Genomic DNA, 56,944 nt, shown 5'->3' with positions numbered 1-56,944 from the left:
CCGAGGCCGGCCTTCAACTGTGCCACCAAGACCTCCGAGGCTGTGATGGACGCGGACAGCACCTCTGTGCGCTGCTTGACCTTGGCCTCTGACTTCGCCTTGCGGATACCGCTGAGAGCGATGCCCACAGTACCCAGCATGGTGGTGTCGCCGTCGGTGATGTCCAAAGCAGCCGGCCATTCGGCACGGTGAACGGATCCGGTGCGCCACCAACCCCAGACCTCTTCAGTGGCGAACGGCAGGAACGGTGCGAAAAGGCGGAGGAGGGAATCCAGCGTCGTCGCCAAGGCAGCCAAGACGGAGGACTGCTCGGTTTCTCCAGCGGCACCGTAGGCCCGGTCCTTGATGAGCTCCACGTAGTCGTCCGTGAACTGCCAGAAGAACGATTCCGTGATCTGGAGTGCCCGGGCGTAGTCGTAGTTGTCGAAGGCCTTGGTGGACTGGGTGACGACGTCGGACAGTTGCGCCAGCAGCGCGCGGTCTAACGGGTTGGTCAGCACCGAGAGGTCGGAAGCCACCACCGAGTTTTCCGTGGCGCCGAGGTTCAGGACGAACTTGGAGGCGTTCAGCAGCTTGATGGCCAGGCGGCGACCAATCTTCATCTGGGCGATCTCGTAGGCCGTGTCGGCGCCGAGCTTGGCCGAAGCAGCCCAGTAGCGCACGGCATCCGAACCGTACTCGTTCAGCACGTCCGTGGGGACAACGACGTTGCCCTTGGACTTGGACATTTTCTTCCTGTCCGGGTCCAGGATCCAGCCGGAGATGGCTGCGTGCTTCCACGGTGCACTTTTCTGCAGGGCGTCGGCACGCACTGCTGAGGAGAACAGCCAGGTGCGGATGATGTCGTGGCCCTGGGGACGGAGGTCGAACGGGTAGACCTTGGAGAACAGGTCCTCGTCACGGCTCCAGCCGCCCACGATCTGCGGTGTCAGCGATGACGTGGCCCAGGTGTCCAGAACGTCCGCATCGCCGGTAAAGCCGTTGGCCTGGTCACGCTGCGACTCCTCGAAACCGGGAGCGGCGTCTGCTGCAGGGTCCACGGGGAGCATCTCGTCCGAGGGCAGGATCGGGTTGTCGTAGTCCGGGTTGCCTTGGGCGTCCAGCGGGTACCAGACAGGGATCGGCACGCCGAAGAAGCGCTGGCGGGATACAAGCCAGTCACCATTCAGGCCGGCGATCCAGTTCTCGTAGCGGGAGCGCATGAACGCAGGGTGGAAGGTGATTTCCTGGCCTCGTCCGATCAGGCGTTCGCGGCGTTCCTCGTCCCGGCCACCGTTACGGATGTACCACTGGCGGGAGGTGACAACCTCGAGGGGCTTGTCGCCCTTTTCGAAGAAGTTCACCGGGTGGGTGATCTTCTTCGGCTCGCCATCGAGCAGGTCCGCTGCCTTGAGCAGTTCAACCACTGCTTCCTTGGCGGAGAAGGCGGTTTTGCCCGCGATCGCGGCGTAGGCCTCCTTGCCGGCGTCGGTGGTGATCCAGTCCGGGGTGTCGGCAATGATGCGGCCGTCGCGGCCCATGATGGCACGTGTAGGAAGCTGCAGTTCGCGCCACCAGGTGACATCCGTCAGGTCACCGAACGTACACACCATGGCGATGCCGGAGCCCTTATCCGCCTTGGCGAGCGGGTGGGCTTTGACTTCAAGCTCGACGTCGAAGAGCGGAGATTTGACGGTCTTGCCGAACAGCGGCTGGTACCGCTCGTCGTCGGGGTTTGCTACCAGGGCGGCGCAAGCGGCGAGCAGTTCCGGGCGGGTGGTCTCGATGAAGATCTTTTCGCCGTCTTCGGTGAAGAAGGGATAGCGGTAGTAGGCGCCCGCGACTTCGCGGTCCTCAAGCTCGGCCTGAGCCACAGCGGTACGGAAGGTCACGTCCCACAGGGTGGGTGCCTCGGCCATGTAGGCGTCGCCCGCAGCAAGGTTGGCCAGGAAGGCGCGCTGGGACACTGCTCGGGAGGTGTCGTCAATGGTGCGGTAGGTCAGGTCCCAGTCCACGGACAAGCCGAGGGTCTGGAACAGGTTCTCGAAGACCTTCTCGTCCTCAACGGCGAGTTCCTCGCACAGTTCGATGAAGTTCTGGCGCGAAACGACGTCGAAATCGCGCTGGTTCTTGGCCGGCTGGGCCGGCGGTGTGTAGTCAGCCTTATAGGGGATGGCGGGATCGCAACGCACACCGTAGTAGTTCTGGACGCGACGCTCGGTCGGCAGCCCGTTGTCGTCCCAGCCCATGGGGTAGAAGACGTTCTTGCCCGTCATGCGCATGTAGCGTGCTTGGACGTCGGTCTGCGTGAAGGAGAACATATGGCCCACGTGGAGCGAGCCGGATGCCGTGGGCGGGGGAGTGTCGATCGAGTAGACCTGCTCCCGGGTGGTGTCCGGATTGAACTTGTAGGTTCCCTCTTCCAGCCAGCGCTGCGTCAAGGCAGCCTCGAGGCCTTCAAGGGCCGGCTTGTCGGGAACGTTAATGGGGGCGGTGGCGGGCGTGTCTGTACCCTGCGTTGATTCAGCCATGGACCAATTGTTTCATGGCCCGGCGTTACAACCCGCCGCCGCGGGACCCCGCACCCCGGATAGGGTAGTGCCATGACTTTGGCAGCGCACAATATCCCCGCAGGACAGAACAAGACGGCCGTGGTAACCGGGGCCAGCACCGGCATCGGTGAGGCCACCGTGAGGGCTTTGGTCTCCACTGGCTGGAAGGTTTTTGCTGTGGCGCGCAGGGCCGACAGGCTCGGTGCCCTGGGGGCCGAAACCGGCGCCGTGCCGTTCCCGGCAGACATCACCAACGACGACGACGTTGCCGCCTTGCTCGCGGAGGTCGCCAAAGCCGGAGGTGCTGACACGCTTATCAACATCGCCGGCGGTGCGCGGGGCGCAGACACCATCGCAAATGCCGACACGGGTGACTGGGACTGGATGTACCAGGTGAACGTCCTGGGCACCATGAAGATCACCCGGGCTTTCCTGCCCATGTTGCGCCAGCACGGCGAAGGGACGGTCCTCAACCTCACGTCAACGGCCGGACTGTCCGCCTACGAGGGCGGTGCCGGCTACAACGCCGCCAAGTTTGCCCAGCACGCCATGACCAATGCCCTTCGCCTGGAAGAGGTGGGCAACAACGTCCGGGTCATTGAAGTGGCTCCGGGTCTGGTCCACACGGAGGAGTTTGCCCTCAACCGCTTGGGTGACAAGGATGCCGCCGCCAAGGTCTACGCAGGGGTGGAGAAGCCCCTGACTGCCGCGGACGTGGCCGACGTCGTGAAGTACGCCGTCTCCTTGCCGCACCACATCAACCTGGACCAGATTGTGGTTCGCCCTGTCGCACAGGCGGCCAACCACAAGTTGATCCGCAAGGAAGGCTAACCCGTTGCCGACCCGCTAAACCGTTGCTGGCACTCGACGGTTTAGCGGCGAATGAACGTCTTAGCCGGCAGGGATGACGAGGCTGGCCACAATTGCTGCGTGATCCGAACCGGGAACCTGATGGACCGAGTAGTCCCCGCTGCTGATCCGCGGCGTTGTCACCATATGGTCGATGACGATTCCCGGCAGCGGCAGGCCCTCCATCGGCCAAGTGGGGGAGAACCGGCCACCCGAGACCGTTCCCACATCCACCAGCTTCCTGCCGCCCGTCGAGGTGCCGCTGAGCCCCGAGTCCAGCAATTCCCTGAACTCGGAGTGATCGTAGGTGGAGTTGTAGTCGCCCATCAGCAAGTGGTTCCCCGGCCGGGCGGCCTGGCGTGCAACCTTGCCGAGGTCGCTCCGCCACTGGGCAATCCGGTCATCCACCGGCGGCAGTGCGTGCACGTTGGTGAGGTGCAGCGTGGACTTGGCGCCGGACGCGGAGTCCGTCAGGAGGACCCGAGTGACGTCCATGCGGAAGGGCGTACCAGGCAGAAGCCCGGCGGCTTCGAGGGGGAACGCCGAATATACGGCACCACCGGAAGCGTCGTCATTGGGTTCGCTCACAAGGTTGGGCAGTAGTTTTTCCAAGCCCTCGGAGCGCAGCTGGTCTTCCAGCCTCTGAGTATGTTCCTGGAGAGTCAGCAGTTGGACGCCGTTGTCACGGACCAGCCTCACGATGCTGGCGGCATCCGCCTCCCCGTATTCGGAGTTAAGGCTCATGACCTTCAGGGGGACCGTCGCAGCCTCGGCAGGCAGGGCTTCGGCTGTGCCGGCGTCCAACGGAAAGAGCCAGAACAGCTGGACGGCCAGCAGGACCGCCGTCGATATGACGACCCACAGGCGGCGCCCCACCAAGGCAAGCAGCAGCGCCAAAGCGGCCGGCAGCACCACCCAGGGCGTGAAGGACAGGATTTGGACCACCACCAAAGGCCACTCCGCAGGGACAGCACGGAACAGCGAAATCCCCGCCACCGGCAATGCAGCCAGCAAAGCCAGCACTGACCATGCCACGGACGCGCGGCGTCGCACCGGACGGGTTGCCGGAAGGGCGGGAGCGGGATGATCCATGGGTTCGAGTCTATTCATGGCACCAAGCGCCGGAGTCCATCCAAGGGATGAACTTCCCAAGTAGAGCAAGGGCCTCGGCTGCCGGTAGACTTGGGTTATCAGCTTTGACCCGGCCATCACCGGCGAGCTTCCGGAAGAACGGCATTGGACGCTTTTACCAGCGGACAACGCACAGTAGAACCGGACGGGTAAGCCCGTCACAGCAGTAATGAGAGGCCGGGGTCCCGTATTCCGGTAAGTGAGGTGGTACCGCGGTACCGGTGTTGGCGCAGGTCAAAACCGTAGCCGTCCTCGCATCCTGACAGTCAACCAGCTATCACAGGATATGAGATGACCCACTACCCCAAGGCCTCAGCGTCTTCGTCCGGCACGCACGGCGTGTCTGCTTCCGTGAAGTTCCCGGAAATCGAAGAGCGCATCCTCAAATACTGGGACGAAGACGGCACCTTCCAAGCCAGCATCGACCAGCGGGATGCGGGCACGGACGGCAGCAATGAATTCGTCTTCTACGACGGCCCTCCCTTCGCCAACGGCCTGCCGCACTACGGCCACCTGCTGACCGGCTACGCCAAGGACCTCGTCGGTCGCTACCAAACCCAGCGCGGCAAGCGTGTGGAGCGCCGCTTCGGTTGGGACACGCACGGCCTGCCCGCTGAACTCGAAGCCATGAAGCAACTGGGCATGACCGACAAGACCCAGATCGAAGCCATGGGCATCGACAAGTTCAACGACGCCTGCCGGGCCTCCGTGATGAAGTACGCCAACGAGTGGAAGGCCTACGTCACCCGTCAGGCCCGCTGGGTGGACTTCGAGAACGACTACAAGACCCTCAACGTCGAGTACATGGAGTCGGTCCTCTGGGCCTTCAAGCAGCTGCATGAAAAAGGCCTGACCTACAACGGCTACCGCGTCCTCCCGTACTGCTGGAAGGACGAGACCCCACTGTCCAACCACGAACTCCGCATGGACGACGACGTCTACAAGAACCGCCAGGACCAGACGGTCACGGTAACGTTCCCCATCAAGCCCGGGGACTCCGAGCTCTCCAAGGCTCTTGAAGGTGTGCAGGCGCTCGCCTGGACCACCACGCCCTGGACGCTGCCCACCAACCTGGCGCTCGCCGTCGGACCTGACATCACCTACGCCGTCCTGCCTGCCGGACCCAACGGCGTCAAGGCAGCCTCCGCGGAGGCGCCTGTCAGCGGCAGCTTCCTGCTGGCTGCCGACCTGGTGGGGTCGTATGCCAAGGACCTGGGCTACGACGACGCCGCTGCCGCGACTGCCGCCGTCACAGCCACCCATACGGGGGCCGAGCTCGCAGGACTTGAGTACGAGCCGCTGTGGAACGACTTTGCCGACGCCGAGAAGTACGGCACCCAGAACGCCTGGCGCTTCCTGGTGGCCGACTACGTGACCACCACCGACGGTACGGGAATCGTCCACCAGGCTCCTGCCTACGGTGAAGATGACCAGAAGGTCTGTGAAGAGGCCGGTATCCCCGTGGTCCTGTCCGTGGACGAGGGCGCCAAGTTCCTGCCGCTCTTTGCCCACGGCGAGCTGGCATCGATCGTCGGCTTGCAGGTGTTCGACGCCAACAAGCCCATCACCCAGGTACTCCGCGCCGACGGTCGGCTGGTGCGCCAAGCCAGCTACGAGCACAGCTACCCGCACTGCTGGCGCTGCCGCAACCCGCTGATCTACCGCGCTGTGTCCTCCTGGTATGTCGAGGTCACCAAGTTCAAGGACCGCATGTCCGAGCTGAACCAGGAGATCAACTGGATCCCGGGCAACGTCAAGGACGGCCAGTTCGGCAAGTGGCTGGACAACGCCCGCGACTGGTCCATCAGCCGCAACCGTTACTGGGGTTCGCCCATCCCGGTGTGGCAGTCCGACGATCCCGAGTACCCACGTACGGACGTCTATGGTTCGCTGGCCGACTTGGAAGCGGACTTCGGTCGCCTGCCAGTCAACAACGAAGGACAGGTTGATCTCCACCGTCCGTTCATCGACGAACTGACCCGGCCCAACCCTGACGACCCCACGGGCAAGTCCACCATGCGCCGCGTTGAAGACGTGTTGGACGTGTGGTTCGACTCCGGTTCAATGCCCTACGGGCAGGTGCACTACCCGTTCCAAAACCAGGAATGGTTCGACACCCACAACCCCGCTGACTTTATCGTGGAGTACATCGGCCAGACTCGTGGCTGGTTCTACATGCTGCACATCCTGTCCACGGCGTTGTTCGACCGTCCGGCGTTCCGCAACGTCATCAGCCATGGCATCGTCCTGGGCTCCGACGGACAGAAGATGTCCAAGAGCCTGCGCAACTACCCGGACGTCTCCGAAGTTTTGGACCGCGACGGTTCGGACGCCATGCGCTGGTTCCTCATGTCCAGCCCCATCCTCCGCGGCGGCAACCTGGTGGTGACCGAACAAGGCATCCGGGACGGTGTCCGCCAGGTCATCCTGCCGCTGTGGAACGTGTACAGCTTCTTCACGCTGTACACCAACGCCGCCAATGGCGGCTCGGGCTATGAAGCGACGCTGCGCTATGACGGCTACACCGACACGTTGGACCAGTACCTCCTGGCGAACACCGGTGACTTGGTCCGCAACGTCACCACCAGCCTGGACGCCTATGACATCTCCGGCGCCTGCGATGAACTGCGCAGCTACCTGGATATGCTCACCAACTGGTACGTCCGCCGCAGTCGCCAGCGCTTCTTCGACGAGAACGTTGACGCCTTCGACGCCTTGTACACGGCGCTTGAAGCCGTGTGCCGTGTTTCAGCGTCCTTGCTTCCGCTCGTCTCGGAAGAGATCTGGCGTGGACTGACGGGTGGCCGTTCCGTTCACCTGGCTGACTGGCCGGATGCTTCGCTGTTCCCGTCCAACCCCGGCCTGGTGGAAGCCATGGATCGCACCAGATCCATCTGCTCAGCGGGCTCCAGCCTGCGCAAAGCAGCCAAACTCCGCGTCAGATTGCCCCTCCAAAAGATGACTGTGGTTGCGCTTGGGGCCGAGGCGCTGTCATCGTTTAGCGAAACCATCGCCGACGAATTGAACCTCAAATCGGTCGAGTTTGAACATGCGACAAGCGAGGCAATCGAGAAATACGGCATCGGCACTGAGGTCAGGCTCAACTTCAGGAAGGCTGGCCCGAAGCTGGGGTCTGATCTAAAACGGGTAAAGAAGGCGCTTGAAGAGGGAAAGGACGTTCTTGTTACCCCCACGCAATTACACGTTGCCGGATACACGCTCGAAGCCGACGAATTTGAGACTGTTACATCAATGTCCGGTGACGGCTCTGTCGCAGCCATTCCGGGGGGTGGCTTCGTTGTGCTGGACACAGAGGTGACGCCAGCCCTGGCTGCAGAAGGTTTGGCACGGGACATGGTGCGGTCGATCCAAGCTGTCCGGAAAGACAGTGGTTTCGATGTTTCTGATCGCATTCACACCGTCATCGCAGGTCTTTCAGGAGCCGAACTTGAAGCGGCCCGAGACCACGAGGATTTGATTGCGAAAGAGACACTTTCCCGTTCCATCGACTACCGGACGAGCGTGCTCATAACAGATCATCGGTTCAAGAACGTGGATGGTTCCGAATACGGTCTCCATGTCACCAAGGCAGGGGCCTGAACCATGACTGACGAATTTTCCGTTGAGAGCGTCTACGCCGAACTCCTCGGCCGCGCGCCGGAAAACAAGATGGAACCCCGCCTGGCACCGCTGTTCCGTGCCATGGACGTGCTGGGGGAGCCGAACAAGGCCTTCCCGATCATCCACATCACGGGAACCAACGGAAAGACGTCCACCGCCCGCATGATCGAGGCCGGCCTGCGTGCCCACGGACTCAGCACGGGCCGCTACACCAGCCCGCACTTGTCCAAGGTGACAGAGCGCATCAGCATCGACGGTGAGCCCGTGCCGGACGCGACCTTCGTGCGGATCTGGGACGAGATCCGCCCCTACCTGGAGATCGTGGACAACGAACTCGTGGCCGACAACCAGCCACGGCTGACATATTTCGAGTGCCTGACCATCCTGGGCTTCGCGGTGTTCGCCGACCAGCCCGTTGATGTTGCGGTCATGGAAGTTGGCTTGGGTGGCATTACCGACGCCACCAACGTTGGCGACGGCCAAGTCTCCGTCATCACACCCATTTCACTGGACCACACTGACCTCCTGGGCGACACCACCGAGGACATTGCCTACGAGAAGGCCGGCATCATCAAGCCGGGCGGCTTCCTGGTAAGCGCCGCACAGCCGGTGGACGCTGCTCAGGTCCTGCTGGAAAAGGCCCGGGAAGTGGACGTGCCGTTCCGTTTCGAGGGTGTGGAATTCGGCGTGGAGTCCCGCAGCGTCGCCGTGGGCGGCCAGGTCCTGACCATCCAGGGACTCGCCGGACGCTACGAAGACCTGCTGCTGCCTTTGCATGGTGCCCACCAGGCCGAGAATGCCGCTGTTGCCGTGGCTGCCCTTGAGGCATTCTTCGGCGGGGGAGAGAAAGAACTGGATGCTGAGGTGCTCAAGGAAGCCTTTGGCACGGTGACGTCGCCCGGCCGGCTGGAAGTCGTGAGGACCGCACCCACAGTGGTGGTTGACGCAGCCCACAACCCGGACGGCATTCGTGTCACGGCAGAAGCAATCCAGGAGGCATTCACCTTCAGCAAGCTGGTAGTGGTGGTTGGAGTCCTGCGCGAGAAGGACGCCGAGGAGATACTGAAGACCCTTAAGGAATCCCTGGGCGGACTCGCCGAGGAGTTCTGTTTCACGCAGTCCAACTCAGCCCGCGCCGTTCCGGCAGCGGAACTTGCCGAACTCGCCGTCGACCTTGGCTTTGGCGAGGACAACGTGCACATCGCCGAGAAGCTGGACGACGCCCTCGAGTGGGCTGTTGAGCGTGCGGAATCCAACGACGACCTCGCAGGTGGAGTCTTGGTCACGGGTTCCATCACGGTGGTGGCCGAGGCACGGATCCTGCTCGGAAAGGCGAGTGCCTAGCATGGCGAAAATGACCAAGGCGCAGCGCGAATGGCGTCCGGGCATGCCCAAGAAGCGCCGCTCCACCAAGGTGATGTTCGCATCCACCGTGCTCCTGCTCGAAGCCTTCGTGGCCTTCTTCGCCACCCTCGCAGTTTTCGGTTTGAAGCGTGGCCAAGTGGACCCTGCCATCATCCTGGGGGTCGGCATCGCGCTGACGGTGGTGCTCGTGCTGGCGTGCGCTGTCTTGTCCAAGCCGTGGGGCATCGCAGTTGGCTGGGCCTTGCAACTGGTGTTGATCCTGACGGGCTTGGTCGAACCGACGATGTTCGTTGTGGGCATCCTGTTTGCCATCTGCTGGTGGTACGGGATCAGGGCGGGCATGCGGATTGACCGCGAAGTTGCCCAGCGTGACCGTGAGCAGGCGGAATGGGACGCAGCCCATGGTGACCAAGCTGGCCCGCAAACCCCGTAAACTGGCTGGGAAAACCACCGACCACACCACATTGGAGCAACTGTGAGCATTGAACGGACCCTTGTCCTGGTCAAGCCCGACGGCGTCGCCCGCAACCTGAGCGGCAGCATCCTCGCCCGGATCGAAGCCAAGGGCTACACCCTGGCCGAGCTGAAGAAGGTCAACGCAACCCGTGAGCTGCTGGAGCAGCACTACGAAGAACACGTAGGCAAGCCGTTCTACGAGCCGTTGGTTGAGTTCATGCTGAGCGGACCGGTCATCGCTGCCGTCTTCGAAGGCCACCGCGTGATCGAGGGCTTCCGTTCACTGGCCGGAACCACCGATCCGACGACTGCCGCACCGGGCACCATTCGCGGCGACTTTGGCCGCGACTGGGGCCTGGCAGTCCAGCAGAACCTGGTGCACGGCTCAGATTCCGTTGATTCGGCTGAGCGTGAGATCAAGATCTGGTTCGCGAGCTGATCTGTCCGCACCGAGACTACAGATAAGGCCAATGTTCACGACGAACATTGGCCTTATCTGTCATCTCGCGAGGAGTGTTCAGTAGCCGGACGTCCCCGCGAAGACGTGGATGAAGGCGAAGAAGATGGTGGCGATGACCGCGACGTACAGCAGTGCCACGATGATCCAGCCGGAATCGCCCAGCAGCTTGGCAAGCGCCGGCGGCGCCTTGATAACGCCGTGGGTGATGTTGCGGATAGTCACCCAAACGAACATGGGGATCATGACCGCCCATACCACCATGCAGAACGGGCAGAGCACGTTGATGACGTACAGGGCTTGGGACCAGAGCCACACCACGAAGGCGAAACCGAGGGTTACACCGGCCTGCAGGCCCAGCCAGTAGCCGCGCGAGAACCTCGCTCCCGCCAGGATGCCCATGGCCGTGGTGATGATGACGGCGAAAGCAACGATGCCGATGAACATGTTGGGGAAGCCGAAAACGGAGCTTTGCGCGGTCTGCATCACAGTTCCGCAGGAGACCCAGGGGTTCACGTCGCACACGGTGATGTGGTTGGGATCCTTGAGCACTTCCAGCTTTTCCAGGACCAGAGCACCCGAGGCCAGCCAACCGATGACCCCGGTGACCAGCAGCAGCCAAGCGAAAGGCTTGTCACGGACTGTCTTGGGCAGGGAACTGGGCTGAGTGACGGAGTGCTCTACTGGGGCGGAGGGTTGGTTGGCCAGGTTTTCCCTGGCGGTGCTCGGCATCGCGGATCTGATCCTTTTCGACAAGTGGCCCGGCTGGCCGGGAAGGGCTCTTGGGAGGATTGTAACGCCGGAGGCTGGACGTGGCCCCCAGCTTGTTGCCCGGCACTGCGCGACACAGCGGCCTGCCTTGGGAATGTGTGGCGGTGTGAGAGAATGAACATGGCTGGAAGCCGATCCACATTCGGAATCCAGTCCGGTGACTTGTTCCCAAGACCGCCAGTATGAGCTGGGCATGCCAGGATCACGTAGATCTTCGGTAGGCCCGCCATAACAATGGACGGCACCTGGTTGTGGCAGCAGAACAACGGGTTTCAGAATAAAGGCGCCGGCCTTCCAGGGCTGCCGCACCCCAATGATGGTGCGAACCGGAAGGCATACTACCGACTTCTGTCAACGCCCGCGGGTTTTGACAATATTTGCCCCACTGGGCGCCGGATGTGGCGGCGTCGCTGGGGCAGGAGTGTTGCCACATATGGATAATGACCAGGTTGTAGCCGTTAATGACGAGGCAGCTCCCGCGGAAACCGCGGAAGCGCCAAAGAAAACCACCCGGACCCGGCGCAAGGCTGCGCCCAAGGCAGAAGCCGCTGCAGTGACGGACGTCGAATCTCCGGCGTCCGAGACCCCGGCCGCTGAAGCCTCGGAGCCCGCAGTCGCTCCCGCGCGTCGCACTCGTTCCCGGAAGAAGGCAGAGCCTGCCGAGCCGCTGCCAGGCCTGGGTGATGAGGCCGCCGCTGGTCCGGTTGCCGCGGCAGGGGAGGCCCAGCCCGAAACTGCCGCCGACGCTGCCCCTGAAAAGCCGGTCCGCCGTCGTCGTACTGCCAAGCCCAAGGCTGACGTTGCCGAGGCACCCGCCGCAGTGGAAACCGTGGAAGAAACCACGACGCCGGATGTGCCCTCCCAGCCTGAAGCCTCCCAGCCTGAAGCCATTGCCGCTGAGGTAGTGGCCGAAGAGCCCGCCTCTGAAGAGACACCGGCCGAGGAAGCTGCGCCCGCGGGATCGACGTCCCTGTTCCTTGAGCCGGTCTCCATTACGTCCATGATCTTCCAAGCCCCGGACCTCACCACGGTTCCGCGCGTTGCGCCCGTGGAAGAGAAGGCCGAAGAGCCTGAAGACGAAGCCGAAACCGGCGCTGACGGCGAACTGGAGGATGCTGGCAGCCGCCGTCGTCGCCGGAGCCGTGGCCGCCGTGGCCGCCGTGGAACCGAGCGTGAAGAGAACGAAGCCGAGGACGGAAGCGAGCCGGAGGACGAGGAAGCCCCCGCCGCCGAAGCCCTCGAAGAAGGCGTTACCTCCCGGCGCCGGCGTCGTCGTCGCCGTGGAGACCAGGATCTTGAACTTACCGGCGGCTCGGACGATGATCCGCCCAACACGGTTACCCGTGTCCGCGCACCCCGGCCTATTACCGAGACCGCACCCTCCAACCGGGTTGCCAGCGTCAAGGGTTCCACCCGGCTTGAAGCCAAGAAGCAGCGTCGGCGCGAATCCCGCGAAACCGGACGCCGCCGCCAGGTGATCACCGAGGCCGAGTTCCTGGCGCGCCGCGAGTCCGTGGACCGCCAGATGATCGTCCGCCAGCGCGACGACAGAATCCAGATCGGCGTCCTGGAAGACGGTGTGCTTGCCGAGCACTTCGTGTCCAAGACCCAGCAGGACTCCCTGATCGGCAACGTCTACCTGGGCAAGGTCCAGAACGTGCTGCCGTCCATGGAGGCTGCCTTTGTTGACATCGGACGTGGTCGCAACGCCGTTCTGTATGCCGGCGAAGTGAACTGGGACGCCGTCAACCTTGAAGGCCAGCCGCGCCGGATCGAGAACGCGCTGAAGTCCGGCGATTCCGTCCTGGTGCAGGTGACCAAGGATCCCGTGGGTCACAAGGGCGCCCGCCTCACCAGCCAGATCTCCCTGCCGGGCCGCTACCTGGTATACGTACCGGGTGGGTCCATGACCGGTATCTCCCGCAAGCTGCCCGACGTTGAACGTAACCGCCTCAAGCGCATCCTGAAGGACCGTTTGCCGGAGAACGCCGGCGTCATTGTCCGCACGGCCGCTGAAGGTGCGTCGGAAGAAGAACTGACGCACGACATCAACCGATTGCGCGCACAGTGGGAAGGCATCGAAGGCCAGGCCTCGTCCACCAAGGTCCTGGCACCTGAGCTGTTGTACGGCGAGCCGGACCTCACCATCAAGGTGGTCCGCGACGTCTTCAACGAGGACTTCTCCAAGCTGATCGTCTCCGGTGACGACGCCTGGGACACCATCGAGGCCTACGTGACGTACGTTGCCCCTGACCTGGTGGGTCGCCTTGAGAAGTGGACCAAGGACCAAGACATCTTCTCGGCATGGCGCATCGACGAGCAGATTCACAAAGCGTTGGATCGCAAAGTCTTCCTGCCTTCCGGTGGTTCGTTGGTCATCGACCGTACCGAAGCCATGACTGTGGTGGACGTGAACACGGGCAAGTTCACCGGCAGCGGTGGAAACCTCGAAGAAACGGTCACCAAGAACAACCTTGAAGCGGCCGAGGAAGTGGTTCGCCAGCTTCGCCTGCGCGACATCGGCGGCATCATCGTCATCGACTTCATCGACATGGTCCTGGAATCCAACCGTGACCTCGTTCTTCGGCGCATGGTGGAGTGCCTTGGCCGCGACCGTACCAAGCACCAGGTAGCTGAAGTGACATCGCTGGGCCTCGTCCAGATGACACGTAAGCGAATGGGCACAGGCCTCCTGGAGGTCTTCGGTGAGCAGTGCGAGCACTGTGCCGGCCGTGGCGTCGTAACGCACGACGAGCCCGTGGAGCACCGCCGCGCCAACGTGGTGGCCGCCGAGCACCACCGGCCGCACCCCGAGGCCCAGCAGCCTGCTGCCCGCACGGAACGCAAGCGCCGCCGCGGTAAGGGCGGGGGACAGGCCACCGCCGAAGCACCCGCTCCGGTCCATACGACGGCGTCCACCCCGGCAGCACCTTCCACGCATACGGAAACCCAGGATCCGGCGCATAAGGCCAAAGCCGAGGCAACCAGGGCGGCGCTGGCCACGATTGCCGCTGCGGCGCATGCGGCCCACCTGCACGACGACGAACTCCACCGCGCTGAAGAGCAGGCCAAGTCAGCCGGACACCACGAACAAGCTGCCCCGTCCGGTGCCACCGGATCAGCAGAGGATGCCGCCGCCCACGAAGCAGCTGTCCGTGAAGCGCGGCCCACCCCGGTTCTCCGCTTTGGCGGGGAAGAGGTTGCCCTTCCGTTCGTGGAACACCACGAGGAACCGCAAGCCGCCAAACCTGCCATGAGCCTGGATCTCTTGGCCGAGGCTTTCTCCCACCTTGGAGCAGCCTCGGCACCCGAGGAAGAAACAGCGCCGGTTGCCGTCCAGGCGCCGGCCGTTGCTCCGGCGTCCGGCGCTGAGGATGCCCATGGTGATTCGGCGCCACGGGGTCGTCGTGGCCGCCGTAACCGCAGTGCCAGCAGGGCACAGGGCGCTGCCAATGAGACGAGCGTGGAGCACCACGAGGTGACTGCCTCGGCGGCTGGTGGAGCGGCCCACGAGGCTAAGGCGTCCGTGGAACCGGCCAAGAAGGCACCATCGGATGAGCCCATCATCCTTGGCGTCGGGGTGCCGGCTTCCGAGCTCTAACCTCCTGAAGCACTCCGAGGGCCCTGCGCTGACCGTCCAAGAGACGGTTGGTGCGGGGCCCTTTGCTTTCCGCACGCTGAGCAAACCGCAGTCATATCCAGTCCTCACGGTGGCAGGGTTCCCGGGCTTTGGTGCTTCCCGGCTAGGCTGGGGAACTGACACGGGGTGCCGGGCGAAGGGCCGGGCTGAGATCCAAACCCGTTGAACCTGTCCGGTTAGCACCGGCGAAGGGATGTCCTCATGACTGCATTATTGTCCTCCCCTGTGTACCCTCTGGTGACCTCGAGCAGGGCAACGCCCCGGGTGTTGAGCATCGCCGGCTCCGATCCCTCGGGCGGGGCCGGCATCCAGGCCGACCTGAAGAGCATCGCAGCCCACGGCGGGTACGGGATGGCTGCCATTACCGCCCTGACTGCGCAGAACACGATGGGGGTCCATGCCGTTCACGTACCTCCGGTTGAGTTCCTGCGCCAGCAGTTGGAGGCCATCAGCAGCGACATCGATATCGATGCCGTCAAGATCGGAATGCTTGGGGACGCGGCGGTGATCGATGAGGTCCGCCGGTGGCTCGAAGAGGTACGTCCCGCCGTCGTGGTCCTTGACCCGGTGATGGTGGCCACCAGTGGCGACCGCCTCCTGCGTGATTCTGCTGAGAAAGCCCTGCGTTCGCTCTTGCCGCTGGCGGACCTCATCACACCCAACCTTCCTGAACTGGCCATGCTGCTGGGGGAGCCCGAGGCACCCGATTGGTCCTCGGCGCTGGACCAAGGCAAGCGACTGGCCGCCGAGTGCGGAAACACCGTGCTGGTGAAGGGCGGCCACCTGGCGGGTTCGGAATGCCCCGACGCGCTGGTGAATACGAGCGGGCTGTTGAGGCAGGATGTGGTCGAGATTGCTGGGCCCCGGGTCGAGACACAGAACAGCCACGGCACCGGCTGCTCCCTGTCCTCGGCCCTGGCCACTGTCCAGGCCCGAACTGGTGACTGGGAGGCCTCCCTTAGGGAGGTGAAGCCGTGGCTGCTCCAGGCCCTGATGAGCTCTGACGCCCTCGAGGTGGGGCAGGGGAGCGGCCCGGTCCATCACTTCCACCACCAGCAAGGACTCAAGCCCGGCGCCTTCGCCGCCGCATTGTGGAACCACGCCACACCGGAGCTCGAGGCGATCTACTCCCTCAGGTTCATTCAGGAGTTGCAGTCAGGGGCGCTGCCCGAGCCCTGGTTCAACTACTACCTCGCCCAGGACGCCATCTACCTCAATGGGTACTCCCGGGTACTGGCACGCGCTGGAGCCCTAGCACCCACGGAGGAGGAGCAGTTGTTCTGGGCAAAGGCCTCCCAGCAATGCCTCGAAGTTGAATCGGAACTGCACAGGAACTGGCTGGGCTCCCGTGAGACGTCCACGGTCACGGGCCCCGTCACCAAGTCGTATGTGGACCACCTGCTGGCGTCCTCGGCCTCCGGCAGTTACGCGGTGATTCTGGCGGCGATTCTGCCTTGCTACTGGCTGTATGCGGAAGTCGGCCAACAGCTCCACACCGCCTACGTCGATGCCGGGGCCCCTGCCAACCATGCCTACGCGGACTGGTTGAGGACGTACTCGGACGAGGATTTTGCGGAGGCCACCAGAAAAGCGATCAACTTCACGGATAGCGCCGCTGTGGAAGCATCTGACGGTGAGCGGGACGCCATGGTGGAGGCGTTCGTGCAGTCCTGCCGCTATGAGACTGCCTTTTTCGACGCTCCGCGGTTGTTCGCGTAAGGTCCGCCGGAACTTTCTGAAGCGCGTTTTCGAGGCCGCCACCGCGCGTCGCGAGCGAAATCGCGTTAATCGCGCCCAAACCCTGTAGGCTGTATGGGCACGGTGCCGGGAGAGTCCGTTACAACTGGTGACGCAAGTCACGTGGTAGCCTCCGGACCCGGCCTCATTTGCAGCTGAAGGTCAAACTAGCGTAATCTTGATCTTCGGTGCTTACGCCAACACTTGGGTTATGCCCCTTGGAATTGTTCATGGGATGACTCGCGGACTTCGATCAGAAGTCCACGGCGTTGAGGCACAGCGCGAACCAAGCCTGATTCCGGTTCAAGGTTCCGCACGCAAATTTAGTTATAAACGTCGAGAGAAGTGAGTACCCAAGTGGTGTACGCGATTGTCCGCGCAGGCGGCCGCCAAGAAAAAGTTTCCGTTGGAGACTACGTAACGCTTAACCGCGTCCCCGGTGGAGCCGGCAGCACGCTTGAGCTGCCCGCCTTGCTCCTGGTAGACGGCGATAAGGTCACCTCCGCAGCTGCGGAACTGGCCAACGTCAAGGTTACGGCTGAGATCCTCGAGGACCTCCGTGGTCCGAAGATCGTCATCCAGAAGTTCAAGAACAAGACCGGCTACCGGAAGCGTCAGGGTCACCGTCAGGAACTGACCAAGATCAAGATCACCAGCATCGCGTAACTCTCGTTACCCGCTGTTCAGGTTTTTCAGTTTCCCCAGAAATTTAGAGGCAGGCATTTCACATGGCACACAAAAAAGGCGCGAGTTCCACTCGCAACGGTCGTGACTCCAACGCACAGTACCTGGGCGTCAAGCGCTTCGGCGGTCAGGTAGTTTCCGCCGGCGAAATCATCGTTCGCCAGCGTGGAACGCACTTCCACCCCGGTGCAGGCGTCGGTCGCGGTGGCGACGACACCCTGTTCGCACTTCAGGCCGGTGCGGTTGAGTTTGGTACTCGCCGCGGCCGTCGCGTAGTGAACATCGTTGCTGCTGCAGCTGCAGAGTAACAACAAGTTCTGAACCGGTGGAGCGGGCCAAACGGCCCGCTCCACCGTTCTTTTAACCGCATTACAATCGACTAGGGCGCCCCGGGCGCCTCGGTTTTTGCAACAGCGCTGGCAACAGCAATAGAGGAGATCCACGTGGCGAGCTTTGTAGACCGGGTAGTCCTGCACGTATCCGGCGGAACCGGTGGCCACGGCTGTGTCTCCGTAAAGCGGGAAAAGTTCAAGCCGCTCGGTGGCCCCGACGGCGGCAACGGCGGCAACGGCGGCGACGTCATCCTGCGCGTGTCCGCCCAGACCACCACCCTGCTCGATTACCACCACGCTCCCCACCGCCACGCCACCAACGGCGGCCCCGGCATGGGTGACTGGCGTGGGGGTAAGAACGGTGAAACCCTCATTCTTCCGGTGCCGGACGGCACCGTGGTCAAGACCAAGGACGGCGAAGTCCTCGCTGACCTCGTGGGCGAAGGCACCGAGTACATCGCTGCGGCAGGCGGTCAAGGCGGCCTCGGCAACGCGTCCCTTTCCTCACAGAAACGCCGGGCCCCCGGCTTTGCCTTGCTCGGCATCGAAGGAGAATCCAGCGACATCGTCCTGGAACTGAAATCCATCGCCGACATCGCTTTGGTTGGCTTTCCCTCTGCCGGTAAGTCCAGCCTGATCGCCGCTATGTCCGCAGCGAGGCCCAAGATCGCCGACTACCCGTTCACCACCCTCATTCCCAACCTTGGCGTGGTCCAGGCGGGCGAGGTCCGTTTCACCATCGCCGATGTGCCCGGCCTCATCGAGGGTGCCAGCGAAGGCAAGGGCCTCGGCCACAACTTCCTTCGCCACGTAGAGCGCTGCGCCGCATTGGTCCACGTTCTTGATTGCGGAACCCTGGAATCGGACCGAGACCCACTCTCCGACCTCGCCATCATTGAGGCCGAGCTGGAGAAGTACGCCGTCGATATGAGCTATGCGGGTGTGGATGGTGAAGTGGTCCCGCTGAACGAGCGTCCCAAGCTCGTGGTGCTCAACAAGGTGGACCTTCCTGACGGCAAGGACATGGCCGAGTTTGTCCGTCCGGACCTTGAGGCCCGCGGATACCGTGTCTTTGAAGTGTCGGCAACCAGCCATGAGGGTTTGCGCCAACTCGGCTTTGCCATGGCAGAGATCGTCAAGGCGGCACGCGATGCCGTCCAGACCGCCCCGCCCAAGGTGGCCCCGCCCGTCCTGCGTCCGCGCGCAGTCAACGAATCCGGCTTCAAGATCCGCCGCGAGGAAAAGAACCTCGAGCCGTTGTTCCGCGTCCTGGGCGAGAAGCCTGTGCGCTGGGTCAAGCAGACAGACTTCACCAATGAGGAAGCCATCGGCTACTTGGCGGACCGCCTGGCCAAGCTGGGCGTGGAGACGGAACTCTTCAAGGTCGGCGCCAAGCCCGGCGATACCGTAGTCATCGGCGAAGACGATGGCGTGGTGTTCGATTGGGAGCCCACCATGATGGCCGGCGCGGAACTCCTGGCAACGCCCCGTGGCACCGACATCCGTGTTGCAGATATTGGTGACCGTCCCACGCGTTCCCAGAAGCGTGACGAACAAATCGAACGGCGCGAGGCCAAGGCCGCCGCGCGTGCCGAACTCGAAGCCGAACGCAAGGCCGGCATCTGGACAGAGTCCGTCAGTGGTCGTCGTGCCCAGGCCATCAGGGAGAGCAACTTGGACTCCGGTGATGACGACTAGGACCGTCGACGCTCCAATTACAGCTGAGGGACTCGAGCGACTTGCCTTGGCCAATGCCAAGCGGATCGTGGTCAAGGTGGGCTCCTCCTCACTGACCAGCATTAAGGGCGGAATTTCAGAAAAGTCGCTGTCCGGACTGGTTGATGCCCTTGCGGATAAACGCAACGCGGGGACGGAGATCATCCTTGTCTCCTCGGGCGCCATTGCCGCCGGGCTGGCACCCTTGGGCTTGGCCAAGCGCCCTAAGGATCTTGCCACGCAGCAGGCCGCAGCGAGTGTGGGCCAGGGGCTCCTGATGGCCCGTTACACGCAGGCGTTCAGCGCGCATGGCGTGACGGTGAGCCAGGTATTGCTGACGGCCGACGACCTCATGCGCCGTACGCAGCACACCAACGCCTTCAGGGCCCTGGATCGACTGCTGAACCTGGGCGTGGTGCCGGTTGTCAACGAAAACGACACCGTGGCTACCCATGAGATCCGCTTCGGTGATAACGACCGCCTGGCTGCCTTGGTTGCGCATTTGGTCCGAGCCGATGCGCTCGTGCTGCTTTCCGACGTCGACGCCCTGTACGACGGTCCGCCGTCGCAGGGTGCCCAACGCATTCCGCTGGTCCGTGGTCCGCAGGACCTTGAGGACGTGACCATCGGCAAGGCAGGCAAGGCCGGCGTGGGAACCGGCGGCATGATGACCAAGGTGGAGGCCGCCTCCATCGCCGCCGGATCGGGTATCCATGCGTTGGTGACATCCACCGCGAATGCTGCCGCGGCCCTGGCGGGCGAGGACGTGGGGACCTGGTTCGCGGTCAACGGCAACCGAAAGCCCGTCCGCCTCTTGTGGCTGGCTCACCTGGCAACGGTTCACGGGCGGTTGATGCTCGACGACGGTGCAGTTAAGGCCGTGCGCGACCGGCACAGGTCACTCCTCCCTGCCGGCATTGCCGATGTCAGCGGCGACTTCGAAGCAGGCGACCCTGTTGAGATGGTGGCCATGGACGGAACTGTCGTGGCCCGGGGCCTGGTGAACTACTCGTCGGAGGAGCTGCCACGCATGTTGGGCCGGACCACCCAGGAGCTGGGCCAGGCGATGGGCAGGGGCTATGACCGCGAAGTTGTTCATGTTGACGACCTGGTGCTCTTGCGGGCGTCACGCTCATCTAAACTTGGAGCATGACTGAAGCGCTGACTCCTGACGCCCCTGCGATCTCCGACGTTTCCGGTGCTGCCGGCCAGACGCCGGAGAGCCCTGTGGCAGGCGGCGTCCCGGTGTCGCCGGAGGATGTCCAGGCTGCCGTTCACGCCATTGCGGACCGCTCCCGCAAGGCCGCCCGACGCATGGCCCAGGCTAACCGTGCCTGGAAAGACCGTGCGTTGCGTGCCATCGGAACAGCCCTGGTGGAGAGCCGGAAGCACGTCCTTGAGGCCAATGCCAAGGACGTGGCGGCCGGTCGCGCCAACGGCACATCGGCGGCACTCCTGGACCGGCTGACCCTGACACCCGCCCGTATTGATGGCCTCGTTGCTGCTTTGGAAAACCTGGCTGGACTGCCGGACCCCGTTGGGAACGTCGTCCGCGGACAGACTCTTCCCAACGGACTGCGCCTGCGGCAGGTCAACGTGCCCATGGGTGTTGTTGCAGCCATCTACGAAGCGCGTCCGAACGTCACTGTGGACATCGCCGGTCTTGCCCTCAAGAGTGGCAACGCCGTAATCCTTCGTGGTGGTTCAGCAGCTGCACATACCAACGAGGCACTGGTGCAGATTCTTCGCGAAGCGCTCGATTCCGTGGGTCTGCCTGCCGACGCGGTCCAGACCGTGGATCAGTACGGCCGTGAAGGTGCCAACGTACTGATGCGTGCCCGTGGGCGGGTGGACGTCCTCATTCCCCGCGGCGGACGCGACCTTATTCAGACCGTCGTGACCAACTCTTCGGTGCCCGTGATCGAGACCGGTGAAGGTAACGTCCACATCTTCATCGATGAATCGGCCAGCGAAGAGATGGCAGTGGAGATCCTCCTCAACGCCAAGACCCAGCGGCCGAGTGTCTGCAACACTGTCGAAACCCTTCTGGTGCACTCCGGTTCCACGGTGCTGCCTGCAGTCGCCAATGCGCTGCGGTCGGCCGGTGTGACCCTCCACGTGGATGAGAGGATTGCATCGGCCTTGGGCAAGGGCGTGGAGACTGTTCCGGCTGACGATGACGACTGGGCCACCGAATACATGGACTTGGACCTCGCCGTCGCCATGGTGGACAGCCTGGATGATGCAGTCAAGCACATTCGCACTTGGACCACCGGGCACACCGAGGCAATCCTGACCAACAATCTGGCCAATGCCGAGAAGTTCATTGCCGAGATCGACTCGGCAGCCGTGATTGTCAATGCGTCCACGCGATTCACCGATGGTGGCGAGCTCGGGTTGGGCGCTGAAGTGGGCATCTCCACGCAGAAGCTCCACGCGCGGGGTCCCATGGGCCTCACTGAACTGACCACCACCAAGTGGATCGTCCAGGGCGAGGGCCAAGTCCGCAGCTAGCAACGCGGTAACATAGAACAGAAGTCCGGAACGGCGGGAAGTCCCGTCGTCGAAAATCCTTGAGAACCAACTAGGGGAGAAGATGCTGTTTCAGCAGATCGCCACGTCCATTGCCGCCCAGACTGAAGGGGGCCACGAGGAACTCGCTCCGTTGTGGGCTGAGCCGTGGGTCTTCGGCATTGTGATGTTCGCTTTCCTGCTGGTTCTCATGTTCGTCACCCTCTCCTACACCAACCTGGGCAATCGCCACGAGGCCGTAGAAGAGCACTCCGATCCGCACCGCCAGCACCCGAACAAGCACACCCACGGCCAGGGTCACTAACATTATCGCCGCAACACCGCGTGGGGAGTCGGAGCGCAGGCTTCGGCTGGGCGTGATGGGTGGAACATTCGATCCCATCCATCACGGCCACCTTGTGGCTGCAAGTGAAGTCGCAGCCAAGTTTGACCTTGATGAAGTGGTTTTCGTGCCCACCGGCCAGCCTTGGCAGAAATCGCACAAGCAGGTCAGCCAGCCGGAGCACCGCTACCTCATGACGGTGATCGCCACGGCGTCCAATCCCCGGTTCACGGTGAGCAGGGTGGACGTGGACCGACCAGGTCCGACATTTACCATCGACACCCTGCGCGATCTTCGCGCCCTCCGCCCCGATGCGGATCTGTTCTTTATCACAGGCGCCGACGCCTTGGCGCAGATCCTGTCGTGGAAGGACGTGGACGAACTCTGGTCCTTGGCCCATTTCGTCGGCGTAACCCGCCCGGGGCACGAGCTGCATGACATGGGCAGGGATGACGTCAGCCTGCTGGAGGTACCGGCCATGGCCATCTCCTCCACGGACTGCCGAACCCGCGTAGGAGCAGGCAACCCCGTCTGGTACTTGGTGCCGGACGGTGTGGTGCAGTACATCGCAAAATATGGACTGTATGCCGCGCGCCCCGAGGCGGGGGACTTCGCTCCGGCAGTGTCCGGATCAGACGACCAAGCACGTACTGAATGAGTTTTGAATGAGCAGCCAGGAACAGCGACCCATCCGCAGCAGGCGTGAACTGCGTCGCGCCCGGGAAGAGCACCCGGAGGCGCAGGCGGAGACAACCGCACCCGCAGGAGCCGAGCCCGTGATGGGGGCTGACCGTGCGAACAGCCGCAATCGTCGCGCCGCAGATGTGCCCGTAGATGCGGTGGGGCCCGCAGCCCAGGAGCGGTCTTCCCAGATCCGTGCGCGCGATCGTGCAGCGCTGCGCACCATCAAGGAACTTGCCGACAAGGAGGAGCAACTCTCCGGGGGTGGCCCGCCGACACGACGCCAGCTTCGGCTTCAGCAGCTCCAGGCTGAAGTGGCCACTTCCATGAACCCCATCGTCCCGGCTCCCGGCTCCACTCCGGACGCTGCGAAGCCGGAGGCTCCACAGGAGCCGTCCAAGGAGAAGGCCCCGGCCCCTTCCTCGCCGTCGTCCGATGGTGGGGAAACCCAGAATCCTTCAGCGGAATCCGAAATGTCCGTGGAGCAGGCACTCGCGGTCCGCGAGCTGATCGCTGCCCAGGTACAGAACCAGACTGCCAAGCTGGAACACATTGCCGAGCAGGATCCGTTGGCCGTTGATCCGGAGGTCCTGGCCCAGCAGATCGCCCTCGCCGAGCGCGCGGCAGTATTGAACAAGCGTGCCGCTGCGAAGCAGAAACTCGCGGAGCAGAATCAGACGGACAAGGGCAAGGCACCGGAGTCAAACGTCCCAGCCGAACCCAAGTCCCCTGCCGTCACGGCGGGTCCTTCGACAGCCAACAACCTTGCCATGGTGACTCCCTTGGAGTTCGTCAAGGTTCCCGGCGTCGAACGTCCCGTCATGAAGCGTCCGAGCACCACCTTCGTGCCTCTGATTACCTCTGCGGGACCAAAGCTCGATGCCGTCCCACCGACCGGCAGGGAGCAAGGGTCACGTGGCCGCGCCGGAGTGCTTGCCCGGGCGGAGGCGGTTGCCCGGTCCGTGCGGAAGAAGCCCGTCATGGCGGCGGAGCCCAGCGAAGAAACGCAGCGGCCACCGGTATCGGCCAGCACGGCGTATGGACTTGATCCCCTTGACGTCAACACGGCTGGCTTGGCAAGGGCGCAGCGAAACAGGCTGTTGCAGTACGGCGTCCTGGCGTTGGGCCTTGTCGCGCTCATCGTCGGCATCATCATGATCACGAGCGGCTAGTTCCGCTCAATAACGGCTCACGCCATCCATAGGCCACAGGCCACAACAAGGAGTACCCCGTGTCTGCACATGAACAATCCATCACCCTCGCCCGTCACGCCGCGCGCGCCGCAGCCGACAAGCTTGCCGAGGACATTGTCGCTCTGGATGTCAGCGAGCGTCTGGCGCTCACCGACATCTTCCTGATTGCGTCTGCTCCCACGGAGCGTCAGGTCAACGCCATTGTTGACGGCATCGAGGAGGAACTGCTTAAGCAGGACCTTCGTCCCGTGCGCCGCGAGGGCCGCTCGGAAGGCCGCTGGGTCCTGTTGGATTATGCCGACATCGTTATCCACGTCCAGCACGCTGAGGACCGGGTCTTCTACGCCCTGGAACGGCTCTGGAAGGACTGCCCTGTGGTGGACCTTGAACTGGGAGACGATGCCTCTGCCAAGTCGGTAACAGTGGAGGACTCAGAGCACTAGCAACTGCGCGGCAGCCGAATATGCCCGATTTGGAATTTTCGGAAATGCTGTTCTAAGATATTTGAGTTGCTTCGGCGCGGACAGCCGAAAAGCTGAACGCGAAGCGGCAAGAATATGGGGCTGTGGCGCAGCTGGTAGCGCACCTGCATGGCATGCAGGGGGTCAGGGGTTCGAGTCCCCTCAGCTCCACTCTTGAGGCTCTGCCTTTCTTCATGAATCTCGTGGAGAACGGCAGGGCCTCTTTCGTGTGCCCGGAATGGTGGCCCAGCGCCGAGCGTTCAGGGGGCCCGCTGCAGTGCCGGCAGCATGAAGTCCCACATCTGTTCGATCCTTAGGAGTACGTCCTCGCGTCCCGTCAGAACATCAGAGACCATCTGGACGCCGGTGAAGGAGGCAATCAGGAAGCGGGAGAAGGCCGCAGGATCAAGGTCGGGCCGAACGGCGCCGTCCGATCGGGCTTGCTGGAGAAGTTGCTCCGCGGTGCTGATCCAGTCTTCGTAGGGGCCGGACACGTCCGCTTCAAACGCGGATGCTTCAAAGGTGAGTCGAATGCCACCCTGGACAATTGGCTCGTCCAGCAATTGTTGGCCGAACATCCTGCAGAGGCCGATGATTTTGTCCAGTGCCGGCTTGCTGGAGCCAACAATGTCGGAACCTGCCGCCAAGACCAAGGCATGCTGTTCTTCGATGACTGCCAGAGCAAGTTCCCGCTTCGACGTGAAGTGGAAGTACAGTGCACCCTTGGTCACGCCGGCGCGCTTGGTGATGTCCGTCAGGCTGGCGTTCCCGTAGCCAATCTCTGCGAAGACCCGGGCAGCACCTTCAATGACAGCGAGCCGCGTTTCCTTCGCACGTTGCTGCATCGGTAGTGGCTGACCTCTCGGTGGTGGACGGTGCGGCGGCCGGGAAGCATCCCTTAAGGCCCCCACTACGCTATCACCGGCCGCAATGCCTCAGCATCAAAAACCGACTGGACGGTTTGGTTTATCCAGGGAGAGATCCTAGACTTCAGGAGGGCGCTGCAGGATTATGCGTGCACGCTCGCTGGCAGCCGGTTTGGGGGGAGGTGCGATGGATTCGTCCAGCGCACCTCGGCTGCCGGGGAACAATTGCCGGCAGTGACGTACCTCACGGTTTGTCGATTTCGCTTATCGGTTGAATGTGGTTAGTATTGACGAGTTGCTTCGACGGGAAGAGAAATACTTCCCCACGAAACCAGCAAATCCGGGGCTGTGGCGCAGCTGGTAGCGCACCTGCATGGCATGCAGGGGGTCAGGGGTTCGAGTCCCCTCAGCTCCACTTCGGAAAAAGACCCCGCTCATTCGAGCGGGGTCTTTTGCTTTCCCTCGGCTGCGAATTTACTCGGGAGGTCGTGCGAATTCCGCGCCGCTGACGAACTCGACGCCTTGGAAGGGCTCACTGCCCACCACCTTGGCGTTGTGGCCCGGAGGGATGCTGTAGGAATCTCCCGCGGAAATGCTGATCTTCCCGCCGTCGTTGGTTTCCACTTCCAAATTGCCTGAGACGCAGAAACCTACGTGGCTCAGCTGGCAGGAGTCGGTACCGACGACTGGTTTGATGCAGTCGGCCCAGGTCCAGCCCGGTTCAAACGTCATGCGGCCGATTGTGTAGTCTCCTACGGTGACAAGGTCCAACACGGTCTTGTCCGGTCGCCGTGTCTCGTCGGGGGAGTTGTGGGACTTTACTTCAAGGTTCGTGACAACATTGACACTCATGGCTTCTCGTTGGGGAGGGGGAGCCGAATGATTGGTGGTCCCGGTGCCTGGCTCCTTGGGTTTGCCGGTTCCTATGCCTGCCGGCGTCCGAGGGTTGTGACATCAACCGGAGCGACGAGCAGGTGTTTGCCTGATGCTCTCCAGATTCCTCCCTGGCACCTCTTAAGTCGAGACACCGCAGCTAAGTCAAAAAAGCTGCCGCAAGGAAAGCGAGAACCGCATCGTGACGTCATGGGAACTTGAGGCGCTGTTCGGAAGCCTAAGCAGGCTCCCCGACGTCGAAGCGGACAACCTCCAGGCTCACGACGCCACTGACAGGCTGTTGCTGGAGACGGCTGGGGGCTTGGTCGGCCCGGAAACCGAGATCGTTGTCATTGGCGACCGTTACGGCGCCTTGACGTTGGGCGCTTTGGTTGGGCTCGGCGTCGAACATGTGCGGGTGAACCAGGACCTGTCCACCGGCAGGCGCGCGCTTCAGCGCAATGCGGCCACGGCCGGGTTGGAGGGGCGCTACATTGAGCATGAACTCGGCCGGGAATTGCTGGAGGGGGCGAGCCTGATCCTTCTGCAGTTGCCTAAGTCGCTTGCTGAGTTGGAGGAAATCGCCGACGCCGTTGCCCGGTTTGCACCGCCGCATGCGGTCTTGCTTGGCGGAGGCCGCGTCAAGCACATGTCCGTTGGAATGAACGCTGTGTTGGAAAAGTACTTCTCCACGCTCCAACCCCAGCTGGCCCGGCAGAAGTCCCGTGTGCTGGTGGCGAAGAACCCTCAACCCGTTGCCGGCCCGGCGCCCTTCCCCATGGTGCAGTCACTTCCGGAGCTGGGGCTCACGGTACAGGCCCACGGCGCTGTATTCTCCGGTGCCCGCCTTGATATCGGAACGCGCTACTTGCTCACGTTCCTTGATCGCATGCCACCATCGCAGAATACAGTCGACCTCGGTTGCGGAACGGGCATTCTGGCCGCCATGTATGCGCGCCGTAACCCCACGGCCCGTGTCATCGCGACTGACCAGTCCGCGGCCGCCGTCGCCTCGGCCAGGGGGACTGCGGCGGCCAACGGCCTGGGGGAGCGGATCACGGTGCTGCACGATGACGCCATGTCCACCCTTGATGCGGGCAGTGCCGACCTCATCCTGCTGAACCCGCCGTTCCATGTGGGTACAAGCGTCCACGCTGGCGCTGCGCTGAAGATGTTTGAGGCCGCCGCCCGGGTCCTGGCGCCCGGAGGGGAACTATGGACGGTCTACAACAGCCACTTGCAGTACCGGGCTGCCCTTGAACGCCTCATCGGGCCGACAGTTGAGGAAGGCAGGAATCCCAAGTTCACGGTGACGCGGAGCCGGAAGGGCTGGGCGTCATCAAAAACCACGGTCTGAACGCCTGTCGCATACAATGCAGTGTCATCGTTACCAAGCCCTGACTCCGTGGCCAGCGTGTGCTCGTATCCGTGGCGGCGGGGGTATCGTACGATGCAGACACAGACTAATTCGACGACGTTTTCCGAATAACGAGGGGCATCAGTGACTGAGATCCGGCAGCCGACACCTAGGCGCGGAACGAACCTACCCCGCATGGGGGACTTCAACCTGACCGTCATTCTGGAGGCGATCCGGCGGTCATCGGGCGGACTCAGCCGCGTCGAACTGGCACAGATCGTGGGGCTCTCCCCGCAGACGATTTCCAACATTTCGCGGCGCCTCTTGGATCAGCAACTCATTGTGGAGGCCGGCAAGGAGGGTTCCGGCCCCGGAAAGCCGCGCACCATCCTGCGCCTGAACCCCGCAGGGATGTATGCGGTGGGCGTGCACCTGGACCCGGCCGTCATTACCTTTGTTGTCTTGAACTTGCTCGGTGACGTCGTGAGGCATTCCCGCATGGCGACGCCGGGCGGTGACCCGGCGGGCGTGATCACCAGTATTGCCGAGCAGATCCAAGTGCTCATCGAAGAATCAGGTGTGGACGCAACCAAGATCGCAGGACTGGGTGTTGCGGTTCCCGGTCCGATCGACCTTGACGAAGGTTCCGTAGTGGAGCCGCCTCTATTGACACGCTGGAACAGAGTGCGCATCCGGGAGGCATTGACCGAGGCCACAGGCCTGGAGACGCTGGTGGACAAGGACGTCACCAGCGCCGCGGTTGCCGAGACGTGGGCAGGCGGGGCCAGTGGTGCCGGCAGCTTTGTCTTCATGTACATGGGTACAGGCATCGGCTGCGGCATCGTGCTCAATGATGAAGTGGTGCGGGGGACATCGGGTAACGCCGGTGAAATTGGTCATATTGTGGTGGACCCTGATGGTCCGCTGTGTGATTGTGGTCAGCGCGGTTGCGTCAAATCTTCGGCCATCCCGCAGGTGGTTGTTGCTGAAGCCCAGGAAGCCGGCGTCCTCGACGGACGTCATGAGGGTTCCGACGGCCCTGAGGTCCAAGAGCGCTTCGCCGAATTGTGCGATAAAGCTGATGCCGGCGACGAAAAGGCCATTGCCATCCTGGCCAAATCGGCCACGCTCGTCGCGCGTGCCGTGTCAGTCGTGACCAATACTTTGGACGTCGAGCGCGTAGTTTTCGGCGGCCCTTTCTGGGGTCGGGTGTCGCCGTACTTCCTGGAACGTGTTCCTGCGCTCCTGGATACGAACAACGCGGCCCGTATGATCCACGGCCTCGAAGTGGTGGGAACAGGTGTGGGTGAGGATGTCGGCGCCATCGGCGCAGCGTGCCTCGTGCTGGAACACACGCTGGCCCCCCGCGCACAAAGGCTCCTGCTGGAGGGCTAGGCCCTGGGCAGGGACAACCGAATATCCGCAAGGCTCGGCCACGTCGCGGGAGTGTCACGGTGAAGTGAGGGGCTGCAGCCGCGTTTGATTGAATGGAGCACCATGCGCCGCCCAGTGAAGAATGTCGCAGTACGTTTCTCCGCCATCGTGTCCGTCGTTGCCCTGCTGGTGGCCGTGACGTCCTGCTCACCTACGCCTGAGGCAACGCAAAGCAAGACCTTGAAGATCGTCTACCAGAAAACCGACTCGTTTACGGCCCTTGACGCGGTCATGCAGGATGCCAAGAAAGAATTCGAAGCCGCCAATTCCGGGGTGACGGTAGACCTCCAGCCCATCCAAGCCAATGACGACGACTACGGAACCAAGCTGTCGCTGGCGCAGCGTTCCGCGGACACCGCCCCGGACGTCTTCTATGAGGACACCTTTAAGGTGCGTTCCGACGTCGACGCCGGGTACCTCCTCAAGCTGGACAGTTACCTCGAGAAGTGGGACGACTGGTCCGCGTTCAACGAAGCAGCCAAGGCAGCTGGCCGTGCCGACGACGGCGGCATCTATGCTGTCCCGCTGGGCACCGATACCCGTGCCATTTGGTACAACAAAGCCGTGCTCCAGAAAGCGGGGGTCTCCCTGCCTTGGCAGCCGAAGACTTGGGACGATATTCTCACCACGGCACGCGCCATCAAGGCCTCCGACCCCAACGTGATCCCCTTCAACATGTACGCAGGCAAGGGGACCGGCGAGGGCACAGTGATGCAGAGTTTCTACGAGCTGCTCTATGGCACAGACAGCACGCTGTATGACGAGAAGGAGAAGAAGTGGGTAGTCGGCTCACTGGGCTTCACCGACTCGCTGGCGTTCCTGAAGACCCTCTATGACGAAAAGCTCGCGGTCAGTCCAGCCGAAGCACTGGATGCGAACGTCTGGAAGAAGGTCTTTGGCGAATGGTTCCCCCAAGGAAAACTGGCCGCCACCGTGGAAGGTTCCTACACGCCGTCGTTCTGGCAAAAAGGCGGCGCGTATGAGTGGCCAGGTTATGAGCAGGACATGGCCGTAGCCATGTTCCCCACGCAGAAGGGGCAGGAACCCGGCGGCGTCAGCATGTCCGGCGGCTGGACGCTGGCGGTGGGTGCCAAGAGCAAGAACCCTGAGCTGGCCTTCCAGTTCCTCACCACTGCGCTGAACAAGAAGAACGCACTGGCCTACGACATCAACAATTCGCAGATCGCCGTCCGCACGGATGTTGCCTCGGAGCCGCAGTATCTGGCGGCGAATCCCTTCGTTAAGGATGTTTCGGACCTGGTGAAGGTGACCCACTACCGCCCAGCCACCGCGGACTACCCCAGGATCTCCTCCGCCGTCCAAGTTGCCACGGAAGCGGTGATCACGGGCAAGCAGAGTCCCGAGGATGCCGCTGCCGAATACGACGCAACGGTCCGTAAGCTCGTCGGTGAGGACAAGGTCCTGGAGAAATGACGATCCGCCGCTCGCTGCGGCTCCTTCCAGTAGTCCCATCCATTCTTCTGCTGCTTTTATTCCTGCTTGCCCCGGTGGTGTGGTCCTTTTACGCATCGTTTACCGATGCCTCGTTGTCCGGCAAAGCTGCCAGGGACCCGCAATGGGTTGGCGCGGACAACTACGTGCGGATGTTCAGTGACGACTCGTTCCCGTTGGCCGCCTGGCTGACGGTGGTCTTTGTCGCAGCTTCGGCTGTGCTTGGCCAGAACGTCCTCGGCCTGTTGATCGCACTGCTGATGACACGGTCGCGAAGGGCGGTGTCGTCGTTGGTGGGCACGGCAGTGGTGGCGGCTTGGGTCCTGCCTGAAATCGTGGCCGCCTTCGCCGCCTACGCCTACTTCAACCGGGATGGGACGCTGAACCAGCTGTTGGGGGTGGTGGGTGGTCAGGGCCCCGACTGGCTGTATTCCTTCCCGATGGTTGCTATTGTCCTGGCGAATACGTGGCGCGGAACCGCCTTCTCCATGCTGGTGTACCGGGCGGCGCTGGCGGATGTTCCCCGGGACATCTCAGAGGCGGCACTGGTGGACGGTGCCAGGGGGTGGCAGCGCCTTGCCTACATCACGCTGCCGCTGATCCGGAGCAGCATCGCCACCAACCTGATGCTGATCACGCTCCAAACGCTGGCCGTGTTCACCCTCATTTGGGTGATGACTGCGGGTGGACCCGCCAACGCCAGCACCACTTTGCCGGTGCTGGCCTACCAGGAGGCCTTCAAGTTTGGGGACATCGGCTACGGGACGGCTGTGGCGTCCGTGCTGATTCTGTTGGGGATGGTCTTCGGCGCGGTGTACGTCCGGCTCCTGCGGGAGCAGCGCCCATGACCGGCAGCCGACTGCGAGCGCCGGCGGGTGCGGATAGCACGACGACGACCCGCAGCGCCCGCTCCAGGGCCAGGGTTGGTGCGGACATCGCCTTGGTAGCGATTGGCTTGTGCTTTGTGGCGCCTTTGCTGTGGTTGCTGCTGGCCGCCGTCGACCCCCAAGCCGGCTACCAGACCACGGTGCCGTCAACGCCGTCGACGGATAATTTCCGGGCTGTCCTGACTCCTGAACTGTTGTTTCGGCCGCTGGCCAACAGCTTCCTGCTGTCTGCCGGAACTGCAGTAGTCAACGTGTTGGTCGCGGTCCTTGCTGCCTATCCTTTGTCCAGATACCAATCCCGGTTCAACAAGCCCTTCATGTACACGGTGCTGTTCGGTACGTCGTTGCCCGTGACGGCCATCATGGTGCCGGTCTATGGCTTGTTCGTCCAGTTGCAGCTGCTGGATTCCATGGCAGCAACGATCTTCTTCATGGCCACCACTACTCTGCCCATGGCGATCTGGATGACCAAGAACTTCATGGATTCAGTTCCGTTGGAGTTGGAGGAGGCGGCGTGGATGGATGGCGCCTCGAACATGGCGGCGCTGCGGACCATCGTGCTGCCCCTGATGAGGCAGGGGCTTGGCGTGGTGTTCATCTTTGTGTTCATCCAGGCATGGGGGAATTTCTTCGTGCCCTTCATCCTGTTGCTCTCCCCAAGCAAGCAACCGGCGGCAGTGTCCATCTTCAGCTTTTTCGGCCAGCACGGCGCCATTGCCTACGGACAGTTGGCCGCGTTCTCCATCCTGTATTCCGTGCCCGTGCTGGTGCTCTATGCGGTGGTCTCCCGGGGCATGGGAAATTCCTTTGCCCTGTCCGGTGCCATGAAAGGTTAGCCGGACGCCATGAAAAGCCAGTGCCCGGTCAGTCGATGTCCTCGACGATTTCACCGTAGGGGATGGAATCGTCAAGGTGGGCCTGGTGTCCGGTTGGGCCCCTGTTGAACGTGATGCGTACACCGTGCCGTTGGTCCGCTGCCGACTGGAGGAGAACGGGGCGAACGGCGTCGATGACGTGCTGATCCTGGGATGCCAGATAGTTCTGGTAGGCGGCTGGTAGCTGATGCATGGCAAAAGGATAGACCTCCGGCGCGCCCATGGGGAGGGGTACCCATTGCGGCTCCGAACGGGGAGGACTTGGATAGAGTGGCCGATGCAGGCGGAGCACAGGAGTGCCCGGCACCCAGTGCCAGCCGCTTGCCGGGAGACACCAACGCCAGCGAGGGGACCACGAGTGCAACAGATCACTGCCACGGCCGGAATCGACGCACCGGAGATGGCCCGGGCCCAGCAGCTGATGGGCAGCATCGTCCGCAGCTTCGAGAACAAAGTGGTGGGACAAACCCGGCTTCGCGAGACCTTGGTCATTGGTCTTCTGACGGGCGGCCACGTGCTGCTGGAAAGCGTTCCGGGGCTGGCCAAGACCACGGCGGCCCAGGCCCTCGCGGAGTCAGTGAGTGCCGAGTTCCGCCGTATCCAGTGCACACCGGACCTGTTGCCCAGCGACATCGCAGGTACCCAGATCTTTGACGCAGCCAAGGGTACCTTTGTCACACAGTTAGGCCCCGTCCATGCCAACATCGTCCTGCTGGATGAGATCAACCGCTCCAGCGCCAAGACGCAAAGCGCCATGCTGGAAGCGATGCAGGAACGGCAGACCTCCATCGGCGGCGAGTCATACCCCTTGCCGCAGCCTTTCCTGGTGCTCGCCACACAAAACCCGATCGAGCAAGAGGGAACGTACCGTCTCCCCGAAGCGCAGATGGACCGGTTCATGCTGAAGGACGTCCTGGATTATCCCAGCCCCGCGGAGGAAGCGGAGGTCATACGTCGCATTGATGCTGGAGTGTTCAGCGCAGATCAGAAGCCGCCGGCCGCTGCATCCCTTGACGCAGTGGTCCAGGTCCAGGAACTCGTACGTCGCGTGTACATCGACCCGGCAATTGTGAGGTACATCGTTGGCCTTGCGTACGTCACCCGCAACGCCACCCAGTACCTGGAACCCCAGCTGGCCAATCTGGTCGAATTCGGTGCGAGCCCACGGGCCAGCATCGCCTTCAGCCAGGCCGCCCGGGCGCTCGCACTGCTGAACGGGAGGGACCACGTCATTCCCGAGGACGTGAAAAACCTCGCACACCGTATCCTGCGCCACCGCATCATTCTTGGCTTCGATGCCGTGGTTGAAGGCATCCCTGTGGAGACCATCATCGATGCCGTCCTGGCGTCAGTCCAGACGCCGTAGGGGACGAGTAGGTGCCTGGCCTCCTCCGACGCGTCAAGTCGAAGATGTTCATCTTCGCCCACCGCAGGACCCTCACTTTGCTCGACGGCGAATACGGTTCTGTGTTCAAAGGCCGCAGCCTGGACTTTGACGAATTGCGCGCCTACGTCCCGGGCGACGAAGTCAGGGATATCGACTGGAAAGCAACAGCCAGGCATGGCTCGCCCCTGGTGAAGCGCTATGTCGCGGTGAGACGCCACTCAGTCCTGCTCCTGGTCGATGCAGGGCGCACCATGGCCGCACAGGCCCTGTCCGGGGAACCCAAGAAGGACATCGCCGTTCACGCTGCCGGAGTCTTGGGGTACCTCGCGTCTCGGCACGGAGACGATGTGGGCCTCTTGCAGGGGGATACGGTCGCGTCCACCTACATTCCACCCCGTCAGGGCGAAGAGCATCTGGAACGGCTGCTCCAGGAAATCGACGCCATCGCCGTAGACAGCCCGGCCAGTGCCATCGCCGAACAGCTGGATTACGCCCTGAAGTACCTGAAGGGGAGGCTGCTCATCGTCGTTATCGCGGACGAGTTCATGCCCGACCCCCGAGCGGAAGCGCTGATGCGTCGGCTGCGTGCACGCCATGAAGTGTTGTGGTTGACCATCCGCGATGCGGACCTCGCCCTGGAAACAGGAGGCCGCTCGCAGGACAGCACGGATGTGGGGACCGGACGGGGGATCCCCGCAGCACTGGCCGTTGACGCCACGGTGCGTGCAGCCTATGCCACGGCGATGCTCCACCGTGGGCAACAACGCGACGCCATTTTCCGGCGCCTCGGAATCGCCGAGGAACTAACCACCGGCAGCGAAGACGTCCTGCCGGCAGTCTTCGCCCTCCTCGAAAAGCACCGTTCAGGCATCCGCGCAGCGCGGAGCGCCGGCAAAGGTGGGCGCAGTGCAGGATGACGCTGGCTTCTACGCACCACTGCAGTACCAATCCCACTGGTTGTGGCTGGGGCTGTTTCTCATGCTCCTCGTTGCCGGCTGGTATGTCTGGGTCCTCCGGCCCGCCCGTACGGAAACTCCCACGCGGTCAGCCACATCCCTGCCCGGGCTGGACGCACTGAGAGCCGCCTGCCTGGCGGCCATCGACGCAACAGCAAGCGACACCGACGCCGGACGCATACCGGAACGCGACGCCCACCAAAGACTCAGCTACCTCCTGCGCGAATTCGCGCAGGCGGCCTCCGGCCTCCCGGCGACCTCCATGACCCTCGAGGAACTGCGCCACCAAGGACTGGACGAGCTTGCTGCGGGGATCGCCGGCATCTACCCCAACGAATTCGCACCCGTCCAGGTCCAATCAATACACGTCCAATCAATACACCACTCGGCAGAGGCCGCACGTCGGGTGGTGCGGGCATGGAACTGAGCTACTGGTGGATTCTTCCCCTCGCCGCAGCAGCCGTGGGCTGCGCCGCCTGGCTCTCCATCCGCCGTCGTCCGCAAAAGGTGCGGCACATCGCGCACGGTGAACGGCTGACTGCGCTCCCGGCATACCAGCACGCCCTGCGCCAGTACCGGACCAGGCTGGTGCTGGCCGTCGTCCTGGGTGCCGTGTTCCTGGCCGCCACCGCCACAGCCGCAGCCAGGCCCACCCACCGCAGCACCGTGCAACCGGAAATACGGAACAGGGACATAGTGCTCTGCCTGGACGTCTCCGGTTCCATGACCAGCACGGACGCGGCCATCGCAGCCGTCTTCCAAAAGCTCGCCGGGGAATTCGACGGCGAACGCATCGGCATGGTCATCTTCGACAGCAGCAGCGTTCAACTATTCCCCCTCACTGACGACTACCACTACGCCACCGAACAGCTCACCCAAGCCAAGGATGCCCTGGACAGTGGAGCCGGTTCATTCTTCGACGGCACCTGGAACGGGGAAGGCTCCTCGCTCATTGGAGACGGCCTGGCCTCGTGCGTCCAGAGCTTCCCGGACACCGCCGATGGTTCACCTGACCCGCGGCGCTCGCGGTCGGTGGTGCTGGCCACGGACAACTTCCTCTCTGGTGAACCGGTCTTCACGCTCGAGGAGGCCGGCGCACTGGCCATCAGCAAGAACGTGAAGGTCCATGCCCTCAACCCCGGAGATCTGGACTACGGGGACCAGCCCGACCAACCCGGAGTGCAGCTCAGGGCAACAGCTGAGCGGACCGGAGGCACCTACTTCACCCTGGACAGCCCCGAAGCCGTGCCCGGGATCGTGCAGAAGGTGCAGGAAACAGAAGCCACCAGCTACCGTGCGGCTCCGCAGGCTGTAGTAGCGGACACCCCGGCCTGGCCACTGGGGATCGCGTTGCTGGCCGGTACGGGAATGCTGGTGCTGGGATGGCGGCTGGACCCATGAACACCAACGCCCTGACCTTCGCCCCGATCCTGCCCTGGCCTGTCCTGGTTGTTGCGTGCCTGGCTGTGGTGGCCTTCACCGGCTGGGAGATCGCGCGCCGAGACCGCACCGGACGGACCGCCCCCCGACGGCCGGTGCGGCCCGCAGCTCTCAGGGGTGCCGCCGTCGTGCTTCTCCTCCTTGCCGCGCTGCGTCCCGGCTGGACCGGCGGAGAAGCCCAAACAGCAACCGCGGACGTTGACGTTTACTTCGTGGTGGACACCAGCACCAGCATGGCCGCCGAGGACTACAACGGCACGGATACCCGGTTGACCGGCGTCAAACAGGACGTCATGGCCATTGCCAAAGAACTGGCAGGAGCCAAGTTCTCCCTTATCACCTTTGACAGCAAAGCCACCGTTCGGATGCCGTTGTCGCAAGACGCTACTGCCCTGCAAACCGCCATGACCACCCTGCAACCCCAGAATGCCAGGTACGCCAGGGGCAGTACTGTGACCGGCGCAGCGCAGCTGCTGAAGGAAAGGCTGGCAAGCGCGAAGGAGCAGCATCCCGGGCGGCCGGCGCTTGTCTTCTACGCCGGTGACGGCGAGAACACGAGCACCGAACGGCCAGCACCTTTGGACGCTGCCAACGTGGCCGGGGGAGCGGTGCTCGGCTACGGCACCCCTCAGGGCGGGCGAATGAAGGACTCCTCGGATGCTGATGCCCGCTATCTGAGGGACACGGCTTCCGGCAACCCCCAGGACGCGATGTCAAGAATCGACGAAGGGCAACTCCGCGGCATCGCAGACCAACTCCACATCCCCTACGCGCATCGGACTGGAAACGAGCCAATCTCCGACACACTCGGCAAGGCCCAACCAGGCGCATTCGCCCCAACCAACGGAGTCGGACCAGGCCGCACGGAACTCTACTGGCTGCTGGCGCTGGCAGCCTTCCTCCTTGCACTGTCTGAGCCCCTGCGGCACCTTACCGCGCTTCAGGACGTGCGTGGCCCGCGTCGAAAGGAGCCCAGGCCGTGAAAGAGGAAAAGGCACGACGGCGGCCACTCCGGCGTGCGCTGTGGTCGGCTGCACCGGCCCTCGCGGCGCTCGCAGTCGCTGTGAAACTGGTGAGTGCGGGTTTGCTGGGCAGTTCTGCGCAGGAGGCCTTCACCTCCGGCCAGCAGGACGCCGTGGACCGTGCGGCGTCATGGTTGTCGGTGGCGAACGTCGTAGAGCCATACAAGGCGCAATTCGCCGCGGGAGATGCCCACGTGCTGGCCGGTGACTTCGGCGCTGCCCGTACCGATTTTGAGGCAGCACTGCGGGCGGGGTCCGGCACGGAGGAGTGCAAGGTTCGCGTCAACCTGGTACTGACCATCGAGAAGCTGGGGGACACGGCAGCCGGGAACCTATCCGAAGCCGCACGGTTGTACCAGGAAGCCCTCGACACTGCCAAGGCTTCGCCGCCGCAATGCCACGAGGCAGGGTCGTCGAACGCGGCAGGGGAAGGCGCCAGCTTGGACTCGGCAGCGGATCGACTCGCTGGCAAGATTTCCGCAGGCGAAACGCCAAGCATGGATGCGCAACAGGGTTCGGGAGACACTCCGGCCGCCCCTCAGCCGGAGCAACTCAAGCAGCTGGAGGAGAACGCGCAGCGAGCCCAGCGGGAGCGGGCGGAGGGCATGGAACGTGGAGAGTACCTGCGTAGCCCGGACAGCGGACCGAGTGTGGACAGGCCGTGGTGAACACCACCAAGGGCGTTTAACGGGGCTGCTATTCCCAGAGAATCTCGTCATCCACCACGCCGTCTTCATCCGCTGCGACCACCAGTAGTTCGTCTGTGAAGTGCGAGCCGAGCGTGAAATCCAGGACGAAGTAGCGCTCCGGCTGGCCGGGGTAGATGGCAACGTGGCCGAGCTTGAGGGCCTTCAGGAAGACGTCGTTGGTGAGCAGGCCCTTGTCGCGGACGCCGAACACGGATTCGAGCTGCTCTTCCTTGAGCTGCGAGCTGTGGAAGTGCAGGAACTGTTGGGGGTTGGTGCCGTCCTGGTCGAGTTCGTCGGCGATCATTTCCCTGACCTGGTCCACCAGTTCGGGGAGGAAGCGCAACCGGTAGTCCACCTTGCGCATGGCGGCTTCATCGAAGTGGTCGTGCGCGGCGACATTGAGGTCCAGTTCAAGCTGGTTGCCGGCGAGTTCATGTCTTGCGACGAAGCAATGTTCACGCCCGTGGTTGAGCTCGATCTCCCCAAAATGTTTGCTCGCTACCTTGCCCATGTGATCAATCTAACCCCATCAACCGGCGGGTTCCAGCACTTGGGACTATTTCATCGGCGCCGCTGCGGACCCTTGACAGGAGCGGGTTTCAGGGGGTTAAGGCCGCTCTTGCCGGAGGTGTCACGGAGCGTGTCGGCGAGCAGTTGGGTGAACAGCTGGACTTGCGCCGTGCGCTTTTCATTAATGAGCAAGGCGAACACATTGCGGGCCAGCCGAATGTCCGGGACATCAAGAACCACGACGCCGGGCGGTCGGTTGCGCAGTGCCAGTTCCGGTACCAGCGAGGCGCCAAGCCCTGCCGCGGTCATCTCGAGGCTCGCGTGGAAGTCGTCGCTGTAGGCGACGACGCGGGGATGCAGGTTGCAGCTGGCGAACAGGCGCTCAATGACCAGGGCATCGCTGGTGCCGGGGTGGTGGACGATCCACGGCATGTCCGAAAGGTGAGCCGCTTCGATCTCGGCGTCCTCGCGGATCTTCCACGATGCCGGCAGGACCACACGGAAGTCGTCGTCGCCGATCCATTGACGTTCCAGTGAATGCGGCCATGCCAGGCCGGACTGCCCCACTTGGTAGACGAGCGCCACGTCCAGTTCGCCGCCGCTGCGTAGCCCCTGGATGGTTTGTGCAGGCTCGGCCACTGACACTTTCAGCTCAATGCCCAACCCGTTCCATCGTTCATTCCGAAGGATGTCGGGCAGTACATACGTGGCGAGGCTGGGGAAGATGCCCAGCCTGAGCTCCTGGGCGGGGGAGTCGTTCGTTCTTGAAGCAGCCGCCATGAGGGCTTCGACATCGGTCAGCACCTTGGATGCGTGACGTGTCATGGTCACGGCAGCCTCCGTGGGAACCACGCTGCGGGCGGAGCGTTGGAAGAGCTCGACGCCGGTGTCGCGTTCCAGTGCGGCCATCTGCTGGGAGACTGCCGAGGCTGTATAGCCCAGTTGGGCGGCGGCTGCCGCGAAGGAACCCAGCCGGGTGACCTCCAATAGTGTCCGGAGGTGGAGGAGGTTGACCATCAGCCGATTTTAGCTGTTCGCCACGCCACATTTTCAAAGTGTCACGACACGCCGTATCCCGGCGACACGCAGGAGATTAAATGTGGCTAAGTAGTCCACAGGGTGTGGATTTCATCTCTCACTTCGGCGGAATCACGGACATTTTGAGGTACCTGCCCTGTGGACGAGCGGTGGATTGAATGACATACTTGTAATACATCATCTTGGGGTTCCAGCGAGGCGCTTGCACTACATGTAGTATCGATTTACGGATTGAGCGGGAAACCAGCGCAAGACTAAATAAGAGCGTGTTGGCTGCCACAGCAGCCCGCGGGCCGGTATCGGATTCAGTAATAAGTTCCGGTTGAGCCCGCCAGATACGAAGAGCGACAGACTTCAACTAAGGGGACAGGGATCATGACCGTTACGGTTTACACGAAGCCGGCCTGTGTTCAGTGCAACGCAACCTACCGGGCACTCGACAAGAAGGGCATTGCCTACCAGAGTGTCGACATCTCCCAGGATGCCGAGGCCCTTGAGCGCCTCAAGGCGCTGGGTTACATGCAGGCTCCGGTTGTCGTGACCGAGCAGGACCACTGGTCTGGATTCCGCCCGGACAAGATCGAGGAACTGGCCCAGGCCGTTTCCTCCGTGGCCTAAGTTTCATTCAAACTTCGCCACCACAGCACACCAAGAATTCCTATGTAGTTGAGGTGACTCCCATGGCACCGTTGGCAGCGGCAACCGTACGCGAAGCTGCGGAGGCTGTCACCACCAGGAGTCACCTCATCTACTTTTCCTCGGCATCCGAGAACACCAAACGATTCGTCCAGAAATTGGGCAGGGACGCAGCTCGCATCCCGCTCTATGCCCAAGATGCACCGCTTCAGGCCCTTGAACCATTTGTCCTTGTACTGCCTACGTATGGCGGAACGAATGGCGAAGGTTCTGTACCGAAGCAAGTCATCAGGTTTCTGAACAACCCCGGGAACAGGGCGTTGATCCGGGGTGTTATCGGAGCAGGGAACACTAATTTCGCGGACAACTACTGCGCGGCGGGAGACATCATCTCCGTCAAGTGCAGGGTCCCGCATCTTTATAAATTTGAGCTCATGGGGACGCCTGAAGACGTCCAACGAGTCAACGAAGGGCTGGAAGAATTTTGGACACGACTGTCGCAGAAACAGAAGTAACCGGGGGCGCTGTGGACACGGCCAAGAAGCCATTGCCTGAGGCCTATAAGGGCCTGGGCTATCACGAACTCAACGCCATGCTGAACCTGTATGGCCCCAACGGTGAGATCCAGTTCGAAGCCGACCGCGAGGCTGCGCACCAGTACTTCCTGCAGCACGTGAACAACAACACCGTGTTCTTCCACGACTTGGAAGAGAAGCTCGACTACCTGGTAAAGAACCAGTACTACGAGCGCGAAACGCTTGACCAGTACACGATGAACTTCATCCGCGACCTCTTCAACCGCGCGTACAAGAAGAAGTTCCGTTTCGAGACCTTCCTCGGTGCGTTCAAGTTCTACACGTCCTACACGCTGAAGACGTTCGATGGCAAGCGCTTCCTGGAGCGCTACGAGGACCGCGTGTGCATGGTTGCCCTGCACCTTGCCCGCGGCAATGAAGAGCTGGCCAACCGCCTCGTTGACGAAATCATCGACGGCCGCTTCCAGCCTGCTACCCCGACGTTCCTGAACGCCGGCAAGGCCCAGCGTGGCGAGCTCGTCTCCTGCTTCCTGCTCCGCATCGAAGACAACATGGAGTCGATCGCCCGCGCCATCAACTCCGCCCTTCAGCTCTCCAAGCGTGGCGGCGGCGTAGCCCTTTCGCTCACCAACATCCGCGAGCACGGCGCTCCGATCAAGCAGATCGAAAACCAGTCATCCGGTGTTATCCCCGTGATGAAGCTCCTCGAAGACAGCTTCTCCTACGCCAACCAGCTCGGTGCCCGCCAAGGCGCAGGTGCCGTGTACCTGCACGCCCACCACCCGGACATCCACCGCTTCCTCGACACCAAGCGCGAGAACGCTGACGAGAAGATCCGCATCAAGACGCTCTCCTTGGGCGTCGTCGTTCCGGACATCACGTTCGAACTCGCCAAGAAGAACGAGGACATGTACCTCTTCTCGCCGTACGACGTCGAGAAGGTCTACGGTGTTCCGTTCTCCGACATCTCGGTAACCGAGAAGTACTACGAGATGGTCGACGATTCCCGGATCAAGAAGACCAAGATCAGCGCCCGTGAGTTCTTCCAGACCCTCGCGGAGATCCAGTTCGAGTCCGGCTACCCGTACATCATGTTCGAGGACACCGTGAACCGGGCCAACCCGATCGACGGCAAGATCACCATGAGCAACCTGTGCTCGGAGATCCTGCAGGTTTCCTCGCCGTCCATCTATGCCGAGGACCTGAGCTACGAAACCGTGGGCAAGGACATCTCCTGCAACCTCGGTTCGATGAACATCGCCAAGACCATGGATTCCCCGGACTTCGGTCTCTCCATCGAGACTTCCATCCGTGCCCTCAGCGCTGTGTCCGATATGTCCTACATCAACTCGGTGCCGTCCATTGCCCAGGGCAACGCCCAGAGCCACGCGATCGGCCTTGGCCAGATGAACCTCCACGGCTACCTTGCCCGCGAGCACGTCCACTACGGTTCCGAAGAAGGCTTGGACTTCACCAACATCTACTTCTACACGGTGCTGTTCCACGCTCTTCGCGCTTCCAACCGTCTTGCCATCGAGACCGGCCAGAAGTTCGGCGGCTTCGATAAGTCCACCTACGCAAGCGGCGAGTTCTTCGACAAGTACACCGAGCAGGAATGGGTTCCGGCAACGGAGCGCGTACAGGAACTCTTCGCTGGCCACCACATCCCCACCCAGGATGACTGGCGCGAGCTGAAGGCTTCCGTCATGGAGCACGGCATTTACAACCAGAACCTCCAAGCCGTGCCGCCTACCGGTTCCATCAGCTACATCAACAACTCCACGTCGTCGATCCACCCGGTGGCCGCCAAGATCGAAATCCGCAAGGAAGGCAAGATCGGACGCGTCTACTACCCGGCTCCGTACCTGACCAACGACAACCTGGAGTACTACCAGGATGCCTACGAAATCGGCTACGAAAAGATCATCGACACCTACGCCGCTGCCACGCAGCACGTGGACCAGGGCTTGTCCCTGACGCTGTTCTTCAAGGACACCGCCACCACGCGTGACATCAACAAGGCGCAGATCTACGCATGGCGCAAGGGCATCAAGACCCTCTACTACATCCGTCTCCGCCAGCTCGCGCTGGAAGGGACCGAGGTGGAAAACTGCGTCAGCTGCATGCTCTAAGGAGATAGATCTAGTTGGAAGATTCGACGGTGGAGATTGGCTCCGTTTATGGCGTCCGCCTCAGGCGCGAACGTGAGTACCGCTATGTCGGTATCACGACGAAGCCAATCTCCCGTCGATTCTCCCAGCACCTGAAGGTCGCCCGAAGTGGCCGCAAGACACCCTTCTACGATTGGCTGCGAAAGCAAACCCCGGATTCACTGCTGGTTGAGCAACTGGAGGTGTCATGGGATCTGGAGGAACTTGGCCAAGCCGAGAGGGACTGGATCAGACACTTGAGGCTTGGCGGCGACCGGCTACTGAACCTCTCCGAAGGTGGCCTTGGGCCTACGGGCGTTCAATGGACCGAAGAGCAGCGGGAGGCAGCGCGCTTGCGTTCCACGGGTAGACGAGGCCTAGTCCGGCCAGGTGAAGAAAACCCGTTCTACGGCGGCAGGCATACGTTGGAGCAACGGACCAAATGGTCACAGGAGCGTAAGGGTTCAATGCTCGCTGAGGCTAACCCCAACTTCGGGAAATTCGGTCCGAACCATCCGAGCTTCGGCCGCTCGATGACCGAGGAAGCACGCAAAGCGCTCTCTGAGGCCAGAACAGGAATCGGGAATCCCAACTTCGGCAAGAAGGCCAGTGCCGAAACTCGTGCGAAGATGTCTGCTGTCAGGAAGGGCAAGCCAATGCCATCCAGCCGACGTAACGCGCACACCAGACATCACACGAACAAGGGCGTTGTGAACCCAACATGCCAGCATTGCATCGACGATGCAGCCCAAGTGAAGCTCATGCGAGAAAGTGAAACGACAAATGACTGAGAAAGTGAAGCTCCTGACGCACGTCGAGGCCATCAACTGGAACAAGATCCAGGACGACAAGGACGTGGAAGTCTGGAACCGTCTGGTCAACAACTTCTGGCTTCCGGAGAAGGTGCCGCTGTCCAACGACGTCCAGTCGTGGCACACGCTCACGCCGGATGAGCAGCAGCTCACCATGCGTGTTTTCACCGGCCTCACCCTGCTGGACACCATCCAGGGCACGGTGGGCGCTGTCTCACTGATCCCGGATGCGATCACTCCTCATGAAGAAGCCGTGTACACCAACATCGCTTTCATGGAATCCGTGCACGCGAAGTCCTACTCGTCCATCTTCTCCACCCTGTGCTCCACCAAGGAGATTGACGACGCTTTCCGCTGGTCGCTCGAAAACGAGAACCTGCAGAAGAAGGCGCAGATCGTCATGGATTACTACCAGGGCGACGATCCCCTGAAGCGCAAGGTGGCCTCCACCCTGCTGGAAAGCTTCCTGTTCTACTCGGGCTTCTACCTGCCCATGTACTGGTCCTCACGCGCCAAGCTCACGAACACGGCTGACCTCATACGCCTCATCATCCGTGACGAGGCCGTGCACGGCTACTACATCGGCTACAAGTTCCAGAAGGGCCTGGAGAAGGTTTCCGAGGCCCGCAAGCAGGAAATCAAGGACTACACCTTCGAACTGCTCTTTGAGCTGTACGAGAACGAAGTCCAGTACACCCACGACCTCTACGACGGTGTCGGCCTGGCCGAGGATGTCAAGAAGTTCCTGCACTACAACGCCAACAAGGCCCTCATGAACCTTGGCTACGAGGCCATGTTCCCGGCTTCCGTCACCGACGTGAACCCGGCCATTCTGTCGGCCCTGTCCCCGAACGCTGACGAGAACCACGACTTCTTCTCCGGCTCGGGCTCGTCCTACGTGATTGGCAAGGCTGTCAATACGGAAGATGAGGACTGGGAGTTCTAGTACGTTGTGAGACGTCGGCCTAGTTGAAAGAAGCCCCTACCAAATGGAAGAAAGAGCCTACAGAGTTGGAAGTCTTCCAATTAGGGGCTCAAATTGTCCGTCAGTGTGATCTGTGTGCGTCGGTTTATTGGTGCCACTAAGTCTTAGGAGCTTGGTGGCGCCAATTCCGGCAGGGTCAGCTGGCGGCGGGTAGGTTCTGACCGCTGACATCAGATGTTGTTACGGGCTCGGTTGCTGCGTAGCTGGATAGATGTAGATTGACAGCCCAGATGGTTCTTTTGCCGTCTAACTTGGTCCCAGCGTGTGAGATTCCAAGCTAGTTGACCCTGTTCCGTTCTAGTTGGCCCACTTCCGACTGACTTGACCCCATTCCGTTTTAGTTGATCCCCGGATCTCGTTCGCGCCCGCCCTCATATAGAGGGTCGTTGCCCACTGAAGCCTTTCTCGGCATTGGGTTGGGCAGGGCTGCGAAGACCTAGATTCGGGGACGCTACGGTGTTGTCGAATGACGCCCGGCTCTGACGTCGTCAGAGCCGGGCGCGTTCGATTGCTTGCTGACCGATAGGGCCTTGCAATCCATCTCGCATCGAGCCGAGCGGTGGCCTATGGTAAATATTTGCCAAACATCGAATTTCCAGCATTCGGAGGGTAGAACGCGGTTATGAAGCCTCAGGTTCCAGGCAATCCAGAGTTTGACTATCTTCGCCGGTCGCCGACGGGTTATTGCTGGTGGTGCGGAAGCTTGGCCGACAGCAGAGAGCATAAATATAAGCGGACTGACCTGGTAAGACTCCAAGGTGAAGGTGGTCCGTTAGTCTGGGGCGGCGACCCTGACAAGACACATCAAATTCGCAGCGTAAAAAAATCTGAAGCTGTCCGATTCGGGACGCACATGTGCCGCACTTGCAATGGCGCACGAAGTCAACCCTTCGACCGGGCCTACGACGAGTATGTTGACTTTCTCTGGAAGCACCGGGATGACATGTGGTATTGGCCCGCCGTCTCAATGCCGGAAATGTTCGGCGAAGAGTGGGCTACTAAACAGCTAGACTTGGCTCGCTATTTTGCCAAGCATTTTGGATCCCGGTTTGTTGAAGAGGGGATAGAGGTACCTACCGGTCTCATCAATTTACTGAACGGCGGCACGAGGGCGGCCAATATCAGTATGTGCTTCGCCAAACGTGAGGACCTCTGGGAGATGCACAAGGGACTCCAGGGTGTCACCGACGGCCCGCCGGGATTGTGGCTTGGCGAAATGAAGGCCTGGCTTTCCTCCGATCGCTCTGAGGTCGTACGACTCCAAACAAACTGTCTGTTTGGCTATATTGGCGTTGAGTTCCTGTGGGACGAGAACTACCTCGATATGGATTCCTTCTTCCCTCACGAAGTACCTGCCCTAAACGAATATTTGGCCGACCCCAGGTTGGTGGAAGCCATTCGTTCGCGATCCTTGGAGCCGTCAGATCCTTCTCAAGACTGAAGCGGCGGGGTGTCACGCTTCGCATGCGTTCGTTGAGCCCATGCGTCAGAACTAGTCGGTTTATTGACTCACGTATTCTGTCCGGAGGCGGCGGTCACGGAGTGATGCCCACTACCCTGCGACACGACTGAAGCCAAAATGCATAGATTGTGATGAAAACTAAAGTGAGATGCTATGCTTTTGGTAGTTGCCCAAAGTAGAGGATCTGAACTTGGATAAGCAAGCTGCACAGCCTTGGTACGTCGACCTGTTTGGACCCGAAGGGGATTCCCTCAAGCGGGACGCTCGGGAGCTGATCTCTGGGTGCCACGAGCGTCTATCGGATTCTCAGGATGCTTCAGGTATGAAGGCGCGGGGCGTATATGGGCAGATCTGGCGCGCGACCTTGGAGGCGTTCGAGGAGACCCTGCTCAAGTACCCAGGGTCTCAGAGGCAACATCCACGCGGCGCCAACTATTCGGTGGTAGCAGTGGGAGGAACCGTTCTGTTCCCGTGGCGATTCGCCCGGGATGCGGCTCAGAATCTTGAAGATACGCCCTTTGCTGTTTCTGACGCACGCACCGGGCTTTTCGACTTGCCCTACAACGAAGCTCCTCCGGAACTGGACCTGGGTCTTCACCGGTCCGCGGAAGTGGAACGTTCTGTCAAGGAAGATGCCGAGCTCGCTGTGCGTGAGCTGATGACCACGTTCCGCGTCGTGGTAGTAGCCTTCTCCAGCCGTTCCGGAGCCCTGCACTCAATCGAATGGGGCGAAGTGACACTTGGCGAGGACGGATGCGTTGTTTGGGGAAACCATGAGCGGTTACTCGAAGCTGCCAGACCACAGCTGGCCACTGTGCAGGAGCCACAGGCGTTCAACGAGGGCCCGGTCCCACCGGTCTTTGTAGCCACCAAGGAAGATCAAGCAGTAGGCGATGACGAAAGATAGTAAGCAGCTGTCTCTCTTCGAGGAAACTCACTCGAAGGGGGTTTTCAGGGCCGGCGACGCGTTTGAAGCGGCCCGGTTGACGCAGGCCAGGACACTCGCCGGGCTCACAAAGCAGGCGCTGGCCGAAAAGTTGAGCGTCTCACCTGCGGCCATTGGGCAATTTGAATCCCGAGTTACCCCGCCGCGCGCTGAACTGGTCGCTGAGATAGCGCAGGCGCTGGATATGCCCGTGGGCTTCTTCTATACCGGTCGCCCGCTTGGGCGGCTGGACACTGCCGCTGCTCATTTCCGTAGCCTGCGGTCGACGCGATCTGCTGACCGCGCCCGTGCCGCCACGTTCGTCGAACAGGTGTGGGAGCTTTGCTTTGCCCTTGAGAAGCGCATCCAGTTCCCTGAGGTAGACCTTCCGATTGCGGAGCCCGCCGACGAAGTGGATCCGGTCGAAGCAGCCCGTGCTGTTAGACGTGCGTGGGGTGTGCCACCAGGTCCGTTTCGGCACCTTGTGGCGACCCTTGAGTCGAAAGGCATCGTGGTTACAATTCTCGCGTTGTCCAATGAAGCTGTTGCCAGGGTGGATGCGTTCTCGACTGGTTCTTTGGGGCGACCAATTGTTGTCGTCACGCCGGAGCGCGCACGCACTGTTTACCGCCACAGATTTACTTGCGCGCACGAGCTAGGGCACCTGGTCATGCACGGTGACGTCACACCGGGTGACCTGCAACAAGAGCGGGAGGCAGATGCTTTCGCCGCTGAGCTCTTGACTCCTTCGGCTGAAATCAACGTGGTACTTCCCAAGACCTTGCGGTTGTCCGAGCTGGACAGGATTGGTCGTTCCTGGGGCGTCTCGCCTGAATCACTGATCCGGCGCATGCAAGAACTCCGACCAGTGCCGGAGAGTGCCGTACGCCGTGCCTATCAGCGCCTCCGGAGCGCAAACGAATTCCAAACGCCTGAACCTGTGGCAGCGTATCGTGGCGAACTGCCGTCGATGCTGTCCGAAGGGCAGAAGCTCGCGGAACAGCATGGCTTCAGCCTTGTCGATCTTGCAGATGAACTCATGTGGCCGGTGTCTCGTGTTCGTGAAATTCTCGGCGCAGAAGACACGCGCCCCAGGCTGCGGCTCGTGACCTAGACGGCGGTAATGGCGGGGCGCTGCGCCATATTCGGCCGACATGGCCACAGAGGCTGCAGAGGAGCGGAAGATTCGCTTCGGCATAGAAGTTCCGTTCTGTGATGTGGTGACGGACAGATTTTCATTGGTCTCTCGGTCAGCGGATGGGCGTTCCACTCGTGAAGGTTGCCGTGTATCTGCTAGTACACGCAGTACCAGGAATAGGCGTTGCGGGTATCGCGTAGGCCGGCGTAAGCCCAGGAACGGCCCGTGGTGTAGCGGCACGCCGCATTCATATCGACCCCATAGGACAAAGGGACGCCGAAGTACGTGCACCGCCAGCTGTATGCGTTGCCAGCGTTCACGCTTGTACCTGCCGCGGGTTTGAACCCGAACTGGGACTTGCAGTATCCGTAGACATCGACGCCGCTGGTGGCCGCCTGGGCAGGAGCAGCGACGCCTACTAGGCCCGCCCCTGCAGCTAGAAACGCGGCGATTCCCAGAGCTGCAAACTTCCGTTTGATTTTCATATCTCGTCCTCAATTCCTTTTCGTGATGATGGAGCCGGATGTACTGCTGGACTTTGGAGCCAATCAATAACTGGTGGATAGCTCTCGGGCTCTGGCGGGGTGCAACGGCGGCACTATTGCCGTGCCATGGTGAAGAGTTTGTTGCTTCCCGAGTACACGGTCGCCGAATTCTCCCCAATGAATTCGACCTGAAAGCTGGCCTGATTTGGGGGCTGTGACACGACCAGCGAGTACCGGCCGTTGCTGCCCTTCTTCTCCGAGAGTGAGCACGTCATCCCGCCACCAATGTCCAGTGGTCTGCCTCCGCTGTAGTACATTCCCTTGCAGCGTCCATCAGACATGATGACTTTGGTTCCGCTGCCGTCGTCAGCCTTCCAGTTACCTGTAAGGGTGGGGGCTGCGGCCCCGCATCCGGAGATTGCCAGAGACAAGCCGGTAAGTGCACTGATCAACAGCATTGAGGTTCTGGGGGGTGGAGTTCGCATTGTTAGTTCCTCCTATTGGACTGTTCCGAGGCTCATGCGCCGATCGTATGCGGAGGCTGCGGAGTGCTGGACGGAAATACCGTTTTCCTGCTGGGACTGTCCACGGAAGAGCGGACAATTATCCCCAAGACACGAGAGTCGACTCCTTTACTTGGAAGTAACAAGTCGCGTGTGGACACTGATGCTTAGAGCTGGCGGTCAGCTTCAGAGGGGGCAACTCGTGAGTTCGAACGCGATTCTTGCAGGCGTCATTGATGACCATGAAACGGCAATGGTTGGCCTTTTGGGAGGAATTAACCGGTACTCCGAGATGGGAGATCCGCCGGTCAAGCTCGTCCGAATGGAAACGAGCGTAGACGGGTTTTTGAATGCGGACCGACGTGTCTGCCATGTCGTTGCCTTGGATATGCAATTAGCCGATGGCTCATCCCCGGCGGAAAACACGTCCCGTCTTGTTGACGCCGGCTATAAGGTTCTTGTCTTCAGTGCAGGAATCGACGTTCGGCATTTGCAGCAAGCCCTGGCCCATGGCGCCATGGGCGTGTCGCTCAAGTCCGAACCACTTTTGGTCACGATCGACAAGTTGCGTCGGGTTGCGGCGGGAGAAACGATCGCGAGTCTGGACCTGGCTGCAGCCATCGAGGCTGACGTGGCATTCGTCGAAGCCAACCTTTCGGATCGCGAAGCGGAGTGTCTGGCCCTGTACGCCACTGGGTACGCTCTGGGTCAGGTCGCGACGAAGATGAACGTCCAAGACAGCACCGTGAAAAAGTACGTAGACCGGATCCGCGAGAAGTACGAACAGGCCGGCAGGCCGGCAGGCACCAAGGTTGACCTTCTCAAGCGGGCAGTCGAGGACGGCATCCTGCCCCCACTGCTGCCCCTGAAAAAGCCATGAAAATTCTGGTTGCGGCTCCGACTGGAGTGTCCGCGCGCGAAACCCACCGTTTGATGGGACGCGGTATCTCTGCTTTCGCGTTGTTGTTGCTGCTCCAAGCGTGCGGCAACATTTCACGACAGACGCTTTGGGCGGCCCAGTGGTGGAACGCTGTGTTCCTATGGGGCTTTCTGACCGTCCTCGTTGTTTTCATTGTCGCCTCCATCCGAGGTCGCGGGCTCACGTGGACCAGTGCGGTTCTGGCGGCACTGGTCTTGGGTGGGTTGATACTGTGGCCTGCTGCTGTACCGCCCACGGTGCCCGCAGACATCGGCACGCCCTGGTTGTGGGCCATGATCAACGTCGGAGCCGTCTGGAGCGCTTTCGCTTTTGGCACAGTCGTGGGCTGTTGCTACACGGTCGCCGTGGGTGTGGTGTTCGCCGTCGTTCGGACCATGCCCCAGGCAGGGTCAGCACCGTTGGCCATCGCGGTCGAGGATGCCGCGTTCGCGACAGTTTTGGGAGTGATCATCTGTCTGACGATTGGCATTCTTCGACATGCGGCCGCCAAGGTCGATGCGACGGCCGATAGGGCCATAGCGCAGTACCGGGACGCAGCCGCAGAAACAGCGCTGAGCAACGAGCGACTCCGCATGGACGGACTCCTTCACGACAGCGTGATGACGGCACTATTGACGGCTGCCCACTCAGCGTCGGCACGGGAACGGGAATCGAGCGCAGAGCTGGCAGGCAGCGCCATCGCCAGACTCGATGAGCAAGGCGGAAGCCGGGACGGCCTCGTTCCTGCCTCGGTCATCGAGCTTGCCGCCCGTATTCGATTCACTGTCACCGACGACCACGCCCCGGTCGTTCGGATCCACTGCGACGCGCCGGCCAACCTCAAGCTGCCGGGGCCGGTGGTGCGTGCCGTATTCGAGGCCAGCACCGAAGCTGTCAAGAACGCCCTGAAACATTCCGGGGGCGGCCGATGCGATGTTCGCATCACGGCTCGGCGGACGGGGGAAACGATCAAGGCGACGGTATCGATTAAGGATGACGGCGTTGGTTTCCGTCCAGAATTCGTCTCAGACCGGCGACTCGGAATCAGGGTCTCCATCATTGGGCGGATGCGTGCAGTCGGAGGAACCGCCGAGATTCATTCGTCCACAGGTTCCGAAACTGACATCAGACTGGCCTGGACTGGGGCAGCCCTGTGATCCGGGCGATTTCGCTGAGGGCAATGACCTTGCTCTGTTCCGTATTTGCCCTCCTCCATGTGATCCTTGGGGCGCTATCACTGGACATGGTCTCGCCCGCCTGGCCGTCAGTGATGGCAATGGCGATATATTTGGCAGCCACCGTCGTGGTCCTCGTTCCCAGTCCCGGCAAGTTGCCTCTAGGCCGCACCGCTGCCGTCCTGTCCGCTGTCGTTGTCATGACCGTGCTTGTGAACAGCGCTCTACCCACCGATGAGTGGCCCGGCTACGCTTCCTGGCACCTGGCAGCAACGTATACCCTCTTGGTCGTCGTCAACCTTAGAGGCCGGGTAGCAGTGTCATGGCTCGGCGCGGTTCTGTCCGTGGGCCTGGTGACTTGGTGGGCTTCCGGAACCACGCTGGGTCTCGTCAGCGGCCTTCTGATGAATGTGGCCACTGTCGGATGGCTTACGATCGCCACCTTGATTGGCCGGCTCCTGAACAGCAACGACCGCCAGGTCTCTGATTATGCAGATGACGCCCGGGCTGCTGCGGACTGGTATGCCGCCGAACGTGCTTTCAACGTCTCCCAAACTGAATGGCTTGCTCATGTCAAAAGCCTTGCACTGCCTTCCCTGGCCAAGATTGCCAACGCGGGCCACGAGCTGACATCGACGGAACGGCAGGAGCTACGTCTGATAGAGGCCCAGTTCCGGGATGAAATCCGCGGTCGGCTCCTTGCCACTGATGAAGTCGTCGAAGCCGCCCGCCGGGCCAGGGAACGAGGAGTAACGGTCCAATTGCTTGATGACCGCCGTCAGGACCTAACGCCACGCATGATGGCCGCAGTCTCCGAGAAGGTCGTCAGCGTGCTCAACCAGGCACGCGGAGGCACGGTCACCGCACGCGCCAGACCGGAAGGCGCTGCCACAGCCGTCACCATCCTCGCGACCACCTCCGACGCGCAGGAGGAACCCACGCTCGTTGAGTTCGCCGATCTGAGAGCGGACTAGATCTTCACCTGAGCGCGGGAGTCTCTTTCGTACCCACTTCAGGGGACAGTTTCTGCGGGACACCCAATTCCTCGACCATGGGCGCTGCTGAGTGGATAACATCCAAACCAGATCCGGGCCAAGGCATTGAGGGGCCCGGATCTTGCAGGCGGCACCGTCGTTCTGTGCGCATCTGCAAGGGAGGCATCATGGTCGTTCCGGCATCAATTCCGGGATGTCACGTGGCTCTCGGCGTGGGTACTTCACCACAGCCCACCGATGCTCCCGTGACCGCCGTTCAGTCAGACCACCGCCGACACGTTCGTCCCTTTCCGTTGTCAACCACCGACTGGAGTCAGGCCATGTTCTATAACCCGCTGACCATCACCGAACCGGCGGAAACTCCCAGCTTCGCCTACCCAAGCCTCAGCGAAGATCTGAACGTTATCTGGGACGGACTGGACGGGCACATCATCGGCCCCATCCATGCCACCGGGGCGGATGTCCAAATACTTGACCCGACCCGCAACGAATTCCGCCAGCTCGCGGTAATAAGCGACGTCCGGATCGACTGCTATGTCAGCCAAGCCCGCATTGCCATGGTCTGCCGCGAATACGACAAAGGCGGCGGCTGGGTTGGAGGAGCGGGCGCTTTGTTGCTCAATTCCGGCAGTAAGATCATCGCCGCCAACCGGAGACGCGGCAAAGCGTTGGCAGGGCATCTGCGGTTCCCGTGGCTCAGCAAGGTCCTCTATCACCGCAAGGAAGGCTTCTTCGACTCGGAAATCCTGAGGCTTATCTATCAATCCGAGGGGGCAACCATGTATCTCGAACTGACTTTGGACCGCTCTGCCAACAGTGGAGCACTTGCCCAGGAAATCGTACAAAGGACCGTGGCGTACCGGCGGGCCGACAGCCTTGCCTTCACCGCCGCCGAAGCACTCGCCTTCGATGCTCTCCAAGCCACCGGCCCGGTGCCCCCGGTAGAAAAAGGATCGATGGCCAAGTACACCCTTCCCACCAGCCTGCCGGCCGGGTCCGGTGCGCAATACGCGCCCATGGGGCCTCCATCGGCAGCCATCACGTTCTTCAATCCACCCGCCAGCCAATAGTTCGCTTCGAGAGGCACCCCATGAACGCCCAGAAAATTGTATCCGCCATTGGCATGATCCTGGTTGGAGCAGGCATCGTCAAAGCTTCAATCATCGGATATTACCCACGAGAAATGCCGTTCATCGTCGCAATCATCGCCATCGGCGTCGTGTGTATCCTGGTCGGCCGGAAGCTCCCGGCCAAGAAACCCTAACCAGCTCAGGCAACGACATCAGAGAGGACCCCATGCGCATTCCGAACTCTCCACTGAAGCGACGAGCGGCCCTAGCGGCACTGCTCGCCATCGCCTCAACGTCGCTGGTCGGTTGCTCCGATCCCGGTGCCACCACCTGCGACGAATACGCCGCGCTGAGCTACAGCGAACGACAGAAGACCGAGAAAGCACTCTTGGAAGCCCACAACCTGGAAACCCGCAATCTCGACAACATGCTGGGCCTGTCCGAGGCATTGAGCAAATACTGCGGAGTGTACAGCTTCAAGGGCAACGACAAAGCAAGATCAAACGGTTCAGCCACCTTGGAGAAGGCAGTTAACTGGTCCTCCAAAAAGTGGTGAACGGAACCCGCCCAAAGACCCAAAAATCCGTCAGAAAAGAGAACATCGTGTCTGATCAAGACCTCACCAAGGCCATCAACGACGCCATTCCCAACCGCAAACCACGACCGCGGTACGCACTTGGGACGTTCTGGCTCCTTATTGGAGTCGCGACTCTGGTCCTTGCCTTCACCAGTAAGGTACCGGGGCACCAGAACGGCTTCTGGGCAGGTCCACTCCTGATCGCCTACGCAATATACCTCTACAGGGGAGGCCGATTCGGGTTCTTCATCTTCTAAAGTCGTAGACCCTTCTCTGAGGACCTGAAATTCGCGTCATAATCCGAATATTCAACGACAAGACATTTCGTGACACATAGTCTGCTCACACCACCCGACCTCGCATCCGGGTACAAGGCAGTTCAGACATCTGTTGTACTCCGCACAGAGGTCAACCGAAGGGGGCACATTGAAACTCAATGAGGAAGAAATTGACGCCGCACAGCCGGCGGAGAGAAAGGCGGGACTCCGCATCTTCGGGCGCCGCAGCCTCGGATCGGGCCGGGGGCAGCAACCCAGAAAGCCAGCCCCACGATGGCTGCGCCTCAGTTCGGCCATCGCCATGCTCTGCGTCGCCTCGCTCGCCGCAGGACTCATCGTTGGATGGATCGCTCGGGGGGCACTCGTAGAGGACTCCTCGGTCACGACAGCTGAAGGTGATGCCCAGCAGACGCCAGCCGAAAACGAAGAAAAACTGCCCATGCCGGACGTGCGCGGACTTACCGAAGCCGACGCGCGTCAAGTCATCGCCGACGCCGGTTACGACCCGGCATCCGTCAAGATCAGCAACGTGCCTTCGGTTCTGATGACAGGAACCATCGCGGCCCAGAATCCGGTTGCTGGAACCACCAACCCTAAAGACATCACGCTCTCACTTCCTGCGCCTGCGCTCATGCCTGACCTCGCCGGCAAAACCTTGGACGAGGGATCTCGAGCCCTGTCCTCCATGGGAGCCCAACCACTGGTCAACCGTGTCTACGATCCGAAAACCGCTACTGGGACGATCATCAGCTCCGTACCTGGCTCCGGAGCCGCCTTGACTGCCGCACCCACCCTCGTCGTCGCCGGAGCCCCCGACAGCATCCCGCTTGCATCCTTCAAAGCCAGCGGAAGTTGCGGAACCATCAGCAGCGGCAGCGTCAACGGAACACCCCTCACCAGCGGCGTTAGCTGCAGCGCGCGCCGTGAAGCGGCGACGACATTCTGGATTCTAGGCCGAACCTTGAACAGGATCCAGGCAACCGTCGGATTCGAGGACCGAGCCGAAAAAAACAGCCGCGCAAAAGTCAAGATCACCGCCGACGGTAACGTCATCCTGGACAAAGAACTCGCGTACGGCGACGGAGAAAAACTAGACGCCGACGTCACGAATGTTCTCCGCCTCGAAATCGAGGTAACAGCGACATCACCGGGAACCTCAAGCTCCAATTCAATCGTTCTTGGCAATGCGACCCTCCTTGGATCCGCAGACGCCATCGCAGCCTTGGACCTGAAACCATGAAGCCCCGCCCGCGAGGGTTCACATCTGCTGTGACTGCAGCCGTGCTGTGCCTCATGATGGCGCTGCCTGCAGCGGCAACCACACCGTCCCCGCCCGCGCCCACGGCACCGGCTGCAGAAAAGCCGTACCGTCCCACCGGCACAGATGTCCTGATCCTCCTGGACACTTCCGGCTCCATGGAAGATCGCGACAACAAAAGCGTGGCCAAGATCGCCGCGGCGAAGGGGGCCATTCTCGAACAGATCAAGCATGTTCCTCTGGACGCCCGCATCGGGCTGATGACATACCCGTCATCAACGACCCGGTCCTCAGGAAGCTGCCCCTCTGCCAAACTTCAGCTTCCCGTCAGTAACTCCTCGGTCGCTGGCATGGGTTCAGCGTTGGCCACGTTGCCAAAACCCGACGGGGGAACACCGACCAGCCAGGCCATGCTCGATGCTGCCGCATACCTGCGCAGTGAAGGCCTCACAGAAGTCACGATTGTTCTTGTCTCCGACGGAGAGTCCAACTGCGGCGACAAGCCATGCGAGACCGCCAAGAAACTGAAGTCCGAGAACATCAATGTCATCGTCAACACCGTTGGATTCGACATATCCACCTCCGGTCAAAGCGAACTTGAATGCGTTGCCCAGGCTTCGGGTGGTCGATATGCTTCGGCGCAAAACTCAGACGAGATCAAGCAGGTCATTCAAAACCAACTCGGCAACGGATTGTCTTTGGAGATCGCAGCCCCTTCCGGAAACATCCCCATGTTTGAAGAATCGTTCTCCGTGGGCGTCACCGTCTCGGTCGCGGCAGGTCACAGTGCATCTGGCGTTCAGCTGGAGATCACGGATAAAGATTCAAAGTCCGGTTCGACAGTGCAACGACCCGTGATGTCCCTTGGAAATCTGGGCTCCGGCACCTCGATACCGACCAAGTGGGTAATCAGACCACCCACCAACCCCCTCCTGAACAAGTCCACATATCAAGTTGTCTTGAAGTCGAACGGTCGAACAGCTGTGGCCCAGGATTTCGATATTTTCTTCGACCACGACTACACGACCGGAGCCAATCTCAGCGGTACCCTCCAAGATTTCAAGAACATCGTGGTTCTCGGCGATTCCTACTCCTCCGGTGAGGGTGCCGGAACACCTGACCGCCCCTACTTCCTGGTTGGAGACCAGAAGGAACAGTGCCACCGGACGAAGAACCAGTACGCCAATTGGCTGTTCAGCCCGGAGAGGGTCCGCATCCTGGCCTGTTCCGGGGCAACAACGTTTAACGTTTATGGCACGGGTCAGCACGGTGAACAGAACCAACTTGTCCAGCTCGCCAAGATGCTCGATACGGGATACAGGCCAGACGCTGTCTTTCTCAGCATCAGCGGCAACGACATCGGATTCAGCCAGATTGCCATGTCGTGCGCCGAGAGCGCTCTCATCGACAAGGCGCTGAGGGAGAACCCCCTCGCATATTGTCCTGCCAGTCCAAACTCTGGCGCTCTTTACACCGCGACGAGACAATTGATTGACTCGGTCCCGGACCAAGTCAGGAAGACCTTAGTTCGTACTGCTGGCGTATTTGAGGAACGAGGGGCTGAGACGCCGCCCATTATTGTTCTGCAGTACCCGGAGCTCCTGGCCCGCGACAAGGGCCAGCCCCTCAAATGTACCGGCGACCATCCATTCCAGACCCTGATTCTGTCTGCGGCGTTCTCAGATTTCGCATTGACGCAAAGTAGGTTGAACACGGCATTGGAGCTGGGTGTGGCGGCAGCCAAACGGGAAAAGGTTCCGGCCTATGTGGCCAGG

The 56,944-nt window shown here is 61.6% G+C and carries 54 protein-coding genes, 2 tRNA genes and 1 riboswitch (2 of these 57 running past the window's edge); of the genes, 46 read left to right on the top strand and 10 right to left on the bottom strand.

Annotation, left to right across the window (positions count from 1 at the left end):
* Positions 1 to 2,510 carry the 5' portion of a valine--tRNA ligase gene (gene valS, locus ACR30Z_RS14140; protein WP_434373156.1) on the bottom strand. 109 nt of this gene lie to the left of the window's left edge, so only the first 2,510 of its 2,619 coding nucleotides appear in the window; its start codon is at positions 2,508 to 2,510; the stop codon falls past the left edge of the window.
* A 72-nt stretch (positions 2,511 to 2,582) separates the two neighbouring features.
* On the opposite strand from valS, the gene ACR30Z_RS14135 reads away from it, so the two are divergent.
* Positions 2,583 to 3,362: an SDR family oxidoreductase gene (locus tag ACR30Z_RS14135; protein ID WP_144651492.1), complete on the top strand. Its 780-nt coding sequence runs from the start codon at positions 2,583 to 2,585 to the stop codon at positions 3,360 to 3,362.
* 60 nt (positions 3,363 to 3,422) lie between these two features.
* Here the strand turns inward: ACR30Z_RS14135 and ACR30Z_RS14130 are convergent, their stop codons facing one another.
* A complete protein-coding gene (locus ACR30Z_RS14130) occupies positions 3,423 to 4,472 on the bottom strand; it encodes an endonuclease/exonuclease/phosphatase family protein (RefSeq protein ID WP_434373154.1) in 1,050 nt (349 codons plus the stop codon).
* A gap of 330 nt (positions 4,473 to 4,802) precedes the next feature.
* Between ACR30Z_RS14130 and ileS the strand changes: the two genes are divergently transcribed.
* Genes ileS through ndk form a run of 4 tightly spaced genes read left to right on the top strand, consistent with a single transcriptional unit; the run spans position 4,803 to position 10,392 of the window.
* Entirely contained in the window at positions 4,803 to 8,111 is a 3,309-nt protein-coding gene (ileS, locus tag ACR30Z_RS14125) for an isoleucine--tRNA ligase (protein ID WP_434373153.1), read from the top strand.
* A gap of 3 nt (positions 8,112 to 8,114) precedes the next feature.
* Positions 8,115 to 9,476: a bifunctional folylpolyglutamate synthase/dihydrofolate synthase gene (locus ACR30Z_RS14120; protein WP_144651498.1), complete on the top strand. Its 1,362-nt coding sequence runs from the start codon at positions 8,115 to 8,117 to the stop codon at positions 9,474 to 9,476.
* 1 nt (position 9,477) lies between these two features.
* Positions 9,478 to 9,930, top strand: a complete 453-nt coding sequence (locus ACR30Z_RS14115) for a DUF4233 domain-containing protein (protein WP_144651500.1) — start codon at positions 9,478 to 9,480, stop codon at positions 9,928 to 9,930.
* 42 nt (positions 9,931 to 9,972) lie between these two features.
* Entirely contained in the window at positions 9,973 to 10,392 is a 420-nt protein-coding gene (gene ndk, locus ACR30Z_RS14110; RefSeq protein WP_144651502.1) for a nucleoside-diphosphate kinase, read from the top strand.
* Between the two features lie 78 nt (positions 10,393 to 10,470).
* On the opposite strand, the gene ACR30Z_RS14105 is transcribed toward ndk, so the two are convergent.
* The gene (locus ACR30Z_RS14105; protein ID WP_434373151.1) at positions 10,471 to 11,142 is read right to left on the bottom strand and encodes a vitamin K epoxide reductase family protein; all 672 of its coding nucleotides are present in this window, start codon (positions 11,140 to 11,142) and stop codon (positions 10,471 to 10,473) included.
* Positions 11,143 to 11,614: 472 nt separating this feature from the next.
* On the opposite strand from ACR30Z_RS14105, the gene ACR30Z_RS14100 reads away from it, so the two are divergent.
* From ACR30Z_RS14100 to ACR30Z_RS14045, 12 genes are all read left to right on the top strand, one after another.
* Entirely contained in the window at positions 11,615 to 14,782 is a 3,168-nt protein-coding gene (locus ACR30Z_RS14100) for an Rne/Rng family ribonuclease (RefSeq protein ID WP_434373149.1), read from the top strand.
* A 151-nt stretch (positions 14,783 to 14,933) separates the two neighbouring features.
* Positions 14,934 to 15,032, top strand: a riboswitch (TPP riboswitch).
* A complete protein-coding gene (gene thiD / locus ACR30Z_RS14095; RefSeq protein WP_434373147.1) occupies positions 15,023 to 16,540 on the top strand; it encodes a bifunctional hydroxymethylpyrimidine kinase/phosphomethylpyrimidine kinase in 1,518 nt (505 codons plus the stop codon). Its footprint overlaps the riboswitch before it by 10 nt.
* Before the next feature lie 375 nt (positions 16,541 to 16,915).
* The gene (gene rplU / locus ACR30Z_RS14090; RefSeq protein ID WP_018777818.1) at positions 16,916 to 17,224 is read left to right on the top strand and encodes a 50S ribosomal protein L21; all 309 of its coding nucleotides are present in this window, start codon (positions 16,916 to 16,918) and stop codon (positions 17,222 to 17,224) included.
* Positions 17,225 to 17,286: 62 nt separating this feature from the next.
* Positions 17,287 to 17,550 (top strand): 50S ribosomal protein L27, encoded by a 264-nt coding sequence (gene rpmA / locus ACR30Z_RS14085; protein WP_003803426.1) that lies wholly within the window; start codon positions 17,287 to 17,289, stop codon positions 17,548 to 17,550.
* A gap of 135 nt (positions 17,551 to 17,685) precedes the next feature.
* Complete coding sequence (gene obgE, locus ACR30Z_RS14080) at positions 17,686 to 19,272, top strand: GTPase ObgE (RefSeq protein WP_144651510.1); 1,587 nt, start codon at positions 17,686 to 17,688, stop codon at positions 19,270 to 19,272.
* Positions 19,262 to 20,443 carry a glutamate 5-kinase gene (gene proB / locus ACR30Z_RS14075; protein WP_434373145.1) on the top strand — a complete coding sequence of 394 codons (1,182 nt, stop codon included), beginning with the start codon at positions 19,262 to 19,264 and terminating at the stop codon, positions 20,441 to 20,443. The genes obgE and proB overlap by 11 nt, the downstream gene beginning before the upstream one ends.
* Complete coding sequence (locus ACR30Z_RS14070; RefSeq protein WP_434373144.1) at positions 20,440 to 21,804, top strand: glutamate-5-semialdehyde dehydrogenase; 1,365 nt, start codon at positions 20,440 to 20,442, stop codon at positions 21,802 to 21,804. Before proB ends, ACR30Z_RS14070 begins: the two co-directional genes overlap by 4 nt.
* A gap of 82 nt (positions 21,805 to 21,886) precedes the next feature.
* Positions 21,887 to 22,126 (top strand): hypothetical protein, encoded by a 240-nt coding sequence (locus tag ACR30Z_RS14065; RefSeq protein ID WP_144651516.1) that lies wholly within the window; start codon positions 21,887 to 21,889, stop codon positions 22,124 to 22,126.
* 4 nt (positions 22,127 to 22,130) lie between these two features.
* Positions 22,131 to 22,802, top strand: coding sequence for a nicotinate-nucleotide adenylyltransferase (gene nadD / locus ACR30Z_RS14060; protein WP_434373198.1), 672 nt, complete (start codon positions 22,131 to 22,133; stop codon positions 22,800 to 22,802).
* A 7-nt stretch (positions 22,803 to 22,809) separates the two neighbouring features.
* Positions 22,810 to 23,997: a hypothetical protein gene (locus tag ACR30Z_RS14055; RefSeq protein WP_434373142.1), complete on the top strand. Its 1,188-nt coding sequence runs from the start codon at positions 22,810 to 22,812 to the stop codon at positions 23,995 to 23,997.
* A gap of 59 nt (positions 23,998 to 24,056) precedes the next feature.
* Positions 24,057 to 24,461, top strand: coding sequence for a ribosome silencing factor (rsfS, locus tag ACR30Z_RS14050; protein ID WP_434373140.1), 405 nt, complete (start codon positions 24,057 to 24,059; stop codon positions 24,459 to 24,461).
* Positions 24,462 to 24,577: 116 nt separating this feature from the next.
* Positions 24,578 to 24,650 (top strand) — tRNA-Ala (locus ACR30Z_RS14045).
* Positions 24,651 to 24,739: 89 nt separating this feature from the next.
* Here the strand turns inward: ACR30Z_RS14045 and ACR30Z_RS14040 are convergent.
* Entirely contained in the window at positions 24,740 to 25,324 is a 585-nt protein-coding gene (locus ACR30Z_RS14040; RefSeq protein WP_144651523.1) for a ScbR family autoregulator-binding transcription factor, read from the bottom strand.
* A gap of 363 nt (positions 25,325 to 25,687) precedes the next feature.
* Here ACR30Z_RS14040 and ACR30Z_RS14035 point away from each other — a divergent pair.
* Positions 25,688 to 25,760 (top strand) — tRNA-Ala (locus ACR30Z_RS14035).
* 59 nt (positions 25,761 to 25,819) lie between these two features.
* On the opposite strand, the gene ACR30Z_RS14030 is transcribed toward ACR30Z_RS14035, so the two are convergent.
* On the bottom strand, positions 25,820 to 26,197 hold the full coding sequence (locus tag ACR30Z_RS14030; RefSeq protein WP_144651525.1) for a cupin domain-containing protein: 378 nt from the start codon (positions 26,195 to 26,197) through the stop codon (positions 25,820 to 25,822).
* Between the two features lie 223 nt (positions 26,198 to 26,420).
* Here ACR30Z_RS14030 and ACR30Z_RS14025 point away from each other — a divergent pair, with 223 nt between their 5' ends.
* The 5 genes from ACR30Z_RS14025 (at position 26,421) to ACR30Z_RS14005 (ending at position 32,184) form a co-directional block, all read left to right on the top strand.
* Positions 26,421 to 27,575, top strand: a complete 1,155-nt coding sequence (locus tag ACR30Z_RS14025; protein ID WP_434373138.1) for a class I SAM-dependent methyltransferase — start codon at positions 26,421 to 26,423, stop codon at positions 27,573 to 27,575.
* Positions 27,576 to 27,770: 195 nt separating this feature from the next.
* Positions 27,771 to 28,970: an ROK family transcriptional regulator gene (locus ACR30Z_RS14020; protein WP_167510496.1), complete on the top strand. Its 1,200-nt coding sequence runs from the start codon at positions 27,771 to 27,773 to the stop codon at positions 28,968 to 28,970.
* 102 nt (positions 28,971 to 29,072) lie between these two features.
* Positions 29,073 to 30,443 carry an extracellular solute-binding protein gene (locus ACR30Z_RS14015; RefSeq protein WP_144651531.1) on the top strand — a complete coding sequence of 457 codons (1,371 nt, stop codon included), beginning with the start codon at positions 29,073 to 29,075 and terminating at the stop codon, positions 30,441 to 30,443.
* Entirely contained in the window at positions 30,440 to 31,309 is an 870-nt protein-coding gene (locus ACR30Z_RS14010; protein WP_434373135.1) for a carbohydrate ABC transporter permease, read from the top strand. Before ACR30Z_RS14015 ends, ACR30Z_RS14010 begins: the two co-directional genes overlap by 4 nt.
* Complete coding sequence (locus ACR30Z_RS14005; protein WP_434373133.1) at positions 31,306 to 32,184, top strand: carbohydrate ABC transporter permease; 879 nt, start codon at positions 31,306 to 31,308, stop codon at positions 32,182 to 32,184. Before ACR30Z_RS14010 ends, ACR30Z_RS14005 begins: the two co-directional genes overlap by 4 nt.
* A 28-nt stretch (positions 32,185 to 32,212) precedes the next feature.
* Here the strand turns inward: ACR30Z_RS14005 and ACR30Z_RS14000 are convergent, their stop codons facing one another.
* The gene (locus ACR30Z_RS14000; protein WP_434373131.1) at positions 32,213 to 32,416 is read right to left on the bottom strand and encodes a hypothetical protein; all 204 of its coding nucleotides are present in this window, start codon (positions 32,414 to 32,416) and stop codon (positions 32,213 to 32,215) included.
* 165 nt (positions 32,417 to 32,581) lie between these two features.
* Here ACR30Z_RS14000 and ACR30Z_RS13995 point away from each other — a divergent pair, with 165 nt between their 5' ends.
* From ACR30Z_RS13995 to ACR30Z_RS13970, 6 genes are read left to right on the top strand one after another with little or no spacing between them, the layout of a single operon-like run.
* Entirely contained in the window at positions 32,582 to 33,589 is a 1,008-nt protein-coding gene (locus tag ACR30Z_RS13995; RefSeq protein ID WP_434373129.1) for an AAA family ATPase, read from the top strand.
* Positions 33,590 to 33,600: 11 nt separating this feature from the next.
* Positions 33,601 to 34,527 (top strand): DUF58 domain-containing protein, encoded by a 927-nt coding sequence (locus ACR30Z_RS13990; protein WP_434373127.1) that lies wholly within the window; start codon positions 33,601 to 33,603, stop codon positions 34,525 to 34,527.
* On the top strand, positions 34,517 to 34,993 hold the full coding sequence (locus tag ACR30Z_RS13985) for a hypothetical protein (protein ID WP_434373126.1): 477 nt from the start codon (positions 34,517 to 34,519) through the stop codon (positions 34,991 to 34,993). Before ACR30Z_RS13990 ends, ACR30Z_RS13985 begins: the two co-directional genes overlap by 11 nt.
* A complete protein-coding gene (locus ACR30Z_RS13980) occupies positions 34,984 to 35,967 on the top strand; it encodes a vWA domain-containing protein (RefSeq protein ID WP_434373124.1) in 984 nt (327 codons plus the stop codon). Before ACR30Z_RS13985 ends, ACR30Z_RS13980 begins: the two co-directional genes overlap by 10 nt.
* Positions 35,964 to 36,989 carry a vWA domain-containing protein gene (locus ACR30Z_RS13975; RefSeq protein ID WP_434373122.1) on the top strand — a complete coding sequence of 342 codons (1,026 nt, stop codon included), beginning with the start codon at positions 35,964 to 35,966 and terminating at the stop codon, positions 36,987 to 36,989. Before ACR30Z_RS13980 ends, ACR30Z_RS13975 begins: the two co-directional genes overlap by 4 nt.
* Complete coding sequence (locus ACR30Z_RS13970) at positions 36,986 to 37,696, top strand: hypothetical protein (RefSeq protein WP_434373120.1); 711 nt, start codon at positions 36,986 to 36,988, stop codon at positions 37,694 to 37,696. The genes ACR30Z_RS13975 and ACR30Z_RS13970 overlap by 4 nt, the downstream gene beginning before the upstream one ends.
* Before the next feature lie 28 nt (positions 37,697 to 37,724).
* Here the strand turns inward: ACR30Z_RS13970 and ACR30Z_RS13965 are convergent, their stop codons facing one another.
* Together ACR30Z_RS13965 and ACR30Z_RS13960 are read right to left on the bottom strand one after the other, a co-directional pair.
* Complete coding sequence (locus ACR30Z_RS13965; RefSeq protein ID WP_434373119.1) at positions 37,725 to 38,228, bottom strand: DUF2004 domain-containing protein; 504 nt, start codon at positions 38,226 to 38,228, stop codon at positions 37,725 to 37,727.
* A gap of 50 nt (positions 38,229 to 38,278) precedes the next feature.
* The gene (locus tag ACR30Z_RS13960; RefSeq protein WP_434373117.1) at positions 38,279 to 39,244 is read right to left on the bottom strand and encodes a LysR family transcriptional regulator; all 966 of its coding nucleotides are present in this window, start codon (positions 39,242 to 39,244) and stop codon (positions 38,279 to 38,281) included.
* Between the two features lie 396 nt (positions 39,245 to 39,640).
* Here ACR30Z_RS13960 and nrdH point away from each other — a divergent pair, with 396 nt between their 5' ends.
* From nrdH to ACR30Z_RS13920, 8 genes are all read left to right on the top strand, one after another.
* Positions 39,641 to 39,883, top strand: coding sequence for a glutaredoxin-like protein NrdH (gene nrdH / locus ACR30Z_RS13955; RefSeq protein ID WP_011775022.1), 243 nt, complete (start codon positions 39,641 to 39,643; stop codon positions 39,881 to 39,883).
* A 62-nt stretch (positions 39,884 to 39,945) separates the two neighbouring features.
* Positions 39,946 to 40,416, top strand: a complete 471-nt coding sequence (gene nrdI, locus ACR30Z_RS13950) for a class Ib ribonucleoside-diphosphate reductase assembly flavoprotein NrdI (protein ID WP_434373115.1) — start codon at positions 39,946 to 39,948, stop codon at positions 40,414 to 40,416.
* An 11-nt stretch (positions 40,417 to 40,427) separates the two neighbouring features.
* Complete coding sequence (gene nrdE, locus ACR30Z_RS13945; RefSeq protein WP_434373197.1) at positions 40,428 to 42,569, top strand: class 1b ribonucleoside-diphosphate reductase subunit alpha; 2,142 nt, start codon at positions 40,428 to 40,430, stop codon at positions 42,567 to 42,569.
* Between the two features lie 14 nt (positions 42,570 to 42,583).
* Positions 42,584 to 43,378, top strand: coding sequence for an NUMOD3 domain-containing DNA-binding protein (locus ACR30Z_RS13940; protein WP_434373113.1), 795 nt, complete (start codon positions 42,584 to 42,586; stop codon positions 43,376 to 43,378).
* On the top strand, positions 43,371 to 44,345 hold the full coding sequence (nrdF, locus tag ACR30Z_RS13935) for a class 1b ribonucleoside-diphosphate reductase subunit beta (protein ID WP_011775019.1): 975 nt from the start codon (positions 43,371 to 43,373) through the stop codon (positions 44,343 to 44,345). Before ACR30Z_RS13940 ends, nrdF begins: the two co-directional genes overlap by 8 nt.
* A gap of 661 nt (positions 44,346 to 45,006) precedes the next feature.
* Complete coding sequence (locus tag ACR30Z_RS13930; RefSeq protein WP_434373111.1) at positions 45,007 to 45,825, top strand: hypothetical protein; 819 nt, start codon at positions 45,007 to 45,009, stop codon at positions 45,823 to 45,825.
* A 211-nt stretch (positions 45,826 to 46,036) separates the two neighbouring features.
* On the top strand, positions 46,037 to 46,753 hold the full coding sequence (locus ACR30Z_RS13925) for a hypothetical protein (RefSeq protein ID WP_434373110.1): 717 nt from the start codon (positions 46,037 to 46,039) through the stop codon (positions 46,751 to 46,753).
* A 76-nt stretch (positions 46,754 to 46,829) separates the two neighbouring features.
* Positions 46,830 to 47,885, top strand: coding sequence for a helix-turn-helix domain-containing protein (locus tag ACR30Z_RS13920; RefSeq protein ID WP_434373108.1), 1,056 nt, complete (start codon positions 46,830 to 46,832; stop codon positions 47,883 to 47,885).
* A gap of 179 nt (positions 47,886 to 48,064) precedes the next feature.
* On the opposite strand, the gene ACR30Z_RS13915 is transcribed toward ACR30Z_RS13920, so the two are convergent.
* Positions 48,065 to 48,394: a hypothetical protein gene (locus ACR30Z_RS13915; RefSeq protein ID WP_434373106.1), complete on the bottom strand. Its 330-nt coding sequence runs from the start codon at positions 48,392 to 48,394 to the stop codon at positions 48,065 to 48,067.
* A 113-nt stretch (positions 48,395 to 48,507) separates the two neighbouring features.
* Positions 48,508 to 48,879, bottom strand: a complete 372-nt coding sequence (locus ACR30Z_RS13910) for a hypothetical protein (protein WP_434373105.1) — start codon at positions 48,877 to 48,879, stop codon at positions 48,508 to 48,510.
* A 220-nt stretch (positions 48,880 to 49,099) separates the two neighbouring features.
* Between ACR30Z_RS13910 and ACR30Z_RS13905 the strand changes: the two genes are divergently transcribed.
* The 9 genes from ACR30Z_RS13905 to ACR30Z_RS13865 all read left to right on the top strand — a co-directional run.
* Positions 49,100 to 49,777 carry a response regulator transcription factor gene (locus ACR30Z_RS13905; RefSeq protein ID WP_434373104.1) on the top strand — a complete coding sequence of 226 codons (678 nt, stop codon included), beginning with the start codon at positions 49,100 to 49,102 and terminating at the stop codon, positions 49,775 to 49,777.
* Positions 49,774 to 50,973 (top strand): sensor histidine kinase, encoded by a 1,200-nt coding sequence (locus ACR30Z_RS13900; protein ID WP_434373103.1) that lies wholly within the window; start codon positions 49,774 to 49,776, stop codon positions 50,971 to 50,973. The genes ACR30Z_RS13905 and ACR30Z_RS13900 overlap by 4 nt, the downstream gene beginning before the upstream one ends.
* Before the next feature lie 23 nt (positions 50,974 to 50,996).
* Entirely contained in the window at positions 50,997 to 51,965 is a 969-nt protein-coding gene (locus tag ACR30Z_RS13895; RefSeq protein ID WP_434373102.1) for a hypothetical protein, read from the top strand.
* A 233-nt stretch (positions 51,966 to 52,198) separates the two neighbouring features.
* Positions 52,199 to 53,056, top strand: a complete 858-nt coding sequence (locus tag ACR30Z_RS13890) for a hypothetical protein (protein WP_434373100.1) — start codon at positions 52,199 to 52,201, stop codon at positions 53,054 to 53,056.
* A gap of 20 nt (positions 53,057 to 53,076) precedes the next feature.
* Positions 53,077 to 53,250: a hypothetical protein gene (locus tag ACR30Z_RS13885; protein WP_434373099.1), complete on the top strand. Its 174-nt coding sequence runs from the start codon at positions 53,077 to 53,079 to the stop codon at positions 53,248 to 53,250.
* A 32-nt stretch (positions 53,251 to 53,282) separates the two neighbouring features.
* A complete protein-coding gene (locus ACR30Z_RS13880) occupies positions 53,283 to 53,612 on the top strand; it encodes a hypothetical protein (protein ID WP_434373098.1) in 330 nt (109 codons plus the stop codon).
* A 47-nt stretch (positions 53,613 to 53,659) separates the two neighbouring features.
* The gene (locus ACR30Z_RS13875) at positions 53,660 to 53,890 is read left to right on the top strand and encodes a hypothetical protein (RefSeq protein WP_434373097.1); all 231 of its coding nucleotides are present in this window, start codon (positions 53,660 to 53,662) and stop codon (positions 53,888 to 53,890) included.
* Positions 53,891 to 54,059: 169 nt separating this feature from the next.
* Positions 54,060 to 55,151: a PASTA domain-containing protein gene (locus ACR30Z_RS13870; RefSeq protein ID WP_434373096.1), complete on the top strand. Its 1,092-nt coding sequence runs from the start codon at positions 54,060 to 54,062 to the stop codon at positions 55,149 to 55,151.
* A gap of 29 nt (positions 55,152 to 55,180) precedes the next feature.
* A protein-coding gene (locus ACR30Z_RS13865) for a VWA domain-containing protein (protein WP_434373095.1) crosses the window boundary here: on the top strand, positions 55,181 to 56,944 show its 5' portion. It continues 675 nt past the right edge of the window; only the first 1,764 of its 2,439 coding nucleotides appear in the window; its start codon is at positions 55,181 to 55,183; the stop codon falls past the right edge of the window.

Origin of the sequence: Paenarthrobacter sp. FR1 (assembly GCF_051106045.1) — a bacterium.
Taxonomy (GTDB): domain Bacteria; phylum Actinomycetota; class Actinomycetes; order Actinomycetales; family Micrococcaceae; genus Arthrobacter; species Arthrobacter nitroguajacolicus_A.
This window is presented reverse-complemented; position numbering and strand designations above follow the sequence as displayed.

What these genes read in the sequence shown, in the direction of transcription:
- ACR30Z_RS14135 (WP_144651492.1), top strand. Translation starts at nt 2,583, where the DNA reads ATGACTTTGGCAGCGCACAATATCCCCGCAGGACAGAACAAGACGGCC.
- ACR30Z_RS14130 (WP_434373154.1), bottom strand. Translation starts at nt 4,472, where the DNA reads ATGGATCATCCCGCTCCCGCCCTTCCGGCAACCCGTCCGGTGCGACGC.
- ileS (WP_434373153.1), top strand. Translation starts at nt 4,803, where the DNA reads ATGACCCACTACCCCAAGGCCTCAGCGTCTTCGTCCGGCACGCACGGC.
- ACR30Z_RS14120 (WP_144651498.1), top strand. Translation starts at nt 8,115, where the DNA reads ATGACTGACGAATTTTCCGTTGAGAGCGTCTACGCCGAACTCCTCGGC.
- ACR30Z_RS14115 (WP_144651500.1), top strand. Translation starts at nt 9,478, where the DNA reads ATGGCGAAAATGACCAAGGCGCAGCGCGAATGGCGTCCGGGCATGCCC.
- ACR30Z_RS14105 (WP_434373151.1), bottom strand. Translation starts at nt 11,142, where the DNA reads ATGCCGAGCACCGCCAGGGAAAACCTGGCCAACCAACCCTCCGCCCCA.
- ACR30Z_RS14100 (WP_434373149.1), top strand. Translation starts at nt 11,615, where the DNA reads ATGGATAATGACCAGGTTGTAGCCGTTAATGACGAGGCAGCTCCCGCG.
- thiD (WP_434373147.1), top strand. Translation starts at nt 15,023, where the DNA reads ATGACTGCATTATTGTCCTCCCCTGTGTACCCTCTGGTGACCTCGAGC.
- rpmA (WP_003803426.1), top strand. Translation starts at nt 17,287, where the DNA reads ATGGCACACAAAAAAGGCGCGAGTTCCACTCGCAACGGTCGTGACTCC.
- proB (WP_434373145.1), top strand. Translation starts at nt 19,262, where the DNA reads ATGACGACTAGGACCGTCGACGCTCCAATTACAGCTGAGGGACTCGAG.
- ACR30Z_RS14070 (WP_434373144.1), top strand. Translation starts at nt 20,440, where the DNA reads ATGACTGAAGCGCTGACTCCTGACGCCCCTGCGATCTCCGACGTTTCC.
- ACR30Z_RS14065 (WP_144651516.1), top strand. Translation starts at nt 21,887, where the DNA reads ATGCTGTTTCAGCAGATCGCCACGTCCATTGCCGCCCAGACTGAAGGG.
- ACR30Z_RS14055 (WP_434373142.1), top strand. Translation starts at nt 22,810, where the DNA reads ATGAGCAGCCAGGAACAGCGACCCATCCGCAGCAGGCGTGAACTGCGT.
- ACR30Z_RS14040 (WP_144651523.1), bottom strand. Translation starts at nt 25,324, where the DNA reads ATGCAGCAACGTGCGAAGGAAACGCGGCTCGCTGTCATTGAAGGTGCT.
- ACR30Z_RS14030 (WP_144651525.1), bottom strand. Translation starts at nt 26,197, where the DNA reads ATGAGTGTCAATGTTGTCACGAACCTTGAAGTAAAGTCCCACAACTCC.
- ACR30Z_RS14020 (WP_167510496.1), top strand. Translation starts at nt 27,771, where the DNA reads ATGGGGGACTTCAACCTGACCGTCATTCTGGAGGCGATCCGGCGGTCA.
- ACR30Z_RS14015 (WP_144651531.1), top strand. Translation starts at nt 29,073, where the DNA reads ATGCGCCGCCCAGTGAAGAATGTCGCAGTACGTTTCTCCGCCATCGTG.
- ACR30Z_RS14010 (WP_434373135.1), top strand. Translation starts at nt 30,440, where the DNA reads ATGACGATCCGCCGCTCGCTGCGGCTCCTTCCAGTAGTCCCATCCATT.
- ACR30Z_RS14005 (WP_434373133.1), top strand. Translation starts at nt 31,306, where the DNA reads ATGACCGGCAGCCGACTGCGAGCGCCGGCGGGTGCGGATAGCACGACG.
- ACR30Z_RS14000 (WP_434373131.1), bottom strand. Translation starts at nt 32,416, where the DNA reads ATGCATCAGCTACCAGCCGCCTACCAGAACTATCTGGCATCCCAGGAT.
- ACR30Z_RS13980 (WP_434373124.1), top strand. Translation starts at nt 34,984, where the DNA reads ATGGAACTGAGCTACTGGTGGATTCTTCCCCTCGCCGCAGCAGCCGTG.
- ACR30Z_RS13975 (WP_434373122.1), top strand. Translation starts at nt 35,964, where the DNA reads ATGAACACCAACGCCCTGACCTTCGCCCCGATCCTGCCCTGGCCTGTC.
- ACR30Z_RS13965 (WP_434373119.1), bottom strand. Translation starts at nt 38,228, where the DNA reads ATGGGCAAGGTAGCGAGCAAACATTTTGGGGAGATCGAGCTCAACCAC.
- ACR30Z_RS13960 (WP_434373117.1), bottom strand. Translation starts at nt 39,244, where the DNA reads ATGGTCAACCTCCTCCACCTCCGGACACTATTGGAGGTCACCCGGCTG.
- nrdH (WP_011775022.1), top strand. Translation starts at nt 39,641, where the DNA reads ATGACCGTTACGGTTTACACGAAGCCGGCCTGTGTTCAGTGCAACGCA.
- nrdI (WP_434373115.1), top strand. Translation starts at nt 39,946, where the DNA reads ATGGCACCGTTGGCAGCGGCAACCGTACGCGAAGCTGCGGAGGCTGTC.
- nrdF (WP_011775019.1), top strand. Translation starts at nt 43,371, where the DNA reads ATGACTGAGAAAGTGAAGCTCCTGACGCACGTCGAGGCCATCAACTGG.
- ACR30Z_RS13930 (WP_434373111.1), top strand. Translation starts at nt 45,007, where the DNA reads ATGAAGCCTCAGGTTCCAGGCAATCCAGAGTTTGACTATCTTCGCCGG.
- ACR30Z_RS13915 (WP_434373106.1), bottom strand. Translation starts at nt 48,394, where the DNA reads ATGAAAATCAAACGGAAGTTTGCAGCTCTGGGAATCGCCGCGTTTCTA.
- ACR30Z_RS13910 (WP_434373105.1), bottom strand. Translation starts at nt 48,879, where the DNA reads ATGCGAACTCCACCCCCCAGAACCTCAATGCTGTTGATCAGTGCACTT.
- ACR30Z_RS13900 (WP_434373103.1), top strand. Translation starts at nt 49,774, where the DNA reads ATGAAAATTCTGGTTGCGGCTCCGACTGGAGTGTCCGCGCGCGAAACC.
- ACR30Z_RS13895 (WP_434373102.1), top strand. Translation starts at nt 50,997, where the DNA reads ATGACCTTGCTCTGTTCCGTATTTGCCCTCCTCCATGTGATCCTTGGG.
- ACR30Z_RS13885 (WP_434373099.1), top strand. Translation starts at nt 53,077, where the DNA reads ATGAACGCCCAGAAAATTGTATCCGCCATTGGCATGATCCTGGTTGGA.
- ACR30Z_RS13880 (WP_434373098.1), top strand. Translation starts at nt 53,283, where the DNA reads ATGCGCATTCCGAACTCTCCACTGAAGCGACGAGCGGCCCTAGCGGCA.